The sequence below is a fragment of the Pseudomonas guariconensis genome (genome assembly GCF_015680235.1).
Lineage (GTDB): Bacteria > Pseudomonadota > Gammaproteobacteria > Pseudomonadales > Pseudomonadaceae > Aquipseudomonas > Aquipseudomonas guariconensis_A.
The window spans coordinates 55,386-111,332 of sequence record NZ_JADLJL010000006.1 but is presented as its reverse complement, the minus strand read 5'-3'; the positions used below and the strand labels follow the sequence as shown (position 1 = coordinate 111,332).

At 63.5% G+C, this 55,947-nt stretch carries 50 protein-coding genes and 1 tRNA gene; 24 read left to right on the top strand and 27 right to left on the bottom strand.

What is annotated here, in order from left to right; genetic code table 11:
• Positions 1-541 precede the first annotated feature (541 nt).
• Complete coding sequence (locus tag IRZ56_RS07105; protein WP_196144299.1) at positions 542-1,147, top strand: hypothetical protein; 606 nt, start codon at positions 542-544, stop codon at positions 1,145-1,147.
• A gap of 704 nt (positions 1,148-1,851) precedes the next feature.
• Here the strand turns inward: IRZ56_RS07105 and IRZ56_RS07100 are convergent.
• A complete protein-coding gene (locus tag IRZ56_RS07100) occupies positions 1,852-2,187 on the bottom strand; it encodes a hypothetical protein (protein WP_196144344.1) in 336 nt (111 codons plus the stop codon).
• A gap of 71 nt (positions 2,188-2,258) precedes the next feature.
• On the opposite strand from IRZ56_RS07100, the gene IRZ56_RS07095 reads away from it, so the two are divergent.
• The 3 genes from IRZ56_RS07095 to IRZ56_RS07085 all read left to right on the top strand — a co-directional run bounded on the left by IRZ56_RS07095 (position 2,259) and on the right by IRZ56_RS07085 (position 4,112).
• On the top strand, positions 2,259-2,513 hold the full coding sequence (locus tag IRZ56_RS07095) for a hypothetical protein (RefSeq protein ID WP_196144298.1): 255 nt from the start codon (positions 2,259-2,261) through the stop codon (positions 2,511-2,513).
• Between the two features lie 72 nt (positions 2,514-2,585).
• Entirely contained in the window at positions 2,586-3,647 is a 1,062-nt protein-coding gene (locus IRZ56_RS07090) for a reverse transcriptase family protein (RefSeq protein WP_196144297.1), read from the top strand.
• 174 nt (positions 3,648-3,821) lie between these two features.
• Positions 3,822-4,112 carry a hypothetical protein gene (locus IRZ56_RS07085; protein ID WP_196144296.1) on the top strand — a complete coding sequence of 97 codons (291 nt, stop codon included), beginning with the start codon at positions 3,822-3,824 and terminating at the stop codon, positions 4,110-4,112.
• Positions 4,113-4,371: 259 nt separating this feature from the next.
• Here the strand turns inward: IRZ56_RS07085 and IRZ56_RS07080 are convergent.
• From IRZ56_RS07080 to IRZ56_RS07065, 4 genes are all read right to left on the bottom strand, one after another.
• Positions 4,372-4,445 (bottom strand) — tRNA-Gly (locus tag IRZ56_RS07080).
• A 116-nt stretch (positions 4,446-4,561) separates the two neighbouring features.
• A complete protein-coding gene (locus tag IRZ56_RS07075) occupies positions 4,562-5,446 on the bottom strand; it encodes an alpha/beta fold hydrolase (RefSeq protein ID WP_196144295.1) in 885 nt (294 codons plus the stop codon).
• A gap of 480 nt (positions 5,447-5,926) precedes the next feature.
• A complete protein-coding gene (locus IRZ56_RS07070; protein ID WP_196144294.1) occupies positions 5,927-6,619 on the bottom strand; it encodes a pseudouridine synthase in 693 nt (230 codons plus the stop codon).
• A 29-nt stretch (positions 6,620-6,648) separates the two neighbouring features.
• A complete protein-coding gene (locus IRZ56_RS07065) occupies positions 6,649-6,870 on the bottom strand; it encodes a cysteine-rich CWC family protein (protein ID WP_196144293.1) in 222 nt (73 codons plus the stop codon).
• Between the two features lie 205 nt (positions 6,871-7,075).
• On the opposite strand from IRZ56_RS07065, the gene IRZ56_RS07060 reads away from it, so the two are divergent.
• Entirely contained in the window at positions 7,076-7,528 is a 453-nt protein-coding gene (locus IRZ56_RS07060; RefSeq protein ID WP_196144292.1) for a hypothetical protein, read from the top strand.
• 10 nt (positions 7,529-7,538) lie between these two features.
• Here IRZ56_RS07060 and IRZ56_RS07055 read toward each other — a convergent pair whose 3' ends face one another.
• Positions 7,539-8,645, bottom strand: a complete 1,107-nt coding sequence (locus IRZ56_RS07055) for an enoyl-CoA hydratase/isomerase family protein (RefSeq protein WP_196144291.1) — start codon at positions 8,643-8,645, stop codon at positions 7,539-7,541.
• Between the two features lie 126 nt (positions 8,646-8,771).
• Here IRZ56_RS07055 and ung point away from each other — a divergent pair, with 126 nt between their 5' ends.
• Positions 8,772-9,464 (top strand): uracil-DNA glycosylase, encoded by a 693-nt coding sequence (ung, locus tag IRZ56_RS07050; RefSeq protein ID WP_196144290.1) that lies wholly within the window; start codon positions 8,772-8,774, stop codon positions 9,462-9,464.
• Positions 9,465-9,568: 104 nt separating this feature from the next.
• On the opposite strand, the gene IRZ56_RS07045 is transcribed toward ung, so the two are convergent.
• The 5 genes from IRZ56_RS07045 to IRZ56_RS07025 form a co-directional block, all read right to left on the bottom strand.
• Positions 9,569-10,600, bottom strand: coding sequence for an AbrB family transcriptional regulator (locus IRZ56_RS07045; RefSeq protein WP_196144289.1), 1,032 nt, complete (start codon positions 10,598-10,600; stop codon positions 9,569-9,571).
• On the bottom strand, positions 10,593-12,107 hold the full coding sequence (locus tag IRZ56_RS07040) for a tripartite tricarboxylate transporter permease (RefSeq protein WP_196144288.1): 1,515 nt from the start codon (positions 12,105-12,107) through the stop codon (positions 10,593-10,595). Before IRZ56_RS07040 ends, IRZ56_RS07045 begins: the two co-directional genes overlap by 8 nt.
• A gap of 3 nt (positions 12,108-12,110) precedes the next feature.
• Entirely contained in the window at positions 12,111-12,569 is a 459-nt protein-coding gene (locus IRZ56_RS07035; protein ID WP_196144287.1) for a tripartite tricarboxylate transporter TctB family protein, read from the bottom strand.
• A gap of 177 nt (positions 12,570-12,746) precedes the next feature.
• Positions 12,747-13,727 (bottom strand): Bug family tripartite tricarboxylate transporter substrate binding protein, encoded by a 981-nt coding sequence (locus IRZ56_RS07030; protein WP_196144286.1) that lies wholly within the window; start codon positions 13,725-13,727, stop codon positions 12,747-12,749.
• A gap of 32 nt (positions 13,728-13,759) precedes the next feature.
• Positions 13,760-15,049, bottom strand: a complete 1,290-nt coding sequence (locus IRZ56_RS07025) for an OprD family porin (RefSeq protein WP_196144285.1) — start codon at positions 15,047-15,049, stop codon at positions 13,760-13,762.
• 199 nt (positions 15,050-15,248) lie between these two features.
• Here IRZ56_RS07025 and IRZ56_RS07020 point away from each other — a divergent pair, with 199 nt between their 5' ends.
• The gene (locus IRZ56_RS07020; RefSeq protein WP_196144284.1) at positions 15,249-15,920 is read left to right on the top strand and encodes a response regulator; all 672 of its coding nucleotides are present in this window, start codon (positions 15,249-15,251) and stop codon (positions 15,918-15,920) included.
• Positions 15,913-17,292: a sensor histidine kinase gene (locus IRZ56_RS07015; protein ID WP_196144283.1), complete on the top strand. Its 1,380-nt coding sequence runs from the start codon at positions 15,913-15,915 to the stop codon at positions 17,290-17,292. The genes IRZ56_RS07020 and IRZ56_RS07015 overlap by 8 nt, the downstream gene beginning before the upstream one ends.
• A 153-nt stretch (positions 17,293-17,445) precedes the next feature.
• Here the strand turns inward: IRZ56_RS07015 and IRZ56_RS07010 are convergent, their stop codons facing one another.
• Both IRZ56_RS07010 and IRZ56_RS07005 read right to left on the bottom strand, forming a co-directional pair.
• Complete coding sequence (locus IRZ56_RS07010; RefSeq protein WP_196144282.1) at positions 17,446-18,252, bottom strand: HDOD domain-containing protein; 807 nt, start codon at positions 18,250-18,252, stop codon at positions 17,446-17,448.
• Between the two features lie 53 nt (positions 18,253-18,305).
• Positions 18,306-19,247 (bottom strand): YgfZ/GcvT domain-containing protein, encoded by a 942-nt coding sequence (locus tag IRZ56_RS07005; RefSeq protein WP_196144281.1) that lies wholly within the window; start codon positions 19,245-19,247, stop codon positions 18,306-18,308.
• Between the two features lie 133 nt (positions 19,248-19,380).
• On the opposite strand from IRZ56_RS07005, the gene IRZ56_RS07000 reads away from it, so the two are divergent.
• The gene (locus IRZ56_RS07000) at positions 19,381-19,635 is read left to right on the top strand and encodes a succinate dehydrogenase assembly factor 2 (protein ID WP_043206462.1); all 255 of its coding nucleotides are present in this window, start codon (positions 19,381-19,383) and stop codon (positions 19,633-19,635) included.
• Positions 19,619-20,086 (top strand): protein YgfX, encoded by a 468-nt coding sequence (locus IRZ56_RS06995; protein ID WP_196144280.1) that lies wholly within the window; start codon positions 19,619-19,621, stop codon positions 20,084-20,086. The genes IRZ56_RS07000 and IRZ56_RS06995 overlap by 17 nt, the downstream gene beginning before the upstream one ends.
• A gap of 119 nt (positions 20,087-20,205) precedes the next feature.
• Here IRZ56_RS06995 and nadB read toward each other — a convergent pair whose 3' ends face one another.
• The gene (gene nadB / locus IRZ56_RS06990; RefSeq protein WP_196144279.1) at positions 20,206-21,810 is read right to left on the bottom strand and encodes an L-aspartate oxidase; all 1,605 of its coding nucleotides are present in this window, start codon (positions 21,808-21,810) and stop codon (positions 20,206-20,208) included.
• Between the two features lie 435 nt (positions 21,811-22,245).
• Between nadB and rpoE the strand changes: the two genes are divergently transcribed.
• The 10 genes from rpoE to pdxJ all read left to right on the top strand — a co-directional run bounded on the left by rpoE (position 22,246) and on the right by pdxJ (position 32,396).
• Positions 22,246-22,827, top strand: coding sequence for an RNA polymerase sigma factor RpoE (gene rpoE, locus IRZ56_RS06985; RefSeq protein ID WP_010220971.1), 582 nt, complete (start codon positions 22,246-22,248; stop codon positions 22,825-22,827).
• 31 nt (positions 22,828-22,858) lie between these two features.
• Positions 22,859-23,449: a sigma-E factor negative regulatory protein gene (locus IRZ56_RS06980; RefSeq protein ID WP_084855936.1), complete on the top strand. Its 591-nt coding sequence runs from the start codon at positions 22,859-22,861 to the stop codon at positions 23,447-23,449.
• A gap of 12 nt (positions 23,450-23,461) precedes the next feature.
• Positions 23,462-24,427, top strand: coding sequence for a MucB/RseB C-terminal domain-containing protein (locus IRZ56_RS06975; protein WP_196144278.1), 966 nt, complete (start codon positions 23,462-23,464; stop codon positions 24,425-24,427).
• Positions 24,428-24,629: 202 nt separating this feature from the next.
• Positions 24,630-26,030: a DegQ family serine endoprotease gene (locus IRZ56_RS06970; RefSeq protein WP_416764453.1), complete on the top strand. Its 1,401-nt coding sequence runs from the start codon at positions 24,630-24,632 to the stop codon at positions 26,028-26,030.
• 318 nt (positions 26,031-26,348) lie between these two features.
• Positions 26,349-28,148: a translation elongation factor 4 gene (gene lepA / locus IRZ56_RS06965; protein WP_196144276.1), complete on the top strand. Its 1,800-nt coding sequence runs from the start codon at positions 26,349-26,351 to the stop codon at positions 28,146-28,148.
• A 5-nt stretch (positions 28,149-28,153) separates the two neighbouring features.
• On the top strand, positions 28,154-29,008 hold the full coding sequence (gene lepB, locus IRZ56_RS06960) for a signal peptidase I (RefSeq protein ID WP_196144275.1): 855 nt from the start codon (positions 28,154-28,156) through the stop codon (positions 29,006-29,008).
• 164 nt (positions 29,009-29,172) lie between these two features.
• Positions 29,173-29,862, top strand: a complete 690-nt coding sequence (gene rnc, locus IRZ56_RS06955; protein ID WP_084855946.1) for a ribonuclease III — start codon at positions 29,173-29,175, stop codon at positions 29,860-29,862.
• Positions 29,855-30,757: a GTPase Era gene (gene era / locus IRZ56_RS06950; RefSeq protein ID WP_196144274.1), complete on the top strand. Its 903-nt coding sequence runs from the start codon at positions 29,855-29,857 to the stop codon at positions 30,755-30,757. Before rnc ends, era begins: the two co-directional genes overlap by 8 nt.
• Before the next feature lie 170 nt (positions 30,758-30,927).
• Positions 30,928-31,611, top strand: coding sequence for a DNA repair protein RecO (gene recO / locus IRZ56_RS06945; RefSeq protein WP_196144273.1), 684 nt, complete (start codon positions 30,928-30,930; stop codon positions 31,609-31,611).
• Positions 31,612-31,673: 62 nt separating this feature from the next.
• Positions 31,674-32,396 (top strand): pyridoxine 5'-phosphate synthase, encoded by a 723-nt coding sequence (pdxJ, locus tag IRZ56_RS06940; RefSeq protein ID WP_230386017.1) that lies wholly within the window; start codon positions 31,674-31,676, stop codon positions 32,394-32,396.
• 120 nt (positions 32,397-32,516) lie between these two features.
• Here pdxJ and IRZ56_RS06935 read toward each other — a convergent pair whose 3' ends face one another.
• Both IRZ56_RS06935 and IRZ56_RS06930 read right to left on the bottom strand, forming a co-directional pair.
• Positions 32,517-33,899: a heavy metal sensor histidine kinase gene (locus tag IRZ56_RS06935; protein ID WP_196144271.1), complete on the bottom strand. Its 1,383-nt coding sequence runs from the start codon at positions 33,897-33,899 to the stop codon at positions 32,517-32,519.
• Positions 33,896-34,570 carry a heavy metal response regulator transcription factor gene (locus IRZ56_RS06930; protein ID WP_196144270.1) on the bottom strand — a complete coding sequence of 225 codons (675 nt, stop codon included), beginning with the start codon at positions 34,568-34,570 and terminating at the stop codon, positions 33,896-33,898. Before IRZ56_RS06930 ends, IRZ56_RS06935 begins: the two co-directional genes overlap by 4 nt.
• A 266-nt stretch (positions 34,571-34,836) precedes the next feature.
• Here IRZ56_RS06930 and IRZ56_RS06925 point away from each other — a divergent pair, with 266 nt between their 5' ends.
• Complete coding sequence (locus IRZ56_RS06925) at positions 34,837-35,040, top strand: hypothetical protein (RefSeq protein ID WP_196144269.1); 204 nt, start codon at positions 34,837-34,839, stop codon at positions 35,038-35,040.
• A 378-nt stretch (positions 35,041-35,418) separates the two neighbouring features.
• On the opposite strand, the gene cmoB is transcribed toward IRZ56_RS06925, so the two are convergent.
• The 7 genes from cmoB to IRZ56_RS06890 all read right to left on the bottom strand — a co-directional run bounded on the left by cmoB (position 35,419) and on the right by IRZ56_RS06890 (position 46,568).
• Positions 35,419-36,375: a tRNA 5-methoxyuridine(34)/uridine 5-oxyacetic acid(34) synthase CmoB gene (cmoB, locus tag IRZ56_RS06920; RefSeq protein ID WP_196144268.1), complete on the bottom strand. Its 957-nt coding sequence runs from the start codon at positions 36,373-36,375 to the stop codon at positions 35,419-35,421.
• The gene (gene cmoA, locus IRZ56_RS06915; protein WP_196144267.1) at positions 36,372-37,115 is read right to left on the bottom strand and encodes a carboxy-S-adenosyl-L-methionine synthase CmoA; all 744 of its coding nucleotides are present in this window, start codon (positions 37,113-37,115) and stop codon (positions 36,372-36,374) included. Before cmoA ends, cmoB begins: the two co-directional genes overlap by 4 nt.
• Before the next feature lie 88 nt (positions 37,116-37,203).
• Entirely contained in the window at positions 37,204-37,596 is a 393-nt protein-coding gene (locus IRZ56_RS06910) for a protease inhibitor I42 family protein (protein WP_196144266.1), read from the bottom strand.
• A gap of 159 nt (positions 37,597-37,755) precedes the next feature.
• A complete protein-coding gene (gene lon / locus IRZ56_RS06905) occupies positions 37,756-40,176 on the bottom strand; it encodes an endopeptidase La (protein ID WP_196144265.1) in 2,421 nt (806 codons plus the stop codon).
• A gap of 217 nt (positions 40,177-40,393) precedes the next feature.
• Positions 40,394-42,805 (bottom strand): glucose/quinate/shikimate family membrane-bound PQQ-dependent dehydrogenase, encoded by a 2,412-nt coding sequence (locus IRZ56_RS06900; protein WP_196144264.1) that lies wholly within the window; start codon positions 42,803-42,805, stop codon positions 40,394-40,396.
• A 30-nt stretch (positions 42,806-42,835) separates the two neighbouring features.
• The gene (locus tag IRZ56_RS06895) at positions 42,836-44,182 is read right to left on the bottom strand and encodes a carbohydrate porin (protein ID WP_196144263.1); all 1,347 of its coding nucleotides are present in this window, start codon (positions 44,180-44,182) and stop codon (positions 42,836-42,838) included.
• Positions 44,183-44,522: 340 nt separating this feature from the next.
• Positions 44,523-46,568: a TonB-dependent receptor gene (locus IRZ56_RS06890; RefSeq protein ID WP_196144262.1), complete on the bottom strand. Its 2,046-nt coding sequence runs from the start codon at positions 46,566-46,568 to the stop codon at positions 44,523-44,525.
• A gap of 181 nt (positions 46,569-46,749) precedes the next feature.
• Here IRZ56_RS06890 and IRZ56_RS06885 point away from each other — a divergent pair, with 181 nt between their 5' ends.
• Both IRZ56_RS06885 and IRZ56_RS06880 read left to right on the top strand, forming a co-directional pair.
• Positions 46,750-46,971 carry a VF530 family DNA-binding protein gene (locus tag IRZ56_RS06885; RefSeq protein WP_196144261.1) on the top strand — a complete coding sequence of 74 codons (222 nt, stop codon included), beginning with the start codon at positions 46,750-46,752 and terminating at the stop codon, positions 46,969-46,971.
• Positions 46,972-47,613, top strand: coding sequence for a Pr6Pr family membrane protein (locus IRZ56_RS06880; protein WP_196144260.1), 642 nt, complete (start codon positions 46,972-46,974; stop codon positions 47,611-47,613).
• Between the two features lie 119 nt (positions 47,614-47,732).
• On the opposite strand, the gene IRZ56_RS06875 is transcribed toward IRZ56_RS06880, so the two are convergent.
• The 3 genes from IRZ56_RS06875 to IRZ56_RS06865 all read right to left on the bottom strand — a co-directional run bounded on the left by IRZ56_RS06875 (position 47,733) and on the right by IRZ56_RS06865 (position 52,317).
• Positions 47,733-48,494 carry a siderophore-interacting protein gene (locus IRZ56_RS06875; protein ID WP_196144259.1) on the bottom strand — a complete coding sequence of 254 codons (762 nt, stop codon included), beginning with the start codon at positions 48,492-48,494 and terminating at the stop codon, positions 47,733-47,735.
• A complete protein-coding gene (locus IRZ56_RS06870; protein WP_196144258.1) occupies positions 48,491-49,024 on the bottom strand; it encodes a PadR family transcriptional regulator in 534 nt (177 codons plus the stop codon). Before IRZ56_RS06870 ends, IRZ56_RS06875 begins: the two co-directional genes overlap by 4 nt.
• A 176-nt stretch (positions 49,025-49,200) precedes the next feature.
• Complete coding sequence (locus IRZ56_RS06865; RefSeq protein ID WP_196144257.1) at positions 49,201-52,317, bottom strand: transglycosylase domain-containing protein; 3,117 nt, start codon at positions 52,315-52,317, stop codon at positions 49,201-49,203.
• Positions 52,318-52,736: 419 nt separating this feature from the next.
• Between IRZ56_RS06865 and IRZ56_RS06860 the strand changes: the two genes are divergently transcribed.
• On the top strand, positions 52,737-54,155 hold the full coding sequence (locus IRZ56_RS06860; RefSeq protein WP_196144256.1) for an amino acid permease: 1,419 nt from the start codon (positions 52,737-52,739) through the stop codon (positions 54,153-54,155).
• A 102-nt stretch (positions 54,156-54,257) separates the two neighbouring features.
• Here the strand turns inward: IRZ56_RS06860 and IRZ56_RS06855 are convergent, their stop codons facing one another.
• On the bottom strand, positions 54,258-55,877 hold the full coding sequence (locus IRZ56_RS06855) for an FMN-binding glutamate synthase family protein (protein ID WP_196144255.1): 1,620 nt from the start codon (positions 55,875-55,877) through the stop codon (positions 54,258-54,260).
• Positions 55,878-55,947 lie beyond the last annotated feature (70 nt).

Sequence of the window (55,947 nt, the reverse complement as noted above, 5' to 3'; positions counted from 1 at the left end):
ACCTTTTGGGGTAGAGCGTCCCGGTTTGGCTAACCCTGACTAAACACTTTCCGACCGCATGTCAAAAAAAATCAAGAACGATAGATCTTTGAAGTCAAAGGTTAAAAGCAGCGACAGCTGATGCTACCGAAAGGCGCGATTTCCTCCATGCTCCAAGGGGCAGAGAAGGGCAAGTTGACCTGGCCGATCTTTTTGAGCCTAAAGCAAACACCAGAAAAGCATGCGCCTTAGCGTCCAACCCGATCCCAGAAAAACGGTGGCATGGAGATCCCGCTGTTCTATGGGTCTCTAATACTCCATCTTCAAAAAAATTTTGCAGGGCAGAATTTGATATCCTGCTCAAATTTGTGATGGATGTCACAAACATGGGTTTTTTTGAGGGTGGGAGCATCAGATGCAACCCTCAACGGGGGGGCTTGACGCTTCAGCAATCGTGGAATTTTCTCTTGCGCGGTGCTAGAAGCTGCCCTGTTTTTTGCTCCGGATGTTGCACGGGCGCAATGTACATTTCTTGGTTCATGACGCATATGAGGATGTAGCTTTGAGCGATGTAGGAGTGATCGAGCGTGTGCTATATGTGGTGGATAAGTGCCTCCGAAGCCAATTCCCTGACGACTACCACAAGCGGTGCATGTATGCGTCCTTTGGTATTCACCGGCTCCTTGAGGGAATGGGTTACAAGCCGGAGATTGTCGGCGGAGATTTCTTGGCTTTTGTCATATCGAAGGATGGGCGTGACGCCACGCTCCAAGGCTATGGCTCGCCCAATGAGCCTGTCTCTCACTTCTGGGTGGAGCTCGAAGGAGCGATCATAGACCTCGGGACTTACTACCTACCCACCGAGTCGAGTTACCCTGCAAGCGAAATGCCGGCAATCTACTGGGGGAGGCAGTATGCTCTACCCAAAGGGCTCAGATACCGCGAAACAACGCGCTGTGCGTCATCTGAGTCCTCGTACCTAGATCCACATATCAGAGAGAAGATGACGCCCTTCTTGGAGGCCTGTGTGGTCCGTATGGCGAAGCCACTCGTGAAGCCCAAACTCGGGAAGTGGTTGGCTACCAGTCCCTCGTCTGTACATAAGGCGGCTGTGAAAGGAGATCTCTGGGCAAGGTCGTTGATCCGCTACCAGACGATGCAGGGTTGACAATCAAGGGGTGCGGCCTATTGAGGTCAATAGCCCAAGTGACCGTTCTCAGAGGCATCTGGCCGGACATCCTGGATAACCTGGAGTGATTCTAAGATCACGTTAGTTCGCGACTATTGGAGAGGGGAGTACCTGCAGCCGGGGGGAGCAGGTCAGCAGCCTAGGGATACGCTGCTGACCCAATGACACTACTTCCCGCGAGGTTTCCCAGCGTCGCTGCGCTTGTCGCGGATTTGCCCGTCTTTGTTGCGAGAGCGAGGCTGCTCACCACCGCCTGGCTTCGGGACGTTGACGTTCGGGTTGATAGGGCGACGATCTGTCATACGGAATCTCCTGCGTTCAACAATGTGAGGTACGAGGTGTTCGGTAGGTCGCAAGCCACTTTAGAGGAACCACATCATGCGGTGTTTTGGTCGGTGGCTGGGCACAACATAATGCGCTTCGCTTCAGGCTGCAAGTACCTTGGATCCAATTGTGTGCCGTTTTCACGGAAGCTGGACGAGTGCGTCGAATGGGCGCAGGCAACGGTGAGCGCTACCAGTCAGGGAGGTCGCTGATCATGTATGGCAGACCCAAGCCTCAACAGACCCGAGAAGTGACTGCTAATAAATGCGATCTGTCTCTTGATACGTGGGCCTAATCAATTTTTTGACTTTTAATCAGCCAATAAATTGGCTATTTAGTGGCGATATTTTTAGTCACAATTATGAGTTGCTGCCGCTTCGCTTGTTTTGATAAATATGCACTCGCTGGATGTGACCATCCAGGTGCTCTTTAAACATGACTTGAAATCGGGCTTGCAGTTGTTGACCGGGAAACTGGTCGGCCTTGGGGTTCTCCTTGGCTCTCTTCGCGGCGCAGGTTGTTGCCGCTGCCCTCAATCCTTGGTGCGTAGCGCCTGGGGGTAATCCCACGGTTCGCCAAACGGTGAACTCAACGGTGCCCCTGAAGCGTTGCGCTACGGCGGAGTGAAAGCGGCGGTAAAGCGGCGGACGGCTTATCAAGGACTTGATAAGCAGAACTGTGGTTTGTAGTGGCATCTTCAGCGTTCCTTTCGGCCCGGAAAGCTTGGCGGCGGGGCTAATTCGGCCTGTCGACGGGAACTTGAGTCATGAGCAATTTAAAGAAACTGGCGCGCCGCAAGGCTCGTCATTCGATGCACAGCAATGAAGATGCACGCGTCATCAAAGCGGCCTCACCTGAACCAGTGAAGCCAGGGGGATCTGCTGAGATCAAGGCAAAGGCGCAAGCTGCAGCCAAGTACATCATGCGAATCCCTTACTACTGCTGGTTGTGGGAAAAGGCTTGTAACGGTGTGGAGGTCCTCAGCACAGTAGTAATGCCTTACGTTGAGAACATCCTATGACGCAACAAACCACATCATTCGAATTCCCAGGGGCCGGTTCATCTGGGCCGGCCCCCATTCGGAAATTTTGCCATGGAAGTGCTTCGTTACCCATACAGCCCCATCCATAGTCTCAACGCCCTCGCTCGTGCGCTGGATGAGCCTGCTGAGCGCCTTGTGGCGATTGCCAAACGCAGCTCTCGTCTTTATCGCTATGTTCCCCAGAAAAAGAAAGACGGCATAACCCCGCGTCATACCTATGATGCGCATGAGCCGTTGAAAAGCATTCAACGTAAAATCGTCGATCGAATGCTCACTAAGGTGTCTTACCCTGATTACCTGCAGGGCGGCATCAAAGATGCCCGCAACCCACGTAGCATCTATGCGAATGCACGTGTGCATGCGGGATCAAAGGTTGTCATTCTGCAAGACATTGCCGACTTTTTCCCTTCCATCACCGTCGCGCATGTTCGCGAGGTTTTTTCGAAGCTCTTCGGCTTCTCTCATGATGTCGCCCAGTTACTGGCCAACCTAGTTACCCGGGAAGGGCAGGTGCCGCAGGGAGCGAGCACGAGCAGCTACCTCGCAAATCTTGTTTTTTGGGATATCGAGCCAGCCTTGATCGAGCGCTTGAAGGCGAAGGGACTGCGCTACTCCAGGTTTGCCGATGACATCACGGTGTCCAGTAAAGCGGAGATTACTCAGGATTCGGTCACGCAGATCATCGGCTCTGTCACGTGGATGCTGGGTCAAAAGGGCTGTCGTCCCAAGCGCAGCAAGCTCCACGTGCGCAAGCGCGGCCAGGCACTGATTTCCGACGAAAAAATCAATGCTGTGACGGTCACCGGCTTGGTCATAGACCGCTCTTTTCCCGGTCTGCCCAAGAAGGAAAGGATGGCCATCCGCGCTGCTGTGAAGCAGTTGGAAGATAGCGCCTGTGAATGGCCTGAGGGGCCTCCCGCTGAGGAGAAAAAGGCAATCCAGCGCTTGATGGGGCGCATCGGTCGTCTAATCGCATGTGGCCATCCAGATGGGCAGCGACTTAAGGCACGCGTACGCACGGTAACGAGGCTAGTCCCTTTGATTGAGCGTTACACACCAAACGTGGTTGAAAGCGTAACTCTGAACCAAACTGCTCAAGATCCCGCCCAGTAGGCCTAGATTTCGTACATCGCCTCGCAGCTCTCTCCGGTGCGCTTCTCCTAGGCCTGGGAGATATTGTTCTGCCCATTGAGTCCAAATGATCGATCGTGTTCCGGGAAGTGGTGTAACTCATCATGGCTCTGGCCACTGAGTTTCTTTCTCGAAAGCCTGCGCGACCCGACTTTCATGTCCCGGTGGTTCGTCAACCACCACCATCAGATGGGCGCGATCATCGAATGGGGCAGGCGGCCCGCTGAGGAGCCTCTGGAGAGTTGCAATCAAACGCTCACGGAGCTTGCCGGAAAGCTGGAGAAGCTCCCTGAGGCCGAACGCGCTATCGTCATGAAGGGGGCCAGCGGTGAGCGCTGGATGAAACTGACAAAGAAGGGAATGCTCGACATCGTGAACGGATTGCTGGCACAGCATTGGCCCGATGCGCTGGTATGTGAAGACGTTGCACTGGTCGAACAGTACTAGCGTCATTACGATGACTAGCGAAGTCAGCATCGAGATCAAGGCTCCGAACGGCCACAAGGTCAGGTCAGCGGCAAGCCTACGGGAGTAGCCTGCCAAGCGGCCTCTGAGTAAACGAATGGAGGCTAATCCGCTTGGCTTTCCAGGCAGACAGGTTGCGGGATCTTGGTTTTTTTAGGGGGCAGGTGACAGCACCCAGAGAAGATTGGGCGAGGGGGCAGGAAGCCAGGGGGAGTGGGATCAGAGGCTCTAGATCAAGGGTTGGAGCGGGTAGAGGGAATCGAACCCTCCTCAATAGCTTGGGAAGCTATAGTTTTACCAATAAACTATACCCGCTTCAGAGGCCGACATTTTTACCAGATCCCCCAAGGCCTGGAAAGCCCGAGTGTGTAAAAAGACCTGTCGGCGACTTGTAGCCCAAGGTGATACAGGGCCACAGGTCGCCGAACCTCTCAGATAGCCAGTGCATGCTGCCCCTGTACGTAATGACTGCGTTGACGGGGCTGGCGTACGGTCGGCTTGAGGAAACCGAGCATAGCGGCACGGGTGTCCTCGCAGGCGCTCTTGTGCTCCATGTCTAGGAAGTGGCCGGCGTCGCGGATCACGCTGAAGTGGCTCTGGCCCACGTGCCGGCTGAAGTGCCGGGCATCTTCGACGGTGGTGTACTCGTCACGGTCGCCATTGATGAACAGCACCGGGATGTCGATGTTGCGCGCCGCCTTCAATGCCCGCTCCAGGTCATGGTCAAGCACCTGGTTGATGTGGAAGTGCATCTGCGCGTACTCGTGGCTGTCCAGGCTGCTCACATGCCGGTAGTTGAAGCGCTTGAACAGCGACGGCAAGTACTTGCCGATGGTGTCGTTGACCAGATTGCCGACCTGGTAGCGGTCGCAGGCGGCCAGGTACTGGCAACCGCGTTCCAGGTAGTCGCGCATCGGTGCATTGATGATCGGCGAGAACGAACTCACCACGGCCTTCTTCACCCGCCGCGGCTGGTGCGCCAGCGCCAGCAGGGTGCAGGCTCCGCCCCAGGAGAACGACATCACATGGTCGGCCTCGAAGTGCTCGATCAGCTCGAGGAGAATGTGCGCCTCGGTTTCCTTGCTGATCAGGCGTTCCTGGTGGTTGTGCGGCTTGGACTTGCCCGCGTAGGGCTGGTCGTACAGCACGACGTTGAACTGGGGGTGCAGGTTGCGCACCGTCTGGGCGAAAGAGGCCGTGGTGGCCAGGGAGCCGTTGATCAGGATGATCGTCTTCTCGGCTGCTTCCGCGCGATAGAACTCCGTGTAAACCCGGTACTGACCTTGAATATCAAGCACAGCGATTTCTGGCCTCATGTCATCGACTCCTGGCGCAAAAAGGGTATTCGCGTGACCTAGGGTGCACGTTGTTTATGACAGGTAGGCATTCGCCTGGAAGAGAAACCGGGAGCCCTTGTGTCGATCCTTGGCAGGCGTGTCGACGGTATTTGTTCTAGGTGGGCAATCTGCCGTGCCCCAAGACATCGAGGCCCTGGGTGGCCGGCAAAAAGGCGTCTTGGACTGCGGGAGTGACTGTTTGGTCACATGCAGACCGACCAGTTTGATTCAAGCAGCAGGGTAGGGATCGTGCAAGTGCCGTTTGGAGGATGCGCGACGGAAAAACGCTGGGGGAAGGTGGGCAGCAGGGCCGGCCCAATCGCGGGACAAGCCCGCTCCCACAGGGGCAGCGCTGTCAACAAGACCGAGCAGGACCTCCACAGGCTCATTAGGGGCGGTGCGCTCCTTGTGGGAGTGGACTTGCCCCGCGATTGGGCCCTGACTGGCGACCCGCAGAAGTCAGACCATCGCGATCTCTTCGGCCGTAAGGTCGCGGTATTCCCCCGGTGCCAGGGCTGGGTCCAGGTCGATGCCGCCCATCCGCTCTCGGTGCAAGCCCACCACCTTGTTGTCGAAATGCCCGAACATGCGTTTGACCTGGTGGTAACGCCCTTCGACGATTGCCAGCCGCGCCAGGCGCGGCCCCAGGATCTCCAGATGCGCGGGCTGGGTGGTGAGGTCTTCGAAGGCGAAGTACAACCCTTCGCGGAACCTGGCCGCGTAGTGCTCGCCGATCTCGTCTTCGGTATGCACCTGGTAGACCTTTGCCAGCTTCGTCTTTGGTTGGGTCAGGCGCCTGGACCACTGGCCATCGTTGGTCAGAATCATCAGGCCGGTGGTGTTGTAGTCCAGGCGGCCAGCGATGTGCAGGTCTTCGCGCAACGCGGCCGGCAACAGGTCGAGCACGGTGGGGTGCTGCGGGTCGTGGGTGGCGCTGACGCAACCGGTGGGCTTGTGCAGCATCAGGTAGCGCGCCGGACGCCCAGCCTGGAGCACTTGGTCATCCACTTCGACGCGGCTGAATTCGCGTACGTCTCGCTCGGGCTCGACGGTCACCACACCGTCGACGCGCACGCGCCGCTGGGCCAGCAGCAGGCGGACCTGCTGGCGGTTGTAGCAGGGCAGGTTGGCGAGGAAGCGGTCGAGGCGCATGGGGGCGGTCTTGAGAAAAGTGGCGGATTCTAGCGTGTTGCCGCCGTCTGCGCTGCCTTGAGCCGGTCATCCACCGCCGCGCAGCGCGGGCACAGGCAGGCCTTGTCGCGTAATGCCTCGGGCAGGGCCTGGAGTACCGCCGGGTCGATGGTCACGCCAAAGCACCAGCATGGCTGCGTAGCGCTGCGAGGGTCTGCCAAGGTGCACTGGTTGAGGGCGCCACACGCAGGGCAGCGTTGGGGATCGTTCATGGTGCGAACCGCGATGTACAGGGATGAAGCCGATTCTACCGGGGAAAAACCTTGCCGGCTTCCGGTCGTCGACAACCTGTTTCAATTCATTGCAAAAAGGGCACTGGACCTTCGCTTGATGGTCTGATCGGGTGTCGATGAACGCATTTGCATCGACGCTCGCCAGCGCCGCTGTGTCGGGCAGCCTGCGGTCCAGGAGGCCGCTATGTACCGTCGAATTCTGCTGATCGCCTTGTTGGGCCTGCTCACCAGCGCCTGTGTTCCCTATTACGAGGATGGTAGGTACTACCGCTCGGACTACTACACGAGCGATCGCTACTACTACCCCAGCTACTACCGTCACGACCGTTACTATGTCGCGCCGCAGCCGCGCTATTACCAGCCCCGGTATTATCAACCGGCACCCCGCTACTACCGCTCGGCGCCTTCGCCGTACTACAAGCCATACCCCGCCCACCGCGTGAACCAATGGCATGGCAACCCGCGTAACGACTATGGCAACCGTCAGCGCTACGACTATGGGCGTGACAGGGACCGACACGACTATCGCAACGACAACCGCCGCCACCAGAACGAGCGCTGGCATTCCAACGGCCGTGGTGACGACAATCGTCGGCCTGATGGCCGGCGTGGGGACAACCGCCACTGGCAGCGCTGATCACTGAATTTCAGCTCAGGTCGGCCAGCGGGTGCCGCCCTTCCCACACCTTGGCGAAATGCGCCTCCACCACTGCCGCTGGTACCTGGTCGATATCCGGCCAGTGCCAGCGCGGCTGGTTGTCTTTGTCCAGCAGGCGAGCGCGCACGCCTTCACTGAATTCCGGGTGCCGGCAGCAGTTCAGGCTCATGGTGTATTCCATCTGGAACACCTGGGCCAGCGACAGGTGCCGGGCGCGGCGGATCTGTTCCCAGACCAGGTGCGCAGTCAGCGGGCAGCCTTCGTGCAAACGCTGCCCGGCCTCGGCCAATAGCGGGTCGGCATGCTTGCTCAACCCTGACAAGGCGCGCCAGGCCGCCACTGGATCGGCCACGTCGAGCAGCGCGTCGATCATTTCCCGACGCGGCAGCCACTGGGCTGCGGGCAGTTCGGCACAGGCCCGGTGCTGCTCGGCCTTGAGCAGGCTGTTCAATTGCAAGGCGGTCTGCTCCTGCCAGTTCAACTGCAGCAGTTCCTCGATCAGCGCCTCCTGCTGTTGCTCGCCGAGCAGGCGGTCGGCCAGGCCCAGGTCCAGGGCGTCGCGGGCGTTGATCGGCGCCCCGGTCAAGCCCAGGAACAGGCCGAGCTTGCCCGGCAGGCGGGCAAGGAACCAGCTGGCGCCGACATCGGGATACAGGCCGATGCTGATCTCCGGCATGGCCAGCCGGCTGCTGGGCGTGACGATGCGTACCCCGGCACCTTGCAGCAGGCCCATGCCACCGCCGAGCACATGGCCATGCCCCCAGCACAGCAGGGGCTTGGGGTAGGTGTGCAGGCGGTGGTCGAGCCGGTACTCGGCAGCGAAGAAGGTGGTAGCCAGGGGCGGCACGCTGCCGGGGTGCTCGCGGCAGGCATGCACCAGGGCACGAACGTCGCCACCGGCGCAAAAGGCCTTGGGCCCATTGCCGCGCAGCAACACGCAAACGATGCCCGGGTCTTCGGCCCAGGCGTGCAGGTGTTGGTCGAGCACCTCGATCATCGGCAGGCTCAAGGCGTTGAGCGCCTTGGGCGCATCCAGGGTGGCGATGCCGATGCGCGCGCCATCGACTCCGGTGAGTACCTCGCATTGAATGGACATGGGCAACCTCGCGAACGTCATCGCACAAGTATGGACCTCACGCGTGATCATGCCGGTCGTCGGTCGGATCGATTGACAAGGCCGGACGGCTTACCTAGTGTCGCGCCATTGTTTACGGATGGCCCCATGACTGACGACGATCGCATCAAGCTCGAGCCCGGTTGGAAAGCCGCGTTGCGCGCCGAGTTCGACCAACCCTATATGCAGCAGCTACGCGAGTTCCTGCGCCAGGAATACGCGGCCGGCAAGGAGATCTACCCGCCTGGGCCGATGATCTTCAATGCCCTGAACTCCACGCCGTTGGACAAGGTGAAGGTGGTCATCCTCGGCCAGGACCCGTACCACGGTCCTGGTCAGGCCCATGGCCTGTGCTTCTCGGTGCAGCCGGGCGTGCCCACGCCGCCTTCGCTGGTGAACATCTACAAGGAACTGCAGCGCGACCTCAACCTGCCGATCCCCAACCATGGCTACCTGCAACGCTGGGCCGAGCAGGGCGTATTGCTGCTCAACACCACCATGACCGTGCAGCGTGGCAACGCCGCCTCCCATGCCAACGCGGGTTGGCAGCCGTTCACCGACAGGGTCATCCAGGTGGTCAGCGAGCAGTGCGAGAACGTGGTGTTCCTGCTGTGGGGGTCTCATGCCCAGAGCAAGCAGAAGCTGATCGATGGCACCAAGCACCTAGTGCTCAAGTCGGTGCACCCATCGCCGTTGTCGGCGTATCGCGGGTTCTTCGGTTGCGGGCATTTCAGCCGGACCAACAGCTTCCTCGAGCAGCGTGGGCTGGCGCCTATCGACTGGGCGTTGCCGCCGTTGTGACCTGAAAGAGGGCCGCTTCGCGCCCCATCGCCGGCAAGCCGGCCCCCACCGGATCTCTGTGGGAGCCGGCTTGTCGGCGATGGGGCGCAAAGCGGCCCCTTATGTCAGCGCTGATGCGTCACCCAATACCTGAACAACGGCTCGGCCAGAAACAGCACGAACAACAACCGCATCATTTGCAGCGCCGTCACCAACGGCACCGACAGCTGCAAGGTCTCCGCCGTCAGGCTCATCTCGGCGATGCCCCCGGGCATCATCCCCAGCGTCAGCGAGCGCAGGTCCAGCTGCGTCATCACGCTCAAGGCCCAGGCTGCGCTGGCGGCAATCAGCATGCAGAGGAAGGTCGCCAGCAAGGTACGCCCCAAGAACGACGGTGCCCGCCGGAAGAACGCCCGGTTGAAATGGCAGGCCAGGCCGCTGCCGATCAGCCACTGGCCAACCTGGCTGGCACCGTTTGGCAGGCCGATCTGCAGGTTGCCGGCCAGGCTCACACTGGCGGCTACCAGCAATGGCCCGAACAGCCACGGGTTTGGCTGGCGCAGGCGTTGCCAGGCCAGGGCGACCAGTACGCCAAGCGGTGCGATCAACGCCAGCCAACCCCAGCTGACGCTGCCTGAATGGGTCAGCGGTACGCCATCGCCGAGCAGGAACTTGAACAGCGCCGGTATGCACAGCACCACCGCCAGTACCCGCAGGCTCTGAGCTGCAGCCACCTGGCTGATCACCGCGCCATTGCGCGCGCCGAGGTTGACCATTTCTCCGGCACCGCCCGGCATGCTGGCGAAGAACGCCGTGGCGCGGTCTTCCCCGGTGCGCCGCAGCAACCACACGCTGATCACGCTGGAGAACGTGGTGAACAATGCCCCGAACAGGATCAGGGCGAAATGGCCGGCGACCTGCTCGATCACCGCCGGGGTGAAATGCAGGCCGATGCCGATACCGATGATCCATTGGCCGCATTTGCGGCCGTTGGGGATTTCCGTGAGCTGCCAGGGCGTCAGGCAGCGCACCAGAATGATCGCCAGCAGTGAACCGACCATCCACGGCAAGGGCCAGCCGACCAAGCTTGCGAGAAACCCGCCAGCAAGGCCGACCAGCCCGGTCGCCCAGAACAGCGGCAACGACCGGTCAGGCATCGGCCAGCGCCCGGCGTTGCAGGCTGCGTTTGCGCCAGATGCGCAGCAGCGGCAGGCTCAGCATGCAGAGGGTCAGTACCCAGACGCCCATGCTGATCGGGCTCGACCAGAGGATGCCCAGTTCGCCATTGGAGATCGACAGGGCGCGGCGCAGGTTCTGCTCCATCAGGCCACCGAGGATGAAGCCCAGCAGGATCGGCGACAGCGGGAAGTCCAGCTTGCGCAGGATGTAGCCCATGATGCCGATACCGACCATCAGGAACAGGTCGAAGGTGGTGGCATGCACGGCGTACACGCCGATCCCGGTGATGATGGCGATCACCGGCACCAGGGCCCAGTTCGGCACCGCGAGAATACGGGTGAAGATGCGGATCATCGGGATGTTCAGGATCACCAGCATGATGTTGGCGACGAACAGCGACGCGATCAGGCCCCAGACGATGTCCGGTTGCTGTTGGAACAGCAGCGGGCCGGGGGTGATGTTGTACAGGGTCAGCGCGCCGATCATCACTGCGGTGGTGCCTGAACCCGGTACGCCCAGAGTCAGCATCGGTACCAGGGCGCCGCAGCAGGAGGCGCCGATAGCCGTTTCCGGGGCCGCCAGGCCACGGGCGTCGCCCTTGCCGAACTTGCCTTTGTCACCGGCGATGCGCTTCTCGGTCATGTACGCTACGGCACTGGCCAACGTCGCGCCGGCGCCGGGAAGTACGCCCATGACGAAGCCGAGCAGGCCGCAGCGCACGTTGACGACGAACACCGAGGCCGCCTCCTTGACGTTGAACAGCATGCGCCCGGTGGCCTTGACGGCCTGGTGGCCATGGTGGGTCTTTTCCAGCAGCAGGAGGATTTCGCTGATGGAAAACAGGCCCAGCACCAGCACCACGAACTGGATGCCGTCGGCCAGGTGCACGCTGTCACCGGTGAAGCGGTACACGCCGCTGTTGGCGTCGATGCCGACGCTGGAGAGGAACAGGCCGATCAACGCGGCGATGAACGTCTTAAGTGGTTTGTCGCCGGCCATGCCGCCCAAGGCAACGATGGCGAATACCATCAACACGAAGTATTCCGCGGGGCCGAAGGCGATTGCCCATTTCGCCAGCAGCGGTGCGAACAGCACCATGCCGCACGTGGCGATCAAGGCGCCGATGAACGAACTCCAGGCCGACAGCGACAGGGCCACGCCAGCCAGGCCCTGGCGGGCCATGGGGTAGCCGTCCAGGGTTGTCATCACGGTGGACGCTTCGCCGGGGATGTTCAGCAGGATCGAGCTGATGCGCCCGCCATACTCGCAGCCCAGGTAGACCGCGGCCAGCAGGATCAGCGCCGACTCAGGCGGCAGACCCAGGGCGAAGGCGATGGGGATCAGCAGGGCCACGCCATTGATCGGGCCCAGGCCCGGCAGCAGGCCGACCACGGTGCCGATCAGGGTGCCGGTCAGGGCCGTGACCAGGTTGTACGGGCTCAGGGCGACGCCGAAGCCCTGGCCCAGGTAGCTCAAGGTATCCATGTGTCAGTTCTCCAGTACGTCCAGCAGGCCAAGGGGCAGGGGCACATCCATCACGCGGTCGAACAGCCAGTACAGCAGCAGGCTCATGGCGGCGACCACGACCACGCTGTGCAGCCAGCGGCCGCCGTACAGCCGGGCCATGGGCACGCCGACCAGAATGGCGCTGAGGATGAAGCCCAGAGGCTCGAAGGTGCTGGCGAAGACGAGTAGCAGGCCGACGCAGGCGACGATCTTGACCAGGCTCTCGCGGTCGAGCTCCGGCTCGTCATCCTTGCGCACGATCGGTGTGGGGCGGATGGCCAGGTAGAGCAGGGCCAGGCCCATCAGCCCGAGCATCAGCAGGGGATAGGCACGGGGGCCCACCGGCTCGTAGGAAAACGCGGCCTGGTAGGGCCAGGCCATCACGGCCAGGGCGGCGCACACCGCCAGCAGGGCCAGGGCGAAAAGGCGTTGCAGGATCATGAAGGAATCCTCGTTGTCTTTCGGCAAAACGTGGCCCCTGTGTAGGAGCGGCCTTGTGCCGCGAAAGGGCTGCATGGCAGCCCCGGCGATTGATGCGGTATCGTTCGACACCTGGGGCCGCTTGTGGCCCTTTCGCGGCACAAGGCCGCTCCTACAAGGGGAGCGGCGCAAGGCGGGTCACTGGATCAACCCGAATTCCCGGGCCAGCGCCTTGTAGTCGGCCACTTGCTTCTTCACGTAGGTGTCCAGCTCCTGGCCGGTCATGGCGAACGGGAACAGCTCGCGTTGGTCGCGCAGCTTGGCGAAGTCCTCGGAGGCCAGCAGCTTGTCGAACGAAGCCTTCCACCAGGCGTAGTCTTCGTCACTGACTTTCGGCCCCAGGTAGAAGCCGCGTACCACCGGCCAGACGATGTCGTAGCCCTGTTCCTTGGCAGTGGGGATGTCCTTCATTTCCGGCTCGTCCAGGCGGTTCTCGGCGAACACCGCGAGAATGCGCATGTCACCGCTCTGGATGTGCGGCATGGAGTCGGAGATGTCGGTGGAGCCGACCTGGATGTGCCCGCCCAGCAGCGCGGTGGCGATTTCACCGCCACCTTCCAGGGCCACGTAGCGCAGGTCGCGCGGGTTGATGCCGGCGGCCTTGGCGATCAGCGCGGTTTGCATCCAGTCCTGGCTGCCGACGGTGCCGCCGGAGCCGATCACCACCTTGCTCGGGTCTTTCTTCAACGCCGCGACCAGGTCATCGAGGGTCTTGTAGGGGGAGTCGCTCTTGACCGCGATCGCGCCATAGCTGGTGCCGACCGCCGCCAGCCACTTCACGGCATTTTCATCGAAACGACCGAACTTGCCCTGGGCCAGGTTCAGCAGCGAACCGCTGGACCAGGCCACGAGGGTGCCGGCATCGGCCGGGCGCTGGGCGACCACGGCGTTGTAGGCCACCGCGCCGACACCGCCGGGCATGTAGGTCACGCGCATGGGTTTGGACAGGATCTTCTCGTTGACCAAGGCGCTTTGCACCAGTTTGCAGGTCAGGTCGAAGCCGCCGCCGGGCGAGGCCGGGGCGATGCATTCAGGGCGTTTCGGTTCGGCGGCCAGGGCGTTGCCGGCCAGCAGCAGGCAGCCGGTTGCGAGGACGAGGCGGCGCAGTGAAAAGGTCATCGTCTTTCTCCGTGAGCGTTGTTGTTATTGGGTTACCACAGAGCCACGCTGTAGCTCACCAGCAGCCGCACTTCGTCGGCATCGCGGGCGAAGTTGGAGCGGAAGGTGGCATTGCGCAGGCGTACGGCGACGTCCTTCAACGGGCCGCTTTGTACCACGTACTTGAACTCGGTGTTGCGCTCCCACTCTTTGCCTTCGCCGCCGTCGGCGCGGCTGACGTTGTCGCCGCTGATGTAGCGGGTCATGAAGGTCAGGCCGGGGATGCCCAGGGCGGCGAAGTTGTAGTCGTAGCGCGCCTGCCAGGAGCGCTCGTCGGCACCGGCGAAGTCGTTGATCTGGACGAAGTTGACCAGGTAAGGGTCGGCGCCGTCGACATAGGGGAAGGCGCTGTCGCCGGACAGATGCTGGTAGGCGGCGCTGAACTTGTGCCCGCCTAGGGCATAGCTGAGCATGCCGTTGACGGTGGTGTTGTCGATGTCGCCGGCCTTGGCCTGGCCGGCATCGTCGCTGACCGCCAGGCGCAGGTCGGCGCCGAAGGTGCCCGGGCCCCATGGCTGGGTGGCGACCATGCCGAGGAAGTGCTGGCGATAGATGTCGTCGAGCTGGGCGAAGTGGTAGCTGCCGGTGATGCGGTCGGTGAACTGGTAGTCCAGGCCCCCAGTGTCGAAATGGTCGGCGCTGAAGGTACCGCCGAAGCGGCCGTTCTTGTTGTTGAGGGCCAGGTCTTCCCAGTTGGTGTCGTTGCGGTCCTTGGCCTTTTCCAGGCGTGCACCGGTGAAGGTCAGGCCTTTGATCTCCTTGGAGGTGACCAGGCCACCTTCGAAGGTCTGCGGCAGGATGCGCCCATCGTTGGGCTGCAGGGTCGGCAGTTCGGGGATCAGGGTGCCGATCTTCAGTTCGGTCTTCGAGACCTTGACCTTGCCGGTCAGGCCGAGCTTGGCGTATTCGTCGGCGGCCTTACCGTCGTCATGGGTGGGCAGCAGGCCGCTGCCGGTGCGGTCGGGGCTGGAGTCGAGCTTGATGCCCAGCATCCCCAGGGCATCCAGGCCGAACCCGACGGTCCCTTCGGTATAGCCGGACTCGAAGTTGAGCATGAACCCCTGGGCCCATTCGTCGCGCTTGGACTGCTGGCTGCTGGTGCCATCGCGGAAGTCGCGATTGAAGTACATGTTGCGGGTTTCGAAGGTGGCCGTGCTGTCTTCGAAGAAAGCGGCCTGGCTCATCGGGGCGACACCGGCGAGGGCGACGGCGCTGGCGATGACGGAAGGGCGTACGTACGGGGAACGGGTAGGCGCGAGGGCCTGAGGCTGCGTGGACAGCATCGTCGATGACTCCGTTTATTGTTCTTATCGGTTGCACCTTGCTGGTGCTTTGTTCGGCGCGCGGGGCGACCGTGGTGCGATGCTAGGTAATGAACCTTTCGCTAACCTTTCAGCGTGAAAGGTTTGCCGCGAGGGCTTCACAGGCCCTTCGACGGCGTTACACTCCGCGGCAAAGCCCCACCCGATCAGGGAGAATCCGATGCGTGTGTTGCTGGTCGAAGATCACCTGCAACTGGCCGAAAGCGTGGCCCAGGCCCTCAAGAGCCACGGCCTGACCGTGGACGTGCTGCACGATGGCGTGGCCGCCGACCTGGCCTTGGCCAGCGAGGATTACGCCGTGGCCGTGCTCGATGTCGGCCTGCCACGCATGGACGGTTTCGAGGTGCTGGCGCGCCTGCGCGGCCGTGGCAAGACCCTGCCGGTGCTGATGCTCACTGCACGCAGCGACGTCAAGGATCGGGTCCACGGGCTGAACCTGGGGGCCGACGACTACCTGGCCAAGCCCTTCGAGCTGACGGAGCTCGAGGCGCGGGTAAAGGCCCTTTTGCGCCGCAGCGTGCTGGGCGGCGAACGCCAGCAGCGCTGCGGCCCGCTGGTCTATGACCTCGACACCCGCCGTTTCACCCTGGGGGACGAGGCCCTGACCCTGACCCAGCGCGAGCAGAGCGTGCTCGAGGCGTTGATCGCCCGCCCAGGCCGGGTGATGAGCAAGGAGCAGCTGGCCGCCCAGGTGTTCGGCTTGGACGAGGAGGCTAGCCCCGACGCCATCGAAATCTATATCCATCGCCTGCGTAAGAAGCTCGATGGCCACCCGGTCGCTATCGTCACCTTCCGCGGGCTTGGCTACCTGCTCGAGCACCGCGATGCGTGACAACGGCAGCCTGCGCGGGCGCCTGCTCGGCAACCTGGCGCTGCTGTTGGTGGTGCTGATGCTGGCCAGTGGCCTGAGCGCCTACTGGAATGGCCGCGAAGCCGCCGACACTGCCTACGACCGTACCTTGCTGGCCTCGGCGCGGACCATCGCCGCCGGCCTTTCCCAGCGCGACGGCACGCTCAGCGCCGATGTGCCCTACGTGGCCCTGGACACCTTCGCCTACGACAGCGCCGGGCGCATCTACTACCAGGTGCTGGATATCCACCGCGCGCTCATCTCGGGCTACGAAAACCTGCCGGCGCCACCGCCCGGTACCCCGCGCACCGACGACTACCCGGCCCTGGCGCGGTTCTACAACGCCACCTACCTGGGCCAGGACGTGCGGGTGGTCAGCCTGCTCAAGGCGGTCAGCGAGCCGAACATGAACGGCATGGCCGAGATTCGTGTGGCCGAGACCGAAGAGGCGCGGGTGCGCATGGCCCGGGGGTTGATGGCCGATACCCTGCTGCGCCTGGGCATGCTGGCCCTCGGCGCTCTGGTGATGGTGTGGTTCGCGGTCAGCGCTGCGTTGCGCCCACTGGAACGCCTGCGCACGGCGGTGGAAGAGCGCCAGCCCGACGACCTGCGGGCCCTGCCGGTGGTGCAGGTGCAGCGGGAACTGGGCCCGCTGGTGCGCGCCCTGAACCATTTCACCGAACGCCTCAGGGGCCAGTTCGAGCGCCAGGCGCAGTTCATCGCCGAGGCGGCCCATGAGCTGCGCACACCACTGGCGGCGCTCAAGGCGCGGGTGGAGCTGGGGCTGCGCTCCCAGGAGCCGGAGCAGTGGCGCCAGACCCTGGAGAGCGCCGCCCAGGGGACCGACCGCCTGACCCATCTGGCCAACCAGTTGCTGTCCCTGGCGCGCGTCGAAAACGGCGCCCGGGCCATCGCCGAAGGCGGCGCCCAGCGCCTTGACCTGAGCCAGCTGGCCCGCGAACTGGGCATGGCCATGGCACCGTTGGCCCATGCCCGGGGCGTGGCCCTGGCCCTGGAGGCCGAGGCGCCGGTGTGGCTCAAGGGCGAGCCGACCTTGCTCAACGAATTGCTCAGTAACCTGGTGGACAACGCCCTGGCCCATACGCCGAAGGGCGGCAACGTGATCCTGCGGGTACTGGCGCCAGCCGTGCTCGAGGTGGAGGACGATGGGCCGGGCATTCCCCTGGAGGAGCGCGAACGGGTATTCGAGCGCTTCTACCGACGCAGTGCCCAGGGCACCGGGCTGGGCCTGGCGATCGTTGGCGAGATCTGCCGGGCACACCTGGCCCAGATCAGCCTGCATGACGGCGAGAAGGGTGGGCTGCGGGTGCGGGTGAGTTTTATCGCCGATTGATCCAGCCGCTGACAGCTCACCCACCTGTGCCAACCCCTGTAGGAGCGGGCTTGTCCCGCGATCAAGGGCGAAGCCCTTGCCAGGCGACGGTGATATCAGGCCCGACCTAATCGCGGGACAAGCCCGCTCCTACAGGGGAGGACCAGCGCTCTGCTAGCGCAGCATGCTCCGCGCATCGAGCAGGTCGGCGACGTCCAGTTCCATGCCCTGGGGCAAGCCCAGGTGCTGGTAGGCCGGCAGGGCAGCCAGTGGGCGGCTGCGGTTGCGATGGCTGAGCAGGCGTGCGATCTGCACGATATCGATGTAGTCGATCTTGGCGGTGCGCCGGTCCAGGTCCTGTACCTGGCTGGGCAGCTTGACCAGTTGTTCGGGGAACTCCCAGGCACTGAGGATCTTGTCGCCCAGCACCGGGTGGATCTGCTCGATCACGTAGTGCAGGCACACCGGGTCCGAGAGCAGCTCGTTATGCTCCTCGGCGTAGATCAGCACCGGCAGCGCACCGATCTGGTGGACCAGCCCGCCCAGGGTGGCCTGGTCAGGCTTGAGCTGGGTGTAGCGCCGGCACAGTTCATAGCTGATGCCGGCCACATCCAGGCTGTTGGCCCAGATATCGCGCAACTTGTGTTCTACCGACGGCGAGCGGGCATGGAAGATCTGCTCGATCACCAGGCCGATCGCCAGGTTACAGCTGTAGTTGATGCCCAGGCGGGTAATGGCGGTGTGCAGGTCGGTGACTTCCACCGAGGCCCGCAGCAAGGGGCTGTTGACCACCTTGATCAGGCGCGCTGAAAGGGCGGCATCGCGGCCGATCACCCGGCTCAGGGCGGCGACGCTGATCTCGCTGTCCTCGGCGGCCTCGCGGATGCTCAGGGCAACTTCCGGGAGGGTCGGCAGGACCAGGTCGTCCTTTTCGATGGCTGCGAGCAATTGTGCTTGAACCATCTCGGCCAGCTTGTTCATGTAGCTTCTCTAACGCAGTGGTGCGGCCCCGCCCAGGCGGCGGGGCAGGCTGGTCAGCGCAGGATTTCCCGGTCGCGGTCCAGTTCGTAGGGCAGGCTGAGCACTTCCAACCTTGGGCCTTCGAGGCTGCCCAGGTGCAGGTTGTCGTCTTCCACCGCCTCGGCGCTGAGCACTGCCAGCAACTCGCAACCTTGGCCGGTGCTGGCGGCGATCACCACTTCACCCACCGAGGAGCCATGGGTGGGCGAGAAGATCTCGGCACCCGGCGCGGGCACGGTGTCTTGGGCCAGGGCCAGGCGGTACTGGCGACGCTTGAGCTTGCCCAAGTACTGCATGCGCGCGACGATCTCCTGGCCGGTGTAGCAGCCTTTCTTGAAGCTCACGCCGTCGACGGCTTGCAGGTTGATCATCTGCGGGATGAACAGCTCGCGGGTCGGGCCCATGACCTGGCCGATGCCCGCGCGGACCTGGCCGAGCAGCCAGTCGTTGAGGGGGGCTTCGGTCAGGTGCGTGGCGAGCACCTGGCGCACGGTGTGCGCTTGCGCGGCAGGGGCCCAGAGCTCCACGCGGCCGCTGCTGACCGCGATGGCGATCAGGTCGTCATGGCGTACCGTGGCACCCGCCTCGGCAGGTATCGCCAGGCCCAAAGCCTGCAGCGCGGCATCGCCCCGCTGCAGGCCGAAACGCGCCCAGACAGCGCTCTCGTCGGCCAGGGTGGCCTTGGAGAACACAGCATACTTCTTGAGGTCGGCCAACTGCGCGTCGAGCAGTTCGCTGGCCATGGCCAGCAGGTAGCCGTTGCCTTCAGGAAGGATACGGAAGCTCGACTGCATGCGACCCTTGACCATGCAGCGCGCACCGAGGCTGGCGTGCTCCAGGCTGAGGTAGTTGAGGTTGCAGGTCAGCTGGCCTTGCAGGAACTTGCCGGCGTCGGAGCCGCGGACGGCGAGGATGCCCTCGTGGGACAGGGGACAGAAGAAAGCGGAATCGGCCATGGGTCATCGCGGTTGCTTGAGACTGGCGGCCATCATAGAACGCTGGTAACAAAATAGGTAGGTGACTAGACCAACGCCTTGTGCCGCCGCGACCGCCCCGCTGTATACTGGCCGCCCATTCGAGGAGGGCCCCATGGTCGAACAAACTGAACTCAACCGGCTTTTCTGGCACAGCCGCCGCGGCATGCTGGAACTGGACGTGCTGCTGGTGCCATTCACCCAGGAGGTCTACCCCACCCTGAGCGAAGCGGACCGCGAGCTGTACCGTCGCCTGCTGACTTGCGAAGACCAGGATATGTTCGGCTGGTTCATGGAGCGCACCGAGTCCGACGACCCCGAGTTGCAACGCATGGTTCGCATCATCCTGGATCGTGTCCAGCCCAAGTGAGCATTTCCAGTGCCGTTGGCGAGGCTCACGCCTGCTGCTGACGGCCTACCTGGCCTGCCAGGTGCTGGCATGCTTGGCCCTGATCTCGAGCGCGCTGCCCTGGTGGCTCGGCCTTTCCCTTGCCGTTGCCTGCCTTGCCCATGCCTGTTGGGTGATTCCCCGACACATCCTGTTGACCCACCCCGAGGCCATTACCGGCTTGCGTCGTGACCCGTCGGGCTGGCGTGTGTTCAGCCGTGCTCGAGGGTGGCAACGGGTGCGGTTATGTCGGGACAGCATGGCGTTGCCCGGGTTGGTGGTGTTGCGTTTCGCAAGGCCGGGGGCTTGGCTTGGCCAGGGTCAATGCGTGCCGCGCGACGCCTTGGATGCCGAGCAGCATCGGCGCTTGCGGGTGCGACTGAAGTTCAGTCGCAGGCGGTGGGCCATTGCGCAGGGCGAGCAGCAGCGCTGAGCCAGGGAGAACTGCCTTGTTGCTTGCCCGGCCCTATCGCTGGCAAGCCAGCGCCCACAGGTACGGCGGCCGTAGGACAGGTGGGAGCCGGCTTGCCGGCGATGGGGCAAGCACGAATCTCAGAATGGCTCGAGGACGGTGTCCTTGGCCTCGGGCAGCATCCCCGGGTAATCCAGGGTGTAGTGCAGCCCTCGGCTTTCCTTGCGCTGCATCGCCGAGCGGATCATCAGCTCCGCCACCTGGGCCAGGTTGCGCAGCTCGATCAGGTCGCGGCTGACCTTGTAGTTGCTGTAGAACTCGTCGATTTCGTCCAGCAGCAGGCGTACGCGGTGTTCGGCGCGTTGCAGGCGTTTGCTGGTGCGCACGATGCCTACGTAGTCCCACATGAAGCGCCGCAGTTCGTCCCAGTTGTGCGCGATGATCACGTCCTCGTCCGAGTCGGTGACCTGGCTCGCGTCCCAGCAGGGCAGGGTGGTGGGCATGCCCACTTGCTCGAGGTGCGCCTCGATGTCGGCGGCGGCTGCGCGGCCATAGACGAAGCATTCGAGCAGCGAATTGCTGGCCATGCGGTTGGCCCCGTGCAGGCCGGTGAAGCTGGTTTCGCCGATGGCATACAGGCCAGGCACGTCGGTGTGCCCGCGGTCGTCGACCATCACCCCGCCACAGGTGTAGTGGGCCGCCGGCACCACCGGGATCGGCTGACGGGTGATGTCGATGCCGAATGCCAGGCAGCGCTCGTAGACCGTGGGGAAATGGCTCTTGATGAAGTCGGCCGGCTTGTGGCTGATGTCCAGGTACACGCAGTCCACGCCCAGGCGCTTCATCTCGTGGTCGATGGCCCGGGCCACGATATCGCGGGGGGCCAGCTCTTCGCGCGGATCGAAGCGTGGCATGAAACGCTCGCCGTTGGGCAGGCGCAGCAAGGCACCTTCGCCGCGCAGGGCCTCGGTGATCAGGAAACTCTTGGCCTGGGGGTGGTACAGGCAGGTGGGGTGGAACTGGTTGAACTCCAGGTTGGCCACCCGGCACCCGGCGCGCCAGGCCATGGCGATGCCATCGCCGCAGGCGCCGTCGGGGTTGCTGGTATAGAGGTAGACCTTGGCCGCGCCACCGGTGGCCAGCACGGTGAAGCGTGCGCCGAAGGTGTCGACTTCGCCGGTGTTGCGGTCCAGCACGTAGGCGCCCAGGCAGCGGTCGCCCGGCAGGCCCAGGCGACGCTCGGTGATCAGGTCGACCGCCACTCGCTGCTCCAGCAACTCGATGTTCGGCCGTTGCCGGGCCTGAGCCAGCAGCGCGGTGAAGATGGCCGCGCCAGTGGCATCGGCAGCATGGATGATGCGCCGATGGCTGTGCCCGCCCTCGCGGGTGAGGTGGAATTCGAAGCCGCCGTCATCGACGCTGTAGTGCTCGTCACGGGTGAAAGGCACGCCTTGCTCGATCAGCCATTCGATGGCTTCGCGGCTATGCTCGACGGTGAAGCGCACGGCGTCCTCATGACACAGGCCTCCACCGGCATTGAGGGTGTCCTCGACATGGGACTGCACGGTATCGGTGTCATCCAGCACCGCGGCGACGCCGCCCTGGGCCCAGAAGGTCGAACCGTTGGCCAGGTCGCCCTTGCTCAGCACGGCGATGCGCAGGTGGCTGGGAAGGTTCAGTGCCAGGCTCAGGCCAGCGGCACCGCTGCCGATCACCAGGACATCATGTTGGAATTGTTGGCTCATGTCTTGACACTAGTAATCTTGAGAGGGGGAGCGGCACAATAGTCATGCACAGATGGCATTGTGAAACTATCGTTGATCCTGTCCGGCTGCCTTTATAGCAGCCACAGGTGCCTGATTTCCAATGGCATCTGCGCCGTCGAGGCGATCTTTGTGGGAACTTTCCGATACCGGCGGAAATCCTAAGAAGGCTGCCCGTACGTCACTGAATGCCGCGGCGATGCATGGCAGCAGCTCTATCCGGGCTGACACGTGCGTATTCGAGACCTGATTATCGACGCAGCCGGCCATGTCCGCGCTGCGTCTTTCGTGCGAGCCGACCAAGGGCCGCAGGAAACTTGCTTGGAGGGGAGAACTTTTGCGCAAACGCCGAGTCTATGGTTGCAAGCCTGAACGATGGCTGTTGCAACGCTCCTTCGAGATCACTGAGGAGTGTTCATGCTAACCCAGGAAGAGGATCAGCAGCTGGTCGAGCGCGTGCAGCGCGGCGACAGGCGAGCGTTCGATCTGTTGGTGCTGAAGTATCAGCACAAGATTCTCGGGTTGATCGTGCGGTTCGTACACGACACCCACGAGGCCCAGGATGTCGCGCAGGAGGCTTTTATCAAGGCCTACCGGGCGCTGGGAAATTTTCGCGGTGACAGTGCGTTCTATACCTGGCTGTACCGCATCGCCATCAATACGGCGAAGAACTATCTGGTATCCCGTGGAAGACGGCCGCCAGACAGCGATGTGAGCTCCGAGGATGCGGAGTTTTACGACGGCGATCATGGTCTCAAGGATCTCGAGTCCCCAGAGCGCGCGTTGTTGCGGGATGAAATCGAAGGCACTGTCCATCGCACCATCCAGCAGCTGCCCGAGGACCTGCGCACGGCATTGACCCTACGTGAGTTCGACGGACTGAGTTACGAAGACATTGCCAGCGTCATGCAATGTCCGGTGGGTACCGTGCGCTCTCGAATCTTCCGCGCTCGGGAGGCCATAGACAAAGCCCTGCAACCGTTGTTGCAGGAAACCTGAGACAGCGGCGACAGCCAAGAGAGGAACCGCCATGAGTCGTGAAGCTTTGCAGGAATCGCTGTCCGCGGTGATGGATAACGAAGCGGACGAACTGGAACTGCGTCGGGTGTTGAACGCCGTCGACGATCCTGAAACCCGTGCCACCTGGTCGCGCTACCAGGTTGCCCGCGCAGCCATGCACAACGAGCTGGTGCTGCCGAAACTCGATATCGCCTCGGCGGTGTCCGCTGCGCTGGCCGACGAAGCCGTACCTGCCAAGGTCAAGCAAGGCCCATGGCGCAGCATCGGCCGCCTGGCTGTCGCAGCCTCGGTGACCGTGGCCGTGCTCGCTGGCGTGCGCCTGTACAACCAGGACGAGATCACCGGTGCCGAGCTCGCTTCCCAGCAGCCAGCCCAACAAGGCCTGAGCGTGCCACAAAGCAAAGGCCCGGCTGTTTTGGCAGGCTATAGTGAAAGCAGTGAGCAACCGACCGGGCCGATGGCCAACGGCGTGCTGCAGAACCAGGCCGGCTGGGACCAGCGTCTGCCAGGCTACCTGCGCCAGCATGCCCAGGAATCCGCGCTCAAGGGCACCGAAACCGCTCTGCCCTACGCACGCGCCGCCAGCCTGGAAAACCGTTAAGTAAGGAGGATCATGCGCGCGCTACCTCTCCTGTCGCTGCTGCTCGGCAGCTGCATGACGGTGCCGGCACTGGCGGCCAACTCCTCGCCCGAGGCGAGTGAATGGTTGAACAAGCTGGCACGGGCCGAGCAAGAGCAGAGTTACCAGGGTTCCTTCGTCTACGAGCGTAATGGCAGCTTCTCCTCCCACGATATCTGGCACCGCGTCCAGGACGGCAAGGTCAGCGAGCGTCTATTGCAGCTCGATGGCGCGGCCCAGGAAATCGTGCGCGTCGATGGCAAGGTGCAATGCGTCAGTGGGGCCCTGGCCAGTGGTGTAGGCACGCCACCGGACTCCGCACCGCGTGTACTCGATCCCCTGAAACTGATGAGCTGGTACGACTTGAGCGTGGCAGGCAAGTCGCGGGTCGCCGGTCGCGATGCCGTGATCGTCACGCTCAGCCCACGGGACCAGCACCGCTACGCCTTCGAATTGCACCTCGATCGCCGCACCGGCCTGCCGCTGCGCTCGTTGATGCTCAACGACAAGAGCCAGTTGCTCGAACGTTTCCAGATGACCCGCCTGGACACCGATGACCTGCCCACCGACGATGACCTCAAGGCCAGCGCCGCGTGCAAGCCGGTCGAGCGTGTCGCCTCGGCCAGTACCGAGGCCGTCGCTGGCTGGCGTTCGGATTGGCTGCCGCCGGGCTTCGAGCTGATCAACAGCTCGGTACGCCGCGACCCGAAACGCGACAGCATGGTCAGCAGCCTGATGTATGACGATGGCCTGGCACGCTTCTCGGTGTTCCTGGAGCCTGTCAACGATGACGTCGGCCCCGACACGCGGGCGCAGCTGGGGCCAACGGTGGCGGTTTCGCGCCATCTCAATACGCCCAAGGGCAAGGTCATGGTCACGGTGGTCGGGGAGATTCCCCTGGGGACCGCCGAGCGTGTCGCCTTGTCCATGCGCCCCCAGGATGCCCAGGCGCGCCAATGATGGCGCGCTTTCCTACAACACGTAGGTCATGCGGCTGACATGAAATTAAAGCATTGTCATTTGCAATCCTTTCGTAAATTTTTTATAGGTCAGGCTTCTCGGGGTCTGGCCTTTCTTGCTTGTGCAAGGGCCTTACTTTGTTAACTACGCTCGTTGTGACGGGAGCCGTATGTCGATACCACGCTTGAAATCCTATCTCTCGATGTTCGCCGCCGTGCTGATGCTCGGCCAGGTGCTCACCGCCCAGGCCGAGGAAGCCCTGCCAGACTTCACCACCCTGGTCGAGCAGGCCTCGCCGGCGGTGGTGAACATCAGTACCAAACAGAAACTGCCGGACCGCCGTGTCGCCGCCGGGCAGATGCCGGACCTCGAAGGCCTGCCCCCGATGTTCCGCGAATTCTTCGAGCGCAACATGCCGCAGATGCCGCGTTCGCCCCGTGGCGATCGCCAGCGTGAAGCGCAGTCGCTCGGTTCGGGCTTCATCATCTCCAGCGACGGCTATGTGCTGACCAACAACCATGTGGTGGCCGACGCCGACGAGATCATCGTGCGCCTGTCCGACCGCAGTGAACTGCAGGCCAAGCTGGTCGGCACCGACCCGCGCACCGACGTGGCCCTGCTCAAGGTCGAGGGCAAGAACCTGCCGACCGTCAAGCTGGGTGACTCCGAGAAGCTCAAGGTCGGCGAGTGGGTATTGGCCATCGGTTCGCCGTTCGGCTTCGACCACTCGGTGACCAAGGGTATCGTCAGCGCCAAGGGCCGGACCCTGCCCAATGACACCTACGTGCCGTTCATCCAGACCGACGTGGCGATCAACCCAGGCAACTCCGGTGGCCCGCTGTTCAACATGAAGGGCGAGGTGGTCGGTATCAACTCGCAGATCTTCACCCGCTCCGGCGGCTTCATGGGCCTGTCGTTCGCCATCCCGATCGACGTGGCGCTGGATGTCTCCAACCAGCTGAAGAAAGACGGCAAGGTCAGCCGCGGCTGGCTGGGCGTGGTGATTCAGGAGGTCAACAAGGACCTGGCCGAATCCTTCGGCCTGGACAAGCCTGCCGGCGCCCTGGTGGCCCAGGTGCTCGAAGACGGCCCGGCGGCCAAGGGCGGCCTGCAGGTGGGGGACGTCATCCTGAGCATGAACGGCCAGCCGATCGTCATGTCGGCTGACCTGCCGCACCTGGTGGGCAGCCTCAAGGACGGCGACAAGGCGCGCCTGGACATCATTCGCAACGGCAAGCGCCAGAACCTGGACATCACCATCGGCGCACTGCCGGAGGATGATGCCGACATCGGTACCGGTGGCCAGAGCGGCGCCGAGCGCAGCAGCAACCGCCTGGGCGTTTCCGTGACCGACCTGACCGCCGAGCAGAAGAAGTCGCTCGAGCTCAAGGGCGGCGTGGTCATCAAGGAAATCCAGGACGGCCCGGCAGCGCTGATCGGCCTGCGCCCAGGTGACGTCATCAGCCACCTGAACAACCAGGCGATCACCTCGGCCAAGCAGTTCACCGAAATCGCCAAGGACCTGCCGAAGAACCGTTCGGTATCCATGCGCGTACTGCGCCAAGGCCGCGCGAGCTTCATCACCTTCAAGCTGGCGGAATAAACCTGAAGGTGGCGTAGGAAAAGGGCAGCTTCGGCTGCCCTTTTTCATGAATTTCATGAAATATGCCGCCGATCGCAGTACATCCTGTGGGGCGGGCTTGCCCCGCGATTGGCTCGACTCTGTTATCGAACCCGTGTGGCAAGGGGCTGCGCCCTTGATCGCGGGGCGGGTAGGTCGATACTGCGCCTGTTCCCGTAGGGTAAGCATCGGCTGCCATGCCGCTTGATCAGGAATCTCCCATAACCCCGCGGCTTGAGGTACAATTCCCGGCTATTTTTCGGCGGGCGTCCGGCTCGCAGCCTTTTCGAGTGTTGACCCGTGAGTGATTTGAGTCATATCCGCAATTTCTCCATCATCGCCCACATCGACCATGGCAAGTCGACGCTGGCCGACCGTTTCATCCAGATGTGCGGTGGCCTGACTGCGCGCGAAATGGAAGCCCAGGTCCTCGATTCCATGGACCTCGAGCGCGAGCGCGGTATCACCATCAAGGCCCACAGCGTCACGCTGCACTACAAGGCCCAGGACGGCAAGATCTACCAGCTGAACTTCATCGATACCCCCGGTCACGTCGACTTCACCTATGAAGTCAGCCGCTCCCTGGCTGCGTGCGAGGGTGCGCTGCTGGTGGTGGACGCCGGTCAGGGTGTCGAGGCCCAATCCGTGGCTAACTGCTACACCGCCATCGAGCAGGGCCTGGAGGTCATGCCGGTACTGAACAAAATGGACCTGCCCCAGGCCGACCCGGACCGCGTCAAAGACGAGATCGAGAAGATCATCGGCATCGACGCCACCGACGCCGTGGCCTGCAGTGCCAAGAGCGGTATGGGTGTGGACGAGGTGCTCGAGCGCCTGGTGCAGACCATCCCCGCGCCCGAAGGCGAGATCGACGCACCCCTGCAGGCGCTGATCATCGACTCCTGGTTCGACAACTACCTGGGCGTCGTCTCCCTGGTCCGTGTACGCCATGGCCGGGTCAAGAAAGGCGACAAGATCCTGGTCAAGTCCACCGGCAAGGTGCACTTGGTCGACAGTGTCGGCGTCTTCACCCCCAAGCACACCCAGACCGCCGACCTCAAGGCCGGTGAAGTGGGCTTCATCATCGCCAGCATCAAGGACATCCATGGTGCCCCGGTCGGTGACACCCTGACCCTGTCCTCGACCCCCGAGGTCGAAGTGCTGCCCGGCTTCAAGAAGATCCAGCCGCAGGTCTATGCCGGGCTGTTCCCGGTCAGTTCCGACGACTTCGAGGACTTCCGCGACGCGCTGTCGAAACTCACCCTGAACGACTCCTCGCTGCAGTACCTGCCTGAAAGCTCCGACGCCCTGGGCTTCGGCTTCCGTTGCGGCTTCCTCGGCATGCTGCACATGGAGATCATCCAGGAGCGCCTGGAGCGCGAATATGACCTGGACCTGATCACCACCGCGCCGAGCGTGATCTACGAGCTGGTCCTCAAGACCGGCGAGACCATCTACGTCGACAACCCGTCCAAGCTGCCGGACGTCTCTGCCGTGCAGGACTTCCGTGAGCCGATCGTCACCGCCACCATCCTCGTGCCCCAGGAGCACCTGGGCAACGTCATCACCCTGTGCATCGAGAAGCGTGGTGTGCAGCGCGACATGCAGTTCCTCGGCAGCCAGGTGCAGGTGCGCTACGACCTGCCGATGAACGAAGTGGTGCTGGACTTCTTCGACAAGCTGAAGTCGACCAGCCGTGGCTATGCGTCGCTGGACTATCATTTCGATCGCTACCAGTCGGCCAACCTGGTCAAGCTGGACGTGCTGATCAACGGCGACAAGGTCGATGCTCTGGCGCTGATCGTTCACCGCGACAACGCCCACTACAAGGGCCGTGCGCTGACTGAAAAGATGAAGGAACTGATCCCTCGGCAGATGTTCGACGTGGCGATCCAGGCAGCCATCGGCGGCCAGATTGTGGCGCGTACCACCGTCAAGGCACTCAGAAAGAACGTACTGGCTAAATGCTATGGCGGTGACGTCAGCCGTAAGAAGAAGCTGCTGGAGAAGCAGAAGGCCGGTAAGAAACGCATGAAACAGGTCGGCAACGTGGAAATCCCACAGGAAGCCTTCCTCGCCGTGCTCAGGTTGGATAGCTAGGTCCTATGTCGCTAAATTTCCCGCTGTTGCTAGTCATCGCCGTTGCCGTCTGCGGCCTGTTGGGCTTGATCGACCTGCTGTTCCTGGCCCCGCGCCGGCGAGCGGCGGTCGCCAACTACCAGGGCAGCGTCAGCCAGCCTGAAATGGCTGTGCTCGAGCGCCTGAACAAGGAGCCGTTGCTGGTTGAATACGGCAAGTCGTTCTTCCCGGTGCTGTTCATCGTACTGGTGCTGCGTTCGTTCCTGGTCGAGCCGTTCCAGATCCCTTCGGGGTCGATGAAGCCCACCCTGGAAGTGGGTGACTTCATCCTGGTGAACAAGTTCTCCTATGGCATTCGTCTGCCGGTGATCGACAAGAAGGTCATCGAGATCGGTGACCCGCAGCGGGGCGACGTGATGGTGTTCCGCTACCCCAGCGACCCGAACGTCAACTACATCAAGCGCGTGGTCGGCCTGCCGGGTGACCAGGTTCGCTACACCAGCGACAAGCGCCTGTATGTCAATGGCCAGCCGGTAGCCGAGCAACTGGTCGGCACCGAGCCCGGTACCCTGGGCAGCGCCCAGCTGTACAAGGAAAAACTGGGCGAGGCCGAGCACCTGATCCGCAAGGAGATGAGCCGCTACCGCATGCCGCCGGACCAGCAATGGACCGTGCCTGCCGGCCATTACTTCATGATGGGCGACAACCGCGACAACTCCAACGACAGCCGTTACTGGGACGACCCGAACATTCCGAAGGAACTGCACGGCATGGTTCCGGATCGGAACATCGTCGGCAAGGCCTTCGCGGTCTGGATGAGCTGGCCGGAGCCCAAGCTCAGCCACTTCCCCAACCTGTCGCGGGTTGGCCTGATCCATTGATACCCAACGGCGCTGTCTGGCAGACAGCGCCGAATGCATTTCTGACATAGGCTGTGTTCTCAGGGATCGAGAGATTCTGCTGCCCACAAGGTGGTGGACCACAGCCAAACAGTCTTTCAGGATGTTGATTTGAACAACGCGTTGAACAACCCACGGGTGGCCCCATGAGTGCTTCCCTTGCCCGCCTGGAGCGCAAGCTCGGCTATACCTTCAAGAATCAGGACCAGATGCTGCTGGCCCTGACCCATCGCAGCTATGCCGGGCGCAATAACGAGCGCCTGGAGTTTCTGGGCGATGCCATCCTCAACTTCGTGGTCGGCGAAGCGCTGTTCGAGCGTTTCCCCCAGGCCCGGGAAGGCCAGCTGTCGCGCCTGCGCGCACGCCTGGTCAAGGGCGAGACCCTGGCCCGTCTGGCCCGTGGCTTCGACCTGGGCGAGTACCTGCGCCTGGGCTCGGGTGAGCTCAAGAGCGGCGGTTTTCGCCGCGAGTCGATCCTGGCCGATGCGCTCGAGGCATTGATCGGTGCGATCTACCTGGACGCCGACATGGCGGCGGCGCGCGAGCGCATTCTGGCCTGGCTGGCCGGTGAGTTCGACGGCCTGACGCTGGTCGACACCAACAAGGACCCCAAGACCCGCCTGCAGGAGTTCCTGCAGTCGCGTGCCTGCGAACTGCCGCGCTACGAAGTGGTGGATATCCAGGGCGAACCGCACTGCCGTACCTTCTTCGTCGAATGCGAAGTGGTGCTGCTGAACAACAAGAGCCGTGGCCAGGGCGTGAGCCGGCGTATCGCCGAGCAGGTCGCCGCTGCCGCCGCATTGATCGCCCTGGGCGTGGAGAATGGCAATGACTGATAGCAACCCGACCCGCTGCGGCTATGTGGCCATCGTCGGCCGCCCCAACGTGGGCAAGTCGACCTTGCTCAACCACATCCTCGGCCAGAAGCTGGCGATCACCTCGCGCAAGCCGCAGACCACCCGCCACAACATGCTCGGCATCAAGACCGAGGGTGACGTGCAGGCGATCTACGTCGACACCCCCGGCATGCACAAGGCCAACGACAAGGCCCTGAACCGCTACATGAACCGCAACGCCTCGGCGGCCCTGAAGGACGTCGACGTGGTTATCTTCGTGGTCGACCGTACCCGCTGGACCGACGAGGACCAACTGGTACTCGAGCGCGTCCAGTACGTCACTGGCCCGGTGATCCTGGCGGTCAACAAGACCGACCGCATGGATGAAAAGGCCGAGCTGATCCCGCACCTGCAATGGCTGCAGCAGCAACTGCCGAACGCCGAGATCGTGCCGATCTCCGCCCAGCAGGGGCACAACCTCGAGGCCCTCGAGGCGCTGATCGCCAAGCACCTGCCGGAGAACGAGCACTTCTTCCCCGAAGACCAGATCACCGACCGCAGCAGCCGCTTCCTGGCCGCAGAACTGGTCCGCGAGAAGATCATGCGCCAGCTCGGAGCGGAGCTGCCTTACCAGATCACCGTGGAAATCGAAGAGTTCAAGCAGCAAGGTCACGTGCTGCACATCCACGCGCTGATCCTGGTCGAGCGCGACGGGCAGAAGAAGATCATCATTGGCGACAAGGGCGAGCGCATCAAGCGTATCGGCTCCGAGGCGCGCAAGGACATGGAGCTGCTGTTCGACGCCAAGGTCATGCTCAACCTCTGGGTCAAGGTCAAGGGCGGCTGGTCCGACGACGAACGTGCCCTGCGCTCGCTGGGCTACGGCGACCTGTAACCCCACAGGCTGGTCACCCCCCCTGTAGGAGCGGCCTTGTGCCGCGAAGGGCTGCGTTGGCCCCCACGTTCAAGCGTCGCTGCATGACGAATTGGGGCCGCTTCGCAGCCCCTTCGCGGCACAAGGCCGCTCCTACAGGGGCATATGCCGAACTGGGGCGAGTGATTTCCATGGAACAACCTGTCGGCCAACCGGCCTACGTGCTGCATAGCCGTGCCTACAAGGAAACCAGTGCGCTAGTGGACTTCTTCACGCCGCAGGGCCGCGTGCGGGCCGTGCTGCGCCGTGCTCGGGGCAAAGGCGGCAGCCTGGTGCGCCCGTTCGTGGAGCTGGAAGTAGAACTGCGTGGGCGTGGTGAGCTGAAGAATGTCTACCACCTGGAGAGCATCGACATTGCCGGCTGGCTGCACGGCGACGCCCTGTTCAGCGGGCTCTATCTCAACGAGCTGCTGATGCGCCTGCTGCCGGCAGAGGCCCCGCACCCCGGCTTGTTCGAACACTATTCCCTGACGCTCCAGGCCCTGGCCGCCGGGCGTGCACTGGAACCCCTGCTACGTGCCTTCGAATGGCGCCTGCTGGACGAGCTGGGGTATGCCTTCGCACTGGACCGCGATATCAACGACGATCCGATCGAAAGCAGCGGCCTGTACCGCTTGCAGGTGGATGCAGGCCTGGAACGGGTGCACCTGGCGCAGCCCGGGTTGTTCACCGGTGCCGAGCTGCTGGCGCTGGGCCAGGCCGACTGGGCGACACCTGGCGCCTTGCTGGCCGCCAAGCGCCTCATGCGCCAGGCCCTGGCGGTGCACCTGGGCCCCAAGCCGCTGGTCAGTCGGGAACTGTTTCGCAAGCGCTGAGCACATCGTATGCTGTGGGGCTAACACTTCAGGAGAGCCCTTTCGTGACTCACAGCAACCGCATGCTTCTTGGCGTCAATATCGACCACGTGGCGACTCTGCGCCAAGCCCGGGGCACCCGTTACCCGGACCCGGTCAAGGCCGCGCTGGATGCCGAGGAGGCGGGAGCCGACGGCATCACCGTGCATCTGCGTGAAGACCGCCGGCACATCCAGGAGCGCGACGTGCTGTTGCTCAAGGATGTGCTGCAGACGCGCATGAACTTCGAAATGGGCATCACCGAAGAGATGATGGCCTTCGCCGAGAAAATCCGCCCGGCGCACATCTGCCTGGTGCCGGAAACCCGCCAGGAACTCACTACTGAAGGCGGCCTGGATGTCGCTGGCCAGGAAGCGCGGATCAAGGCCGCTGTAGAGCGCCTGGCGCGTACGGGCGCCGAGGTTTCGCTGTTCATCGACCCGGACGAGCGTCAGATCGAGGCTTCGCGTCGCGTCGGCGCACCTGCCGTCGAGCTGCATACCGGCCGTTACGCCGATGCCCAGACGCCCACCGAAGTGGCCGAAGAGCTGCAGCGTATCGTCGATGGCGTGTCCTTTGGCGTGGGACAGGGGCTGATCGTCAACGCCGGCCACGGCCTTCACTACCACAACGTCGAGGCAGTAGCGGCGATCAAGGGCATCAACGAGCTGAATATCGGCCATGCGCTAGTGGCCCATGCCCTGTTCGTCGGTTTCAAGGCGGCGGTGGCGGAGATGAAGGCGCTGATAGTGGCCGCTTCCCGCTGATTTTCCGCGTGGCCTGATCGCGGAACAAGCCCGCTCCCACAAGAGGCGCGCAAAATCAGATGGTTATGCGTTGTTCTACGAGAGCGGGCTTGTCCCGCGATCAGGCCGGTACGGAAAACATCATTCCGCGCGAAACACTAATGCGAACTGCGTCGGCCCCAGGCTTTGGCTGCTGACCTCGACCCGCCCTCCATGCAGCTGCATGATCGACTTCACGATCGCCAGCCCCAGGCCGGTCCCGCCTTCCTGCCGGGAACGCCCGCTCCCGGCACGATAGAAGCGTTCGAACAAGTGCGGCAGGTGTGCCTGGGCAATGCCCGGCCCCTGGTTTCGCACCGCCAGCCTGACTTCGTCGCCCCGACGCTCGATCGTCACGTCCACCACGTGGTGCTCAGGGCTGTGCCGGATGGCATTGCTCAGCAGGTTGGACAGTGCCCGCTGGACCATGAGCCGATCCCCAAGTGCGGTGCCCCACCCCCGCAAGCGCAGTTCGACCCCCTTGAGCTCGGCACTGAAGGCGAACAACTCGACGACTCGCCCGGCTTCCTCGGCCAGCGCCAGCGGCACCTGGGTGAGCTGCGCCTGCGGCTGGCTGGCCTGGGCGAGGAAGAGCATGTCGTTGATGATGCGGTTGAGCCGGGTCAGTTCCTCGACGCTTTCTTCCAGGGCTTCCCGGTAGCGCAGACCCTCGCGCTCGCGAGCCAGGGTGACCTGGGCCTTGCCCATCAGGTTGCCGATGGGCGTGCGCAGTTCGTGGGCCAGGTCATCAGAGAACTGGGACAGTTGGCTGACGCCTTGGTCCAGGCGGTCGAGCATGACATTGATGGCCCGGGCCAGCTCCGCGAGCTCCTGGGGCAGGCCGCTGTCGGGCAGGCGATGCTCCAGGTCCTGGGCTGACACCCGACCGGCGATGCGGCGGAAATGGCGCAATGGGCGTAGACCTCGTTGAACCAATTTCCAGGCACTGAAGCCGATCAGTAGCAGCAATAGCGGCAGGGCCCATAGGGTCGAGTGCAGGTAAGCCTGGAGCAAGGCGCTATCGTCCGCGCGGTTGAGTGACATCATCACCCGCACGGGCGTGTCGTCGCGCAGGCGCATCAGGCGGGTGGCAGTGAGGAACTGGTTGCCGGCTGTGTCGCGCCAGGTATGGAAGGTCAATCGGGATTCGACCGGCAGTTGGCTCGCCTGTGTCGCAAGGGCCGGGCCCAGGCTCAGCAGCAAGGGGTGACGACCGTTCAGGGCCAGCACGCTCAGGCTCAGGTTGTCATGGCCCATGACCAAGTCGAGCAAAGGGTGGGCGCGTCTGCCCAGGTCTTCGTTGCGCATGTCCACGCGCAGGTTGTGCTCGACCTGCAGCATCTTGCGCGTCAGGTCCTTGCGCGCGCGGCTGTCCAGTTCGTGGTCCAGGGCGAACACCGCCAGGCAGGCCAGCAGCATCACCAGGGCCGCGCCCATGAGCGTCACCGTCAGGCCCAGGCGAACGGACAGGCTTGCCTGCTTCACGGGCGTGCCTCGAGCACATAGCCAACACCGCGTAGAGTGTGGATCAGCTTGTCGTCGAACGGGTCGTCGATCTTCGCCCGCAGACGCCGGATCGATACCTCCACGACGTTGGTGTCGCAGTCGAAGTTCATGTCCCAGACCAGCGAGATGATCTGCGTGCGCGACAGTACCTCACCGCTCTGGCGCATCAACAGGTGCAGCAGGGCGAACTCCTTGGCAGTGAGGTCGATGCGCCGGCCGGCACGGAAGGCGCGGTGGCGGCCGGGGTCCAGTTCCAGGTCGGCGACGCGCAGGGTGCTCGGTTGCAGGTGTTGGTCGTTGCGCCGCAACAGGGTGCGGATGCGCGCCAGCAACTCGGGAAACTCGAACGGCTTGAGCAGATAGTCGTCGGCGCCTAAGTCCAACCCCCGGACCCGGTCGGCCAGGCGACCGTGGGCCGTAAGCATCATGATGCGCGTGGACGACTCCGCCCGCAGGCGCTGCAGCACGCTCCAGCCATCGAGTTCAGGCAGGTTGACGTCGAGAATCACCAGGTCGTAGGGCTGTTGCCTGGCCAGGTGCAGGCCGTCGATACCGGTGTGGGCACAGTCGACCACGTAGCCGTTCTCGCGCAGGCCTTGTTGCAGGTAGTCGGCGGTACGCAGTTCGTCTTCGATGATCAGTAGGCGCATGGGCAGGGCTCGTGTGCTGAAAGGCGGCGATTCTCGACCCTGTAGCAGGATCAGGGTCAAGGGCAGGGATGTTACGGCATGCGAATGGCGGGGGGGCGTGGATAACGGATTTGTAATGCAGCGGTCATCCTGGCGATAGACCGGTGCTTTTCGGGGGAGGTGTACGAGGGGGCACGCCTTGCAACACTGTAATGTCCGCCTCACCTTGGCGTTAGCTGTGCCTCGCTAGGATGGCTCCCATGAATGGCTATCACGAGGCAAACACGATGAACCTGACCAAGTATCTGTTGCTCGCCGTACTCACCCTGGGCAGCACCGCGGCGCTGGCCGAAGGCGGCGCCGAACGTTCCCGCCAGTTCTGGGAAGCCTTCCGGCAAGACCAGCAGCGTATACACGGCGACAAGGAACAAGCGGTGGTGGAGCGTGAGCGCAAGGCGCAGGAGCGAGCCCGCAAGCTGGCCAAGGATTGACGGTATCGTCGCCTTCGCAGGCGCTCCTCTGTCGAAGGCGGGTTTGGCGTTCCAAGGGCCACACCGCTTCTCCCACAGGGTCAGGCTGGCGCTCAACCTTGTGAGAGATTACCCAGCCCTTCGGGTTGCGCTGTCGCGCAGAGAACAAGCTGCTAGCGCCACCTCCTGTGGGAGCGGCGGTGCGGCGGTCCGACTTGTCCCGCGATCAAGGGCGAAGCCCTTGCCAGGCGACGGTGATATCGGGCCCGGCCCAATCGCGGGACAAGCCCGCTCCCACAGGGCCTGCGAAATCAAATAGTTATGCGTTGTTCTATGAGAGCGGGCTCGCCCCGCGATGGCCGCGCAGCGGCCCTGATTCGCCCAGACGGAACGTCTTTTTTATTTGCGCGCCAGCAAGGTGGCGCGGCGCGGGGCCGGTAGGCCTTCGACCGTGCGGCTGTGGTCGTTCGGGTCGAGGAAGTGCTCGAGCGACTGATAGCGCATCCAGTCGGTACTGCGCTGTTCCTGCACGCTGGTGACGCTGACGTCCACGCAGCGCACATCGCTGAAACCGGCACGGCGCAACCAGCGCTCCAGGGCCGGTACCGACGGCAGGAACCAGACGTTGCGCATCTGCGCATAGCGGTCCTCCGGTACCAATACCTGATGTTCATCACCCTCGATCACCAGGGTTTCCAATACCAATTCCCCGCCTTTTACCAGGCAATCCTTGAGGGCCAGCAGGTGCTCGATGGGCGAGCGACGGTGGTAGAACACGCCCATGGAAAACACCGTGTCGAAACCTTCGAGGTTGGCCGGCAAGTCTTCCAGGGCGAACGGTAGGTGCCAGGCGGGCAGGTCGGGCAGGTACTTCTGCACCGCCTGGAACTGGCAGAAGAACAGCCAGTTCGGGTCGACGCCGATCACCATGTCGGCACCGGCACCGAGCATGCGCCACTGGTAGTAGCCGTTGCCGCAGCCGACATCGAGCACGCGCTTGCCCTTGAGGTCCAGGTGCGGGCTGACCCGCGACCACTTCCAGTCCGAGCGCCATTCGGTGTCCACATGCACGCCGAACAGGTCGAACGGCCCTTTGCGCCAGGGCGACAGGCCCATCAGGGCGTCGTGCATCCGGGTACGAGTGGCATCGTCGCAGGCGCAATCCAGGCGCAGGCCGTTGGCCAGGTCGACCTCGCTCGGCGTCAGCTGCGGCAAGGCGTCCAGGGCACCGCGCCAACGGTCGAGATCACCATGGCCTTTTTCCAGCTTGGCCTGCAGTTGTGTCTGCAGGCCCTGGGACCAAGCGGCAAGCGGGGTTCCCGCCAGGCGGCGGACGAGGGGAGAGAGATCGATCATGGCAGGGCAATCAGCGAGGCGAAGTTAAGGCATTGGAACCAGGGAACGACCTTGGAGAACCCGGCGTCGCGCAGGCGCTGCCTGTGGGTTTCCAGGGTGTCGGGCTTCATCACGTTCTCGATGGCACTGCGTTTCTGGGCGATTTCCAGTTCGCTGTAGCCATTGGCACGTTTGAAGTCCAGGTGCAGTTCATTGAGCAGCGCCTGCTCCTGGTCGTCTTCGAAGCGCAGCTTCTCGGAAAGGATCAGCGCGCCCCCAGGCAGCAGGGCCTGGCGGATGCGGCCGAGCAATTCCAGGCGTCGCTCGGGCGCGATGAACTGCAGCGTGAAGTTCATCGCCACCACCGAGGCCGGCTCCAGGGGCAGGGCGAGAATATCCGCCTCGAGCACCTGTACCGGCAGTAGCTCCTGGAACATCGAGTCCTGTGCGGTCAGGTATTGGCGGCAACGTTCGACCATCGCCGCGGAGTTGTCCACCGCGATGACCCGGCAACCCTCGTTGCGCACATGGCGGCGCAGCGATTGGGTCACCGCGCCCAGCGATGCACCCAGGTCGTACAGGGCGGTGTTCGGCTGGGCGAAGCGGGCGGCGAGCACGCCGAGGTTTTCGACGATGGTCGGGTAACCAGGCACCGAACGCTTGATCATGTCCGGGAACACGCGCACCACGTCCTCGTTGAAGACGAAGTCGGGCACCTGCTCCAGGGGCTGGGCGAATAGGCGGTCGGGTTCTTTGCTCACGGTGGGTCCGGCTGGCTAGCGATATGAAGGGCGGGCATTTTAGCCAAACCGGGACGCGGATGCATGACCGACTGATCGGAAGCTGCCGTTATCGCACCTGGATCGCGCAGTCGAAGGTCTGCACCGGCCGTACTTCCGGCGCCCAGGGCTGCTGGTAGACCAGGATCAAATGCCCTTCGCCGCTGGCCTTGGCCAGGAAGCGCCAGGTGGATGTCCCTGCGCTGCCCACGATACCGGCCTCTTCCGGTGTGTTGTAGACCTCCGGGCCCATGCTTTGCAGGACCTCCGGTGCAGGGTTTTGCACCAGCCAGCGGTAACCGGTGCTGGGGTTGCTGGGCAGGGTCAGGGTCAGGTTCTGGCCGACCTGAAGCTGCTGGGGACATTCGCTCTCGGCGTCCAGTACGACAGTTTTTGCAGGGTGCTGGGCGCAGGCGGTGAGTAGGGCGAGGCTCAGGGGGGCGAGCAGACGAAAGGCGGTCATGGTGGCTCCGGAGGCTGGCAATGGCCTGAGGATAACCGAACCGGGAGACGTTTTGTGTTGCCTGGCCTGCGCCAATCGCGGGGCAATCCCGCTCCCACATGACCTGCGCTGACGCAGGGCCTGTAGGAGCCGGCTTGCCGGCGATGGGGCTTTACAGCATCAGAACAACACCTTCGCCACGTCGGCAAAGCGCTTGGCGAAATGCACCGTCAGCCCTTCGCGCAGGTAATCGGGCAGTTCCTCGAAGTCGCCGCGGTTGGCTTCCGGCAGGATCAGCTCGAAGATTTTCTGTCGCCGCGCTGCAATCACCTTCTCGCGCACGCCACCGATCGGCAGCACCTGGCCGGTCAGCGTCAGTTCGCCGGTCATGGCCACGCCTTTCTTCGGTGCCTGGTCGCGGGCCAGGGACAGCAGGGCGCTGGCCATGGTGATGCCGGCGCTCGGGCCATCCTTGGGCGTGGCGCCCTCGGGTACGTGCAGGTGGATGAAGGCTTCGTTGAAGAAGCCCGGGTCGCCACCGTACTGCTTGAGGTTGGAGCTGACGTAGCTGTAGGCGATCTCGGCGGACTCTTTCATCACATCGCCCAGCTTGCCGGTGAGCTTGAAGCCACGGTTGAGGGTATGGATACGGGTGGCTTCGATCGGCAAGGTGGCCCCACCCATGCTGGTCCAGGCCAGGCCTGTGATCACGCCCTTGCCGGCCAGCACCTGCTCGCTGCGGAACACTGGCATGCCTAGGGCCGGTTCCAAGTCCTTGGTGCCGATCTTGAGCTTGGCGTCGGGGTTCTCCAGAAGCTTGACCACTGCCTTGCGTACCAGCTTGCCCAGCTGTTTTTCCAGCTGGCGCACGCCGGCCTCGCGGGCGTAGCCCTCGATCACCGTGCGCAGGGCGCTGTCGCTGATGCCCAGGCTGCTCTTGGCCACACCGGCCTTGTCCAATTGCTTGGGCCACAAGTGACGCTTGGCGATTGCCAGTTTCTCCTCGGTGATGTAGCCGGAGAGGCGGATCACTTCCATGCGGTCGAGCAGGGGGCCGGGGATCGAGTCCAAGGTGTTGGCGGTACACACGAACAGCACTTTGGACAAGTCCAGACGCAGGTCCAAGTAGTGGTCGAGGAAGTCGACGTTCTGCTCGGGGTCGAGGGTTTCGAGCAAGGCCGAAGCGGGGTCGCCCTGGTAGCTCTGGCCCATCTTGTCGATCTCGTCGAGCATGATCACCGGGTTCATCACCTCGACGTCCTTCAGCGCCTGCACCAGTTTGCCTGGTTGGGCGCCGATGTAGGTGCGGCGGTGGCCCTTGATCTCTGCTTCGTCGCGCATGCCGCCGACGCTGAAGCGATAGAACGGCCGGCCGAGGCTCTCGGCGATGGACTTGCCGATACTGGTCTTGCCCACCCCAGGCGGGCCCACCAGCAGCACGATGGAGCCGCTGATCTCACCTTTCCAGGCACCGACGGCGAGGAATTCGAGGATGCGCTCCTTGATGTCATCGAGGCCGGCATGATGCTGGTCGAGCACCTTGCGCGCATGCTTGAGGTCGAGCTTGTCCTGGCCGTACACGCCCCAGGGCAGGGCGGTGGCCCAGTCCAGGTAGTTGCGGGTGACGGCGTATTCGGGCGAGCCGGTTTCCAGGATCGCCAGCTTGCCCATCTCTTCGTCGATCTTTTTTTTCGCCTGGTCCGGCAGGGTCTTGCCTTCCAGGCGCTGCTGGAACTGCTCGAGGTCGGCGCTGCGGTCGTCCTTGGTCAGGCCCAGCTCCTGCTGGATGACCTTGAGCTGCTCCTTGAGGAAGAACTCGCGCTGGTGCTCGCCGATCTGCCGGTTGACCTCGGCGGAGATCTCGTTCTGCAGGCGCGCGACCTCGACTTCCTTGCGCAGCATCGGCAGGACTTTCTCCATGCGCTTGAGCATCGGCACGCAGTCGAGCACTTCCTGCAGCTGCGAACCGGTGGCGGAGGTCAGCGCCGCGGCGAAGTCGGTCAAGGGCGACGGGTCGTTGGGGCTGAAGCGGTTGAGGTAGTTCTTCAGCTCTTCGCTGTACAGCGGGTTGAGCGGCAGCAGCTCCTTGATCGCGTTGATCAGGGCCATGCCGTAGGCCTTCACTTCGTCGGTGGGCTCGGTTGGTTGGTGCGGGTAGTCCACCTCGACCAGGTACGGCGGGCGGTGGTGCTTGAGCCAGGTGCGGATGCGCACCCGGGTCAGGCCTTGGGCGACGAACTGCAGCTTGCCATTCTCGCGGCTGGCATGGTGCACCTTGACCAGGGTGCCGTACTGCGGCAAGGCCGAGGTATCGAAATGGCGGTGGTCTTCGGCGGGCTCGTCCATGAAGAACAGCGCCAGGGCATGGTGTGGCGTCTTGGCCACCAGGTCGAGGGTTTCCGCCCAGGGTTCTTCGTTGACGATCACCGGCAAGACCTGGGCCGGGAAGAACGGGCGGTTGTGAATCGGGATCACATAGACCTTGTCCGGCAGTTGCTGGCCGGGCAGGGCGAGGTGGTGGCCGGGCGTGGCCTTGGCTTCGAGGTGTTCGACTGTGTCGTGTTCGTCTGGATGGTCCGGTAGATCCTGCTGGTCGCTCATGGGGCACCTGCGTGAATGACTATGGTGCTTAGATGGGGCGGTGGTTGGCAGGTTTCAATGGTAGACGAAGGGGGCAGGGGAAGGGTTTCATCTGAGATGACCTGCACTGGCCTCATCGCCGGCAAACCGGCACCCCGGCCCTTGTGGGAGCGGGGTGCCGGTTTGCCGGCGATGGCCGCTTCAGGCCAATGGGCCCCGCAGGCGGGGCCCGAAAGTGTTACTCGGCCAGCTTGTAGGCAATGATGTAGTCACCCATCTTGGTGCCCAGCGAACCATGGCCGCCAGCGGTGACCAGCACGTACTGCTTGCCGTCCTTGCCGGTGTAGGTCATCGGTGTGGCCTGGCCGCCGGCCGGCAGGCGGGCTTTCCACAGCTCTTTACCGTTGTTCACGTCATAGGCGCGCAGGTACTGGTCCAAAGTGCCGCTGAGGAAGCCGACGCCACCTGCGGTGACGATCGAACCGCCCATGCTCGGCACGCCCACGGGCAGGCCGATCGGTACCGGGGTGCTGTCACGGGTAGTGCCGTTCTTGTGCTTCCACACAACCTTGTTGGTGAACAGGTCGATGGCGGCCACATAGCCCCAGGCCGGCGCCTGGCAAGGCACGCCCAGCGGCGACATGAACGGGTGCATGATCACCGCGTACGGCGCACCGGTGTTCGGCTGCACGCCACTGGTCTCGCTCTCGCGCTTGCTGCCGGCGGCGACTTTCTCGCGCGGCACCATCTTCGAGACGAACGCCATGTAGTTCGGCGAGGTGAACAGCAGTTGGCGCACCGGGTCGACCGAGACGCTGCCCCAGTTGAACACACCGACGTTGCCTGGGTAGACCAGCGAGCCCTGCTCGGACGGCGGGGTGTACTGGCCTTCGTAGCGCAGTTCGCGGAACTGGATGCGGCACAGCATCTGGTCGAACGGCGTGGCCCCCCACATGGCTTGTTCGGTGAGCTCAGGGCCGAGCAGATTCAGGTCGGAGCGGGCTTGGGTCGGCGAAGTGTGGTCGCCCTTCACTGCGCCCTGGGGTACCGGGATCTCGCGGATCGGCACGATCGGGGTGCCGTCGCGGCGGTCGAGCACATACAGGCTGCCTTGCTTGGTAGGCACGATGACCGCAGGCTTGACGCCGTCGTCGGTCTTCAGGTGCACCAGGGTCGGCTGGCTGCCCACGTCCATGTCCCACAGGTCGTGGTGGGTGAACTGATAGTTCCAGCGTGCCTTGCCGGTGGCCAGGTCCAGGGCGACGATGCCAGCGCTGTACTTCTCCGCGCCCGGGGTGCGGTCTGCGCCCCACTGATCGGGGGTCTGGTTGCCCAATGGCAGGTAGATCATCCCCAGTTCTTCATCGACGCTGGCAATCGACCACATGTTGGCCGAGTTGCGGCTGTACATCTTGCCGTCGGCCAGGGGGGCGGTGTCGTCCGGGTTGTTGCTGTCCCAGTTCCACACCAGGCGGCCGTCGTGCACGTCGTAGGCGCGGATCACGCCGGAGGGCTCGTTGGTCGACTCGTTGTCGGTCACGTGGCCGCCGATGATCACCAGGTCACGGGTGATTGCCGCGGGTGAGGTGGAGTAGTAGCCACCGGCGGTGAACGGGCCGATGCCGCGGGTCAGGTCGATCACGCCCTGGTTGGCGAAGCCTTCACAAACCTTGCCGGTGTCGGCGTTGATGGCGATCAGGCGCGCATCGGCAGTGGGCAGGTAGAGACGGCGCGGGCAGGCCTGGGCCACGGCCTGGCCGGCCTCGGAGACCTTCGGCGCGGGGCTGCCGTCGCGGCTGACGTAGCGGTTCTCGTCGTAGTAGGAAACACCGCGGCAGGTCATGTGGGCGAAGCCCTTGAAGGTGCCGACCGGGCTCTTGACCTGTGGGTCGTAGCGCCAGATCTCGGCGCCGGTGTCCGGGTCCAGGGCCAGCAGCTTGCTGTGGGCGGTGCAGGCGTAGAGCTTGCCGTTGACCTTCAACGGGGTGTTCTGATTGGTCAGCTCCACCGGGTCGTTTTCGGTTGGCAGGTCACCGGTGCGGATACGCCAGGCTTCTTCCAGGCGGTAGGCGTTCTGCGGGGTGATCTGGCGCAGCGGCGAATAGCGGTCGCCGTGCTCGGTGCGGCCGTAGGCCTGCCACTCTCCATCCGGCATGGCCGGCGCGGCGCTGGCCATCTCGCTGCTCTCGCGGCCCAGCTCGCCGAATACCTCGCCCGGGTGGGTGAACTGGCTGCCCAGGGCGCTGGCACCGGCGGCGACGACCGCGACGCTCAACAGCGCGGTGTTGACCTTGGAGGAAGGGCCGAGCAACGGGCGACGGGCCCAGGGCAGCAGCAACAGCACGCCGATGGCGAACCAGATGGCCAGGCGCGGCACCAGTTGCCACCAGTCCAGGCCCACTTCCCAGAGGGCCCAGGCGGTGCTGCCCAGCAGCACCAGGCCGTACAGGCCCAGGGCGATGCGGCGCATGGCCAGCAGGAGGATACCGGACAAGGCGAAGCCAATGCCGGCGATCAGGTAGTACAGGGAACCTCCCAGCTGGCTCAGCTTGATGCCACCGGCCAGCAGGGCCAGGCCCATCAGCAACAGCAGCACGCCCAGAAGGCGCGGTAGCCAGCGGGTTCCATTCTTGGCACCGTCAGTGCTCATCGTATGTTCTCCGTAGGTCGAAGGGTGGGGTTAGAAACTGCTCTGAATTTTCAGGCCACCGATCAGGGCGGCGTCGACCTGCGACACACCGCCCGGGTGACGGATGTACTGCAGGTTGGGGCGCACGGTGAGCCAATCGGTAACGTGGATGCCGTAGTAGAGTTCGGCGCTGTACTCGGTGTCCTGCACGGGCAGGTAGCCGGGGTTGTCGTAGTCGTCCAGGCCTGCGGCCTGGTTGGTGAGGCGGGCGTTCTTGCGGTAGCCGGGGTTGACGTGCACGCGGGCGAGGGCGAAGCCGATGTCGTCCTTGGCGCGGGCATCGAAAGGCCCTTTGTACACCACACCTGCCTGAACGTAGTTGTCGATGGCATTGGTCTTCTTGTCGTGCATCGTGGCATTGGCGAAGAGGCTCAGGCCGCGGGACTGGTCCGAGGCCAGCGAGGTCACCTGCTGCTGCATGCCGAGCCAGAAGCCATGCTTGCTCGAGCTGCTGCGGTAGGCCTGGCCGCTCAGGGCTGCCGGCTGACCGTTGCTGTCCTTAAGAACATCCTGCGCCTTGGCATTACTGTAGTAGTAGCCGGCGCGATATTCCCCTTTAAGGCCATTGACCCGTGGGCTCCATACCAGTTCGATCGGCATGACGGCGCCCTGGGTGCCGCTGCCGCTGAGCTTGAAGCCGTTGCCCGACTCCAGGTTCGAGGGGTTCTGCTCGAACACGCCGACCTGGGCGTAGAGTTCGTCGTTGAAGTTGTAGCGCACGCGCAGCGCCCATTGGCTGACGGGCCAGTTGTACCAGATGCCGCCCACCCAGTTGCCCACCTGGGAGCCGCAGAACGCCAGGTTCTGGAAGTCGCAGGGGAAGCTGTTGAAGTCCTCGCCTTCCCCGAAACGGCCGAATTTCACGTCCAGGGCGCCATCGAAGTACTTCTGCTTGATCCACAGCTGGGTCAGACGCCAGGTTTCGCCACGCCCCCAGACTTCCTGGGCCGAGGTGAAACCGCCGACACGTGGGTCGTTGATGCGGTCGTTGCTGATGTTCTGGCCGTGGCGTTCGGTGATGGTCAGCTGGAATTCGGTATCGTGCCAGCCGAGGATCTTCTCCAGGTCCAGGTGGCTGGCGAAGGTGAACTGGTCGCTATAGCGCGCGGTACGGTCATGGTCGTAGCCGCCGTGCAGGTTGCTGCCCATCTCGCCGGTGTAGCCAAAGGTGAAGTCGTAGCCTTTTTCCAGCAGTTCGGTACGGGTACCGTTCCAGTCGCCGAGCATCCACGGCGAATCGCTGGCGAACATTTCATGGGCGCCGCTGGTGGGCGACACGCCACCGAGGAGGGCGGCGAGGGCAAGGCTCGAAGAACGGATATTGGGCAGTTGGAACATGAGATAGCGCTATCTTTTGATTGTTTGGCAACGGAAAACGCATCGAATGGGTGGGCCCATCGATGGAAGCGGCTGCAAGGTTCAAGGGTGAAGCGTTTCAGCGTGCGGCGTGGAGGATATAGAGGAACTTGTAAGAAAAAAAGACAAAATGTCGCAGCTGATTGTTGCTTGAGCAGTAACAGTACGGCATGGAGAGCCGCTGAGCTTGTGGTGCAACTGTCTTGAGTTGCCCTCTCGCTGGCAAGCCAGCTCCCACCGGTGCGGCGATGTCTCTGAAAGCAGCGCAGAGCAGGTGGGAGCCGGCTTGCCGGCGATTGGCGCGCGAAGCAGGCCCTGGCGATCAGAAGCTCGTACGTAATCCGACCTGCACACTGCGCCCGGCGGCTGGCGCCACATCCCGCAGGATCGAGCTGGCATAGCGTACCGTCTGGTCGGTCAGGTTCTCGCCGCGGACGAAGGCCAGCCATTCGCTCTGGCCGATATCGAAGCGATAGCCCAGGCTCGCGCCAAGGGTGGTATAGCCATCGGTGCTGGTCTCGTTGGCGGGTTTGCGATGCTGCGAAGCGGCATGCTGCACATCAACGCGTGCCTGCCAGCGATCCCGCTCCCAGACCAACCCGGTGTTCAGGCGTAGCGGTGCGATGCGTGGCAGCGCCTCGCCGCTGTCGAGGTTCTTGGCGCGGGTATAGTCGCCGGACAGTTCCAGGGCAAAGCTGCCGTAGCGGTTCTCGAGCAACTGCCAGCGGTCTTGGGCCTCGATGCCGTAGAAGCGGGCCCGCACCCCCTGGTACAGGTATTCGGGCAGGTCGCCGTGATCATGATCGTGTTCATGCTCATGTTCTTCGTGGTCATGGTCATGACCCTCGCGCAGGTTGCCCGTGCCGATCAGGCCGATGTAGTTGCGAAAATGGCTGTAGAACACGCCGACGCTGCCCTTGTGCGTGCCGTTGTCGAAACGCAGCGCCAAATCGGCGGAGATGGCCTTTTCCTTGTCCAGGTTCGGGTCGCCTACTTCATAGGCGCCCGTGGCCACATGGGCACCGTTGGCGTACAGCTCGTAGAAGGTCGGCGCACGCTCGGTGTAACCCAGGCTGGCAGCCAGCGACCAGACCGGGTCGAGCTGGTACACCGCGCCTGAAGACAGGCTGGCGGCATTGAAGCTGGCAGTGTTGTCTGCCCCGGCGAACGTGTCGTTGCCCTTGGCATCGGGGTCGATCCGGGTGTGCTCCAGGCGGGCGCCCAGGCTCAGGGCCAGGCGCTCGCTGGCTTGCCACTGCTCCAGCAGAAACAGCGCCAGGCTGTCGGTATCGGTGTGCGGCACGAACGCTTCCTCGCCCAGGGCGGAGAATTCGTTGCGCGCGACCTGGGCGCCAATCACGCCCTCGAGGGGCCCGAGCGGCTGATGACGGGCTTCGATACGGGCTTCATAGCCCTTGTTCTTGAACGTGGTGTGGACTTCGCCGCTTTCGATTTCGCGGTGCTGGTAGTCGGTGTAGCCGGCATCGAACTTGACCGAACTGAATGGGCCATCCAGGTCACGCAATTCGGAGGCGAAACCGTAGTGGTCCTGCTGCATGTCCAGGCGTACGCCCGGTTCGGCGACCGAGCCGTAATTGCTGTCGTAGCGGCTGTAGGACAGGCCTGTATAGCCGTGGTCCCAATGGTAGGCACCGCCGATCGCGCCACCGTCCTGGCGCCCATCGCTGTTTTCCAAGCGGTGCCGGCTGCCGGGCTCATCGGCGTCGCGCACCTTGGAACTGCGAGCATACCCGGGGATGCGCAGGTCGTTGAACTGGCGGCTGTTGGCGTCCAGGTGCAGGGCGAAGGCGCCATTGCCTGCCTCGAGCTTGCCGGCGCTGCTGCGGGTGGTGTCGGCGCCGCCGTAGCGCAGTTCACCGGCGCCGTGGATGCCCTCGATGGGCGCGTCGGGGATGCGGTTGTCGAAGGTATTGACCACCCCACCGATGGCATTGCCGCCATACAAGAGTGCTGCGGGGCCGCGGACGATCTCGATGCGCTCCACATTCACCGGGTCCAGCGGCACGGCGTGGTCATAGGAGAGGGACGAGGCATCCAGGGCGCCGACGCCGTTGCGCAGGATGCGGATGCGGTCGCCATCCAGGCCGCGGATGACCGGGCGGCTGGCGCCAGGGCCGAACCAGGTGGAGGCGACGCCAGGTTGTTTGTTGAGGGTTTCGCCGAGGCTGCCTTGTTGCTGTTGCAACAAGTCGTCGCCTTCGAGGACGGTAGTGGGCGTGGCGAGTTGACGATTGCCCAGCGGGTTCGCGGTGATGACCTGGGGTTCGAGTTCCACCGCCTGGCTGGGCGTGGAGGCCAGCCAGAGGGCGACGGCGAGGGGAGAGAGGCGCAGCGGGATGTGACGCATGGGGCTGTGGTGTTCCTTGGCAGAAATGGTTGTTGTTACAATATAACATCACTATTTCAGCACAAGCCGTTTCCCTCTGGCCAGCGGTTTTCAGCTTGCCATGCAACGCAGCAGCGCTCGGCGGTCCACGAGCCCACTACACTCGTGTAAGGTGCGCATCTTTACCCGCTGGAGCACAACCATGGGCACGGCCCAACACAACGCGCTGCATGGCAAGACCCTGGAACAGATCCTCACCGAGCTGGTTGCCCACTACCAATGGCAGGGCCTGGCCGAGCGCATCGACATCCGTTGTTTCAAGAGCGACCCGAGCATCAAGTCGAGCCTGACCTTCCTGCGCAAGACGCCATGGGCCCGGGAGAAGGTCGAGCAGCTCTACGTGAAGCTGCAACGGGCCGGGTGAATGCGGCGACATCCCTGGCTGAGCTTGAGCGCACTGCTGGGCTGGAGCGGCCTTGCGATTCAGGTCTACCTGGTGCTCTGGGCGCGCTGGCAGGAGCAGGCCAGCCTGGTCGGCGGGCTGATCAATGTCTTTGGCTATTTCACCGTGTTGACCAACACCCTGGTCGCCACGCTGCTCAGCTATGCAGCGTTCGGCCGGGCATCGGGCGCGCGGCGGTTGTTCCTCTCGCCCATGGTGGGTTCGGGGATTACCGCGAGCATCGTGCTGGTGGCGCTGGCCTACAGCGTGCTGCTGCGCCACCTGTGGCAGCCCCAGGGCTGGCAATGGCTGGCCGATGAGCTTTTGCACGACGTGATGCCGCTGCTGTGCGTGCTGTACTGGTGGCGCGTGGTGCCCAAGGGCAGCCTGCGGTTGTGGCACCTGGCGGCGTGGAGCCTGTACCCGGCGCTGTATTTTGCCTATGCCTTGTGGCGGGGGAATGAGATCGGCGTGTACGCCTACCCGTTCATCGACGTGGCCAGCCTTGGGTATGGGCAGGTGATGCTCAACGCCCTTGGAGTGCTGGCCGGGTTCTGGGTGATCGGGTTGGTGCTGATCGGGCTGGATCGATGGCGAGGGCGGCGGTCGGTGCCAGGCCGTTGAGGCGGTGTGGAGGCCATCGCGGGGCAAGCCCGCTCCCACAGAACAACGCATAACTATTTGAGTTTGCAGGTCCTTTGTGGGAGCGGGCTTGCCCCGCGATGGGGCCCGCACTCCACCAATCATTCGTCGTCGGCACTTCCATCCAGTCGCCAATAGGCGGCCGCTTTCAGCGCATCTTCACGCACGCCTTTCTCCAGCAACAGCGCCTTGGCCTGGCGGGTGAGCGTCTTCTCCAGTGCGACCCAGGTGTACAGCGCACCTTGCGGTAGCGCCAGGCCCTTCACCACGGTCAGCAGGTCTTGCTCATGCCGATGTACCCAGATCACCTCGACCTGCGCCTTGCTCGGCAGCGGCTGGCGTTCCTGCTCATTCTCGACCTGGACCAATACCAGCGCCTGGCGCCCGGCAGGCAGTTCCTCCAGGCGCCGGCCGATGGCGGGCAGGGCGGTTTCGTCGCCGATCAGCAGATAGCTGTCGAACATGTCCGGCACCACCATCGAGGCGCGTGGGCCTGCTATGTCCAGGGTCTGGCCGGGCGTGGCCTGGGCGGCCCAGGTCGAGGCGGGGCCGTCGCCGTGCAGCACGAAGTCGATGTCCAGTTCGTTGGCCACCAGGTCGACGCGCCGTGGCGTGTATTCACGCATGGTCGGGCGGGCGCCGCCGTCACGGCCGAGGGTGCGGGCGTCGATGGCCTGTTGTTCCTCCGGGGTTTGGGCGAACAGCAGCTTGATGTGATCGTCGCTGCCAAGGCTGGTGAAGCCCTCCAGCTCCGGGCCGCCCAAGGTGATGCGGCGCATGCGTGGAGTCAGGTCTTCGACCCGCAGCACCTGCAGGCGACGTTGGCGAATTTGATGGTTCACGCGATGGATGGTGTCGTTCATGGGGTGTTCTCCGTGACAGCCTCGTCCGGGCCGGAGGCGATGGCCTTGGCCGTATCGTTGAGCAGTTTGCGCACGCGCTCGATTTCCTCGGGGCTCCAGCGCCCGCTGTGCATGTGCAGGGCGTGGCGCAGGTTGCCGACCGCCTCGTGGATTTCCGCCGGGCGGTCATGGCCACGCAGGGCGCGCTTGCTCACCTCGATGCGCATGCGTACGCCATCCAGCGCTACGGCCTGTTCGGCCAAGGCATGACGGCCGGCCTCGGTGATGGCGTAGAGGCGCTTACTGCCCTGAACGTGGCCGGTGATCAGTTCGGCTTCTTCCAGGTAGCTCAGGGTGGGGTAGATGACGCCGGGGCTGGGGGTGTAGCTGCCGTCGAAGAGGTTCTCGATCTGGCGGATGAGGTCATAGCCGTGGCCAGGTTGTTCGGCCAGCATCGACAGCATGAGCAACCTGAGGTCGCCGGGGGCGAATACCCGGGGGCCGCGCTCGCCTCGGGTGGGGCGGCGTTCGAAGGGGTCGTGGTCTCGCATTCGGAAGGCGCCTGTGTGTTTAGATATATCGCAAGATATTACTCAAGATATATCTAAAGACAAGCACCTGAATGCTGATGATTCTCATCTATGGTTTCGATGGGTAGGGAGGGCAGGGCCGCTTTGCGGCCCTTTCACGGCGCAGGCCTCTCCCACAGATCGAGCGCTGCCCCGGATCAATGCGCGGCCAGCTGCGGTGCCTTGCATTCGGTGGCGCTGCCCGGTTCCAGATAGGGCATGAGGATCGGCGCCATGCCCTTGAGGACCTGCACCGGCAGGGCCGAGGTGAAGGTGAAGGCTTCCGCCGTGCGGCCCGGGACAAAAGCGGTGAGGGTGCCGAAGTGGTTCTCGCCCAGGAAGAACACGAAGGTGGCGGTGCGGTTCAGCGAACGCGAACCGATCAGGCGGCCGCCTGCGCCGAAGCTTTCGATACGGTTGTCGCCGGTGCCGGTCTTGCCGCCCATGACCAGCGAAGTGCCGTCGTGCAGCTTGAAGCTGCCGGAGATGCGCCGTGCGGTACCGGCATCCACCACCTGCGACATTGCCCCCTTGAGGGCACGGGCCACCGCCACCGGGAGGATCCGCTGGCCACGGTCCGGATCGCTGACCAGCTTGGTTTCGTAGGGCGTATCGGCCGCGAAATGCAGGGTATCGATGCGCAGGGTCGGCAGGCGCACGCCATCGTTCTGGATGATGCCCACCAGTTCGGCCAGCGCCGCCGGGCGGTCGCCGGAGCTGCCGATGGCGGTGGCCAGCGACGGCACCAGGTGGTCGAACGGGTAGCCCACGCGCTTCCAGCGTTGGTGGATGTCCAGGAAGGCTTCGATCTCGACCATGGTGCGGATGCGGCTGTCGCGGGCGCCCTTGTGGCGGCTCTTGAACAGCCAGCTGTAGACCTCCTGGCGCTCGAAGCGGCTGGCATTGACCATTTCGGTAAGCGAGGCGCCAGGGTTCTTCAGCAGGTAGCCCAGCAACCACAGGTCCAGCGGGTGGACCTTGGCGATGTAGCCCTGGTCCGGCAGGTCGTACTTGCCTGGGCCATAGGCGTCGTACATCTCCGACAGGCGCCCGTCGGTGAGCTTGGCCAGGGCTTTCTTGTCAGTGGCGCTGTGGGCGCGGACGAAGGCGTTGAACGTCTCCTGGCCCGCCTCGGGGAACAGGTAGCGGTGCACCGCGGCCAGGCGCTGCGGCGTCACGCGCATGCCGTCGAGGAAGGTGTCCAGGCGCTGTTGGGAGGTCTTGCGCTGGTACTTGCGCCAGAAACGCATCAGGTAGTTGGTACCTTCCTTGTCGGCAAAGCGCGCCAGGTATTCCTGGCGGCGAGGGTCGGAGTCGTCCTTGAGCAGCGGCTCACGGTTATAGGGCTGCTGATAGGTGACGTAGCGCACCAGGTCACGCATCAGGCGGATGAACGGCAGGTTGATCGATTCGCGCAGCGCATCCTTGAGGGTCGGGTTGCGGCTGTTGTCTTCCTTGCGGAAGTTGTTGAACACGTGCATGCCGCCGCCGGTGAAGAAGGCCTCGCCGGTGTTGGCCGAGTACTTGCGCTCAAGGGCGGCATCGAGCATCGCGTCCAGGTTCTGGTCCTTGCTGTTCTGCATCAGCCATTCCAGCGACCATTGGGTGATGCGGTCCAGTTCGGCCACTGGCACTTTCTTCAGCTCCGCCACGGGCTTGCCGGCGTATTTGTCGTGCAGCTCGGCGATGATTTCCAGGTAGGTGGTCAGCACCCGCAGCTTGGCGGTGGAGCCCAGTTCCAGCTTGCTGCCTTCGTTGATGTCGAAGGGCTGGTCGGTGCTGTCGGTCTGGACCCGTACCCGCGAGCCATCGGCGGTGCGCTCGAACAGGGTGAAGCTGTAGCGGACCTGGTCGGTGGTCTTGGTGGTCAGCAAGCGTTCGCCGATCAGCCCCATCTGCGCGGCGAACTCGGGGTCGGAGAGGTTCTTCAGGTACTGGCTGACCTGCATCTGCAGGTCGGCCTGCAGGGTACTGGTGGCGGACACGTCGAGCCGGTCCAGATCGTACAGTGGGCGGTTGAGCATGGCCGCCAGGCGGTTACGGGCCAGGCTGATGCCCTTGTTGGTGATGATCGGCACGATGGTCGGCTGGGCCACCCAGTCGCGGTATACCGCCTTGCTGGCCAGCGCGGCGTCGGCCAGGGGCCGGTCGATCACGCCATTGGCGGCCAGCACGCGGATATGCGCGTTGGTGAGCTCGGCCAGCTCCACCCGGCCCTTGGACAGGTAATGGGAGGGCCTGCGCTGGGCGATCATCAGGGACAGTACCTGACGCATTGCCAGGCCACGGGCGGCCATGGTCTCGGGGTCGGTGGCGGTGGAAGAGAGCACTTGGTTGACCTGGTCGAAGTCGGCGCCGTACCAGACCCTCAGGCCTTCAGCCATGCCGTGCACTTCGCCGTGACCCGGCACCGCCGAGAGCGGCACGCTGTTGAGGTAGTCGCGGGCGATGCGCTCCCGAGCCTCGGTGGTGTCTGGCCCGCCCAGGTAGGCGCGCACGCTGGCGGAAATCATCTGGCGGATCTTCTCGGCCCCCGAGACGGTCAGGCCGTCCGGCGAATGGCGGTATTTCTCCAGCTGGGTCGCCAGGGTACTGCCGCCGGCCGACTGGCCGGGCAGGGCCAGGTACTTGGCGACCTGGCTGTAGGCGGCCTTGGCGAAGCGCGGCCAGTCCACCGCCGGGTTGTTGTGCGGGTCGTCGGGCTTGAGCAGGTCGCGGTTCTCGATGAACAGCAGGCTGTTGACCACCACCGGAGGGATCGAGGCGAAGTCGGGGTACAGGTGCTGGGGGTAGTTGTAGTGGTACAGGTCCTCGCCCCGGCAGTCGGTGATCGACAGGCCGGCCTGGACCTTCTCCACGTAAGGCACGAACAGGCCATGCTCGACATAGTTCATCAAGGCCGGCGAGAAGCGCACCTGCTCGCTGATCAGGTAATCACGCTTGAGCAGGCGCGGCAGGAATTCGCCCAGGGCGCTGTAGCCCAGGCGTTTGTCGAAGGGCCCGTCCCCTGGGTAGACGATGGCATCGCTCGGGCCCGGCTCCAGCGAATAGGTAAGGGCACTGGCCAGCCGGCTGAATTCGCGCGACTGCAGTTTCGAGGTGCGCATTTCGTCGTAGACGGCAAAGCCTATGGCGATGATCGCCACCAGCGTGATGAGCACGATCAGCCGCCACCACAGCCGCCGCTGGCGTGGAGTCTTGGGCAATGGAGCCTCAGCCAGATGTGTCTCGGGTGCTTCCGTTCTGGTTGGTTCCGATTGCCACAGTGCGCCCATAGTCTTCAAATCCGGCCAGTTTTTCGTCTTGCTTTGTCTGAAGCTTAGACGTTGGCAGGGTTTGGTGAAAAAATTGTAAGAAGCAGTGAATTCCTACGTAGGAATATGCGGCTTTGGTGCGGCTTCCATTCTTGGGCAATGTTGCTATGGTAGCCGCCCCCATTCTTCGCAAGGGTGGGGCGGAAGGAATTTCTGCCTTCCGCGAAAGGGTTTTTGGCCGAGAATTCTCTCCAAATTTCCCTATTTATATAGTGAAAAGCCCTACAAGCTGATTCCTATACTGCTCGACCCCTTCGTCCTGCCGTTCGCCGGCGGACAGGCGCGCCCACGAGGCTCGCCCGGCAAGACGACGCCATGCCCATCGGCCTGGCCGGTTCTGCGCGAAGGTCAATCCAATAACAAAATGAGGTTGTATTGCTATGCCAGTCGGCAACCACCCTGCCCATGGTGAGACCGCCCAGGGCGGCCCACTCAAGCGCGAGCTGGGCGAACGGCACATCCGTCTGATGGCGCTGGGCGCCTGTATCGGTGTAGGCCTGTTCCTCGGTTCAGCCAAGGCCATCGAAATGGCCGGTCCTGCGATCATGCTGTCCTACATCATCGGTGGCCTGGCCATCCTGGTGATCATGCGCGCCCTTGGCGAAATGGCCGTGCACAACCCGGTCGCTGGCTCCTTCAGCCGCTATGCCCAAGACTACCTCGGCCCGCTGGCGGGCTTCCTCACCGGCTGGAACTACTGGTTCCTGTGGCTGGTGACCTGCGTCGCGGAGATCACCGCGGTGGCCATCTACATGGGCATCTGGTTCCCCGACGTGCCACGCTGGATCTGGGCCCTGGCGGCTCTGGGCAGCATGGGGGCGATCAACCTGATCGCGGTCAAGGCGTTCGGCGAGTTCGAGTTCTGGTTCGCCTTGATCAAGATCGTCACCATCATCGCCATGGTCCTGGGCGGCATTGGCATCATCGCCTTCGGCTTCGGTAACGACGGCGTGGCCATGGGGATCTCCAACCTGTGGAGCAACGGTGGCTTCATGCCCAACGGTGTGACCGGTGTGCTGATGTCGCTGCAGATGGTCATGTTCGCCTATCTGGGCGTGGAGATGATCGGCCTGACCGCCGGTGAAGCGCGCAACCCGCAGAAGACCATTCCACAGGCCATCGGCTCGGTGTTCTGGCGCATCCTGCTGTTCTATGTCGGTGCGCTGTTCGTGATCCTGTCGATCTACCCCTGGAACGAGATCGGCAGCCAGGGCAGCCCGTTCGTGATGACCTTCGAGCGCCTGGGCATCAAGACCGCTGCTGGCATCATCAACTTCGTCGTGATCACCGCTGCGCTGTCCTCGTGCAACGGCGGCATCTTCAGCACCGGGCGCATGCTCTACAGCCTGGCGCAGAACGGCCAGGCCCCCGCGCCCTTCGCTCGGACCTCGAAAAGCGGCGTACCGCGCAATGCGCTGCTGCTGTCGATCGCTGCCTTGCTGCTGGGCGTGCTGGCGAACTACCTGGTGCCGGAGAAAGTGTTCGTCTGGGTGACCTCGATCGCCACCTTCGGCGCGATCTGGACCTGGGTGATGATCCTGCTGGCCCAGCTCAAGTTCCGTGCCGGGCTGTCCACTGTCGAGCGCCAGGCGCTGAAGTACCGCATGTGGCTGTGGCCGCTGAGCTCCTACCTGGCCCTGGCCTTCCTGGTGCTGGTGGTGGGCCTGATGGCCTACTTCGAAGACACCCGCGTGGCCCTGTACATCGGCCCGGCGTTCCTGGTGCTGCTGACGGTGCTGTACTACGCGTTTCGTCTGGCGCCGAAAGACGAGCAGGGCAAGGCGAGCACCGCGTCCTGATCCAAAGCCCTTGGGGCCGCTTTGCGGCCCATTCGCGGCACAAGGCCGCTCCTACAGGCGAATGCGTCATCCTGTAGGCGCGGCCTTGTGCCGCGAATACCGTCAGGCCGCCACTTCCGTATGCGGCTCGAAACTGTCGGCCCGGGCCATCTGCCACATTCTCGAATAGAACTGCCCGTTGACCTCGCCTGTGAGCAGCTCGCCCGGTTTTAGGAACACGTGCATCTGCGAGAACAGCTTGATCTCGGTGGCCGAGATACGCCGCACCAGGTGCTTGGCCTCCAGCTGTGCAGGGTGTTCCAGGCCTGCTGCGGCGAGCATCTCGGCCAGCGCGCGCAAGGTGTTGTGGTGGAAGTTGAGCACCCGCTGGGCCTTGTCCGGCACCACCAGGGCACGCTGGCGCAGGGCGTCCTGGGTCGCGACCCCGGTGGGGCACTTATTGGTATGGCAGCTCTGCGACTGGATACAGCCGATGGCGAACATGAAGCCGCGGGCCGCGTTGGCCCAGTCGGCACCGATGGCCAGGACGCTGGCGATGTCGAAGGCACTGACGATCTTGCCGCTAGCGCCCAGCTTGATCTTGTCGCGCAGGTTCAGGCCTACCAGGGTGTTGTGCACGAACAGCAGGCCTTCGCGCAGTGGCACGCCGATATGGTCGGTGAATTCCACCGGTGCGGCTCCCGTGCCGCCTTCCTTGCCGTCCACCACGATGAAGTCCGGCAGAATGCCGGTTTCCAGCATGGCCTTGGCGATACCCATGAACTCCCAAGGGTGGCCCAGGCAGAACTTGAAGCCTACCGGCTTGCCGCCGGACAGCTCACGCAGGCGGGCGATGAACTGCATCATTTCGATCGGCGTGGAGAATGCCGTGTGACGCGACGGCGAAATGCAGTCCTCGCCCATCAGCACGCCGCGGGTGGCGGCGATTTCTTCGGTCACCTTGTGCTTGGGCAGGATGCCGCCGTGGCCGGGCTTGGCGCCTTGGCTCATCTTGATTTCGATCATGCGCACCTGTGGGTCGCGCGCCTGCTCGGCGAAACGCTCAGGGTCGAAGCGGCCATCCGGGGTGCGACAGCCAAAATAGCCCGAGCCCAGTTCCCAGACCAGGTCACCGCCGTTCTCGCGGTGGTACGGGCTGATGCTGCCTTCGCCGGTGTCGTGGGCGAAATTGCCGAGCTTGGCCCCTTGGTTGAGGGCACGGATGGCGTTGGCGCTCAGCGAACCGAAGCTCATGGCTGAAATGTTGAAGATCGATGCCGAATACGGCTGGCTGCACTGCGGACCGCCGACTGTCACGCGAAAGCTTGCCGGGTCGGCCAGGGGCGCTGGGCGCATGGAGTGGCCGATGAACTCGAAGCCTGATTCGTACACGTCGATCAAGGTGCCGAAGGGCTTGTCCGACGCTTCGTTCTTGGCCCGGGCATACACCAGCGAACGCTGGGCACGGGAAAAGGGCAGGGCATCGCTGTCGGCTTCGAGCAGGTACTGGCGGATCTCCGGGCGAATCGCTTCGACCAGATAGCGGATGTTGCCGAGGATCGGATAGTTGCGCCGCACCGCATGGCGTTGCTGCAGCAGGTCGAACAGGCCGATCAGGCTGAGCACGGCGGTGACGAGGGTGAACGGCCACAGCCATTCGTGGTGCAGGAAGGGCAGGCTCGCCAGGGTGAAAAGAACGCAGGCGGCGAAAAAGGCATAGCGACTGAGAAGTGACAGGCTCATACGGGGTCCTTGCGATGGCTCGGTCAGGCTCAGGGGCCTGGGTCAAACCCCGACCATAGCCCCATTGGGT

What these genes read in the sequence shown, in the direction of transcription:
- IRZ56_RS07100 (WP_196144344.1), bottom strand. Translation starts at nt 2,187, where the DNA reads ATGCCACTACAAACCACAGTTCTGCTTATCAAGTCCTTGATAAGCCGT.
- IRZ56_RS07095 (WP_196144298.1), top strand. Translation starts at nt 2,259, where the DNA reads ATGAGCAATTTAAAGAAACTGGCGCGCCGCAAGGCTCGTCATTCGATG.
- IRZ56_RS07090 (WP_196144297.1), top strand. Translation starts at nt 2,586, where the DNA reads ATGGAAGTGCTTCGTTACCCATACAGCCCCATCCATAGTCTCAACGCC.
- IRZ56_RS07085 (WP_196144296.1), top strand. Translation starts at nt 3,822, where the DNA reads ATGTCCCGGTGGTTCGTCAACCACCACCATCAGATGGGCGCGATCATC.
- IRZ56_RS07075 (WP_196144295.1), bottom strand. Translation starts at nt 5,446, where the DNA reads ATGAGGCCAGAAATCGCTGTGCTTGATATTCAAGGTCAGTACCGGGTT.
- IRZ56_RS07070 (WP_196144294.1), bottom strand. Translation starts at nt 6,619, where the DNA reads ATGCGCCTCGACCGCTTCCTCGCCAACCTGCCCTGCTACAACCGCCAG.
- IRZ56_RS07065 (WP_196144293.1), bottom strand. Translation starts at nt 6,870, where the DNA reads ATGAACGATCCCCAACGCTGCCCTGCGTGTGGCGCCCTCAACCAGTGC.
- IRZ56_RS07060 (WP_196144292.1), top strand. Translation starts at nt 7,076, where the DNA reads ATGTACCGTCGAATTCTGCTGATCGCCTTGTTGGGCCTGCTCACCAGC.
- IRZ56_RS07055 (WP_196144291.1), bottom strand. Translation starts at nt 8,645, where the DNA reads ATGTCCATTCAATGCGAGGTACTCACCGGAGTCGATGGCGCGCGCATC.
- ung (WP_196144290.1), top strand. Translation starts at nt 8,772, where the DNA reads ATGACTGACGACGATCGCATCAAGCTCGAGCCCGGTTGGAAAGCCGCG.
- IRZ56_RS07045 (WP_196144289.1), bottom strand. Translation starts at nt 10,600, where the DNA reads ATGCCTGACCGGTCGTTGCCGCTGTTCTGGGCGACCGGGCTGGTCGGC.
- IRZ56_RS07040 (WP_196144288.1), bottom strand. Translation starts at nt 12,107, where the DNA reads ATGGATACCTTGAGCTACCTGGGCCAGGGCTTCGGCGTCGCCCTGAGC.
- IRZ56_RS07035 (WP_196144287.1), bottom strand. Translation starts at nt 12,569, where the DNA reads ATGATCCTGCAACGCCTTTTCGCCCTGGCCCTGCTGGCGGTGTGCGCC.
- IRZ56_RS07030 (WP_196144286.1), bottom strand. Translation starts at nt 13,727, where the DNA reads ATGACCTTTTCACTGCGCCGCCTCGTCCTCGCAACCGGCTGCCTGCTG.
- IRZ56_RS07025 (WP_196144285.1), bottom strand. Translation starts at nt 15,049, where the DNA reads ATGCTGTCCACGCAGCCTCAGGCCCTCGCGCCTACCCGTTCCCCGTAC.
- IRZ56_RS07020 (WP_196144284.1), top strand. Translation starts at nt 15,249, where the DNA reads ATGCGTGTGTTGCTGGTCGAAGATCACCTGCAACTGGCCGAAAGCGTG.
- IRZ56_RS07015 (WP_196144283.1), top strand. Translation starts at nt 15,913, where the DNA reads ATGCGTGACAACGGCAGCCTGCGCGGGCGCCTGCTCGGCAACCTGGCG.
- IRZ56_RS07010 (WP_196144282.1), bottom strand. Translation starts at nt 18,252, where the DNA reads ATGAACAAGCTGGCCGAGATGGTTCAAGCACAATTGCTCGCAGCCATC.
- IRZ56_RS07005 (WP_196144281.1), bottom strand. Translation starts at nt 19,247, where the DNA reads ATGGCCGATTCCGCTTTCTTCTGTCCCCTGTCCCACGAGGGCATCCTC.
- IRZ56_RS07000 (WP_043206462.1), top strand. Translation starts at nt 19,381, where the DNA reads ATGGTCGAACAAACTGAACTCAACCGGCTTTTCTGGCACAGCCGCCGC.
- nadB (WP_196144279.1), bottom strand. Translation starts at nt 21,810, where the DNA reads ATGAGCCAACAATTCCAACATGATGTCCTGGTGATCGGCAGCGGTGCC.
- rpoE (WP_010220971.1), top strand. Translation starts at nt 22,246, where the DNA reads ATGCTAACCCAGGAAGAGGATCAGCAGCTGGTCGAGCGCGTGCAGCGC.
- IRZ56_RS06980 (WP_084855936.1), top strand. Translation starts at nt 22,859, where the DNA reads ATGAGTCGTGAAGCTTTGCAGGAATCGCTGTCCGCGGTGATGGATAAC.
- IRZ56_RS06975 (WP_196144278.1), top strand. Translation starts at nt 23,462, where the DNA reads ATGCGCGCGCTACCTCTCCTGTCGCTGCTGCTCGGCAGCTGCATGACG.
- IRZ56_RS06970 (WP_416764453.1), top strand. Translation starts at nt 24,630, where the DNA reads ATGTTCGCCGCCGTGCTGATGCTCGGCCAGGTGCTCACCGCCCAGGCC.
- lepB (WP_196144275.1), top strand. Translation starts at nt 28,154, where the DNA reads ATGTCGCTAAATTTCCCGCTGTTGCTAGTCATCGCCGTTGCCGTCTGC.
- rnc (WP_084855946.1), top strand. Translation starts at nt 29,173, where the DNA reads ATGAGTGCTTCCCTTGCCCGCCTGGAGCGCAAGCTCGGCTATACCTTC.
- era (WP_196144274.1), top strand. Translation starts at nt 29,855, where the DNA reads ATGACTGATAGCAACCCGACCCGCTGCGGCTATGTGGCCATCGTCGGC.
- recO (WP_196144273.1), top strand. Translation starts at nt 30,928, where the DNA reads ATGGAACAACCTGTCGGCCAACCGGCCTACGTGCTGCATAGCCGTGCC.
- pdxJ (WP_230386017.1), top strand. Translation starts at nt 31,674, where the DNA reads ATGCTTCTTGGCGTCAATATCGACCACGTGGCGACTCTGCGCCAAGCC.
- IRZ56_RS06930 (WP_196144270.1), bottom strand. Translation starts at nt 34,570, where the DNA reads ATGCGCCTACTGATCATCGAAGACGAACTGCGTACCGCCGACTACCTG.
- IRZ56_RS06925 (WP_196144269.1), top strand. Translation starts at nt 34,837, where the DNA reads ATGAACCTGACCAAGTATCTGTTGCTCGCCGTACTCACCCTGGGCAGC.
- cmoB (WP_196144268.1), bottom strand. Translation starts at nt 36,375, where the DNA reads ATGATCGATCTCTCTCCCCTCGTCCGCCGCCTGGCGGGAACCCCGCTT.
- IRZ56_RS06910 (WP_196144266.1), bottom strand. Translation starts at nt 37,596, where the DNA reads ATGACCGCCTTTCGTCTGCTCGCCCCCCTGAGCCTCGCCCTACTCACC.
- lon (WP_196144265.1), bottom strand. Translation starts at nt 40,176, where the DNA reads ATGAGCGACCAGCAGGATCTACCGGACCATCCAGACGAACACGACACA.
- IRZ56_RS06900 (WP_196144264.1), bottom strand. Translation starts at nt 42,805, where the DNA reads ATGAGCACTGACGGTGCCAAGAATGGAACCCGCTGGCTACCGCGCCTT.
- IRZ56_RS06895 (WP_196144263.1), bottom strand. Translation starts at nt 44,182, where the DNA reads ATGTTCCAACTGCCCAATATCCGTTCTTCGAGCCTTGCCCTCGCCGCC.
- IRZ56_RS06890 (WP_196144262.1), bottom strand. Translation starts at nt 46,568, where the DNA reads ATGCGTCACATCCCGCTGCGCCTCTCTCCCCTCGCCGTCGCCCTCTGG.
- IRZ56_RS06885 (WP_196144261.1), top strand. Translation starts at nt 46,750, where the DNA reads ATGGGCACGGCCCAACACAACGCGCTGCATGGCAAGACCCTGGAACAG.
- IRZ56_RS06880 (WP_196144260.1), top strand. Translation starts at nt 46,972, where the DNA reads ATGCGGCGACATCCCTGGCTGAGCTTGAGCGCACTGCTGGGCTGGAGC.
- IRZ56_RS06875 (WP_196144259.1), bottom strand. Translation starts at nt 48,494, where the DNA reads ATGAACGACACCATCCATCGCGTGAACCATCAAATTCGCCAACGTCGC.
- IRZ56_RS06870 (WP_196144258.1), bottom strand. Translation starts at nt 49,024, where the DNA reads ATGCGAGACCACGACCCCTTCGAACGCCGCCCCACCCGAGGCGAGCGC.
- IRZ56_RS06865 (WP_196144257.1), bottom strand. Translation starts at nt 52,317, where the DNA reads ATGGGCGCACTGTGGCAATCGGAACCAACCAGAACGGAAGCACCCGAG.
- IRZ56_RS06860 (WP_196144256.1), top strand. Translation starts at nt 52,737, where the DNA reads ATGCCAGTCGGCAACCACCCTGCCCATGGTGAGACCGCCCAGGGCGGC.
- IRZ56_RS06855 (WP_196144255.1), bottom strand. Translation starts at nt 55,877, where the DNA reads ATGAGCCTGTCACTTCTCAGTCGCTATGCCTTTTTCGCCGCCTGCGTT.